Origin of the sequence: Streptomyces sp. NPDC007991 (assembly GCF_042958445.1) — a bacterium.
Taxonomy (GTDB): Bacteria; Actinomycetota; Actinomycetes; order Streptomycetales; family Streptomycetaceae; genus Streptomyces.
This window is the reverse complement of record NZ_JBIBJD010000012.1, coordinates 170922-226800: the sequence shown is the minus strand read 5'-3', so window position 1 is coordinate 226800 and position 55879 is coordinate 170922. Positions and strand designations below refer to the sequence as shown.

The window sequence follows — 55879 nt, the reverse complement described above, 5'->3', positions numbered from 1 at the left end:
AAAATTCCTGAGTCCGTGTCGAGAATCCCGGCCCGGCTCCGACGTCCCGTGTGAGAGCCGCCCACCAGGGCGGTGAGAGCCGAAGGAGCGGACTGATGAAGTACCTGGTCATGGTGCAGGGCACCCAGGCGGACTACGACGCCATGCGCGGCAGGGCGTCGGCACACTCCCCCGCGTGGAGCGCGCAGGAGCTCCAGGCCATGTTCGCCTACATGGGAGCCATCAACGACGACCTCTCCGAGACGGGTGAATTCGTCGACGGGCAGGGCCTGGCAGAGCCGGCCCAGACCCGGCACGTCACCCTCGATGACGACGGCAAGGCAGTGATCACCGACGGCCCGTACAGCGAGACCAAGGAGCTGCTGGCCGGCTACTGGGTCCTGGAGTGCGAGAGCCTGGAGCGGGTCACCGAGATCGCCGAGCGCGTCGCCAGGTGCCCCCAGCCGGCCGGTGCCCCCGACTACCCGGTCGTGATCCGTCCGATCATGGACGGCTCCGGGGACATCTGAGGGCCTGGACACGCAGACGGGCGCGCCGGTGAGGAGCACACCCGGGATCGAGGACCTGCTGCGCCGAGACGCGCCGCAGGTCCTCGGCGCGCTGGTCAGGCGGTACGGACACTTCGACGCCGCCGAGGACGCCGTACAGGAGGCGCTGCTCGCGGCGGCCGCGCAGTGGCCCTCGGCGGGCGTGCCCGGCAATCCGCGCGGCTGGCTGATCAAGGTCGCCTCGCGGCGGCTGACCGACGCCCTGCGCGGCGAGGAGGCCCGGCGGCAGCGCGAGGAGCGGGCGGCGGCGCTCACACCCCGCGATGCCTTCACCGCCCCGCCGCCCGGCGAGCGGGCTCCCCGCGAGGACGACACGCTCTCGCTGCTCTTCCTCTGCTGCCATCCGGACCTGACGCCGTCCGCCCGGATCGCGCTCACGCTGCGCGCCGTCGGCGGTCTGACCACAGCGGAGATCGCCCGCGCGTATCTGGTGCCGGAGGCGACGATGGCGCAGCGCATCAGCCGGGCCAAGCAGAAGGTGAGGGGTGTGCGCTTCGGTCGCCCCGAGCGCTGGGAAGAGCGGCTGCCGTCCGTCCTCCAGACCCTCTACCTGATCTTCAACGAGGGGTACACGGCCACCTCCGGAGCCGCTCTCCAGCGCCGTGACCTCGCGGGCGAGGCCATACGCCTGACCCGTACGGTCCACCGGCTGCTCCCCGACGACCGCGAGGTGGCCGGACTGCTCGCGCTGATGCTGCTCACCGACGCCCGCCGCGACGCGCGCAGCGGACCCCACGGCGAGTTGATCCCTCTCGACGAGCAGGACCGGGGCCGCTGGGACAAGGGCGCGATCGAGGAGGGCGTCGCGCTGGTCACCGGGGCGCTGTCCGGGGGGCGCCCCGGGCCGTACCAGCTGCGGGCCGCGATCGCCGCCGTCCACGACGAGGCACCCTCGCCCGCGGCGACGGACTGGGCCGAGATCCTTGGCCTGTACGACGTCCTGGTCCGCTTCGTCCCCGGCCCCGTCGAACGCCTCAACCGCGCGGTCGCCGTCGCCATGGTCCGCGGCCCGCACGCCGGTCTGGCCGAACTGGACGCTTTGGCAGGCGAGTTGAAGGGGCACCGTGTGGACGCCGTACGGGGTCACCTCCTGGAACGCGCGGGCGATCCCCAAGCCGCCCGGGCCGCCTACGAGTCGGCGGCCGCACAGACCCTCAGCCTGCCCGAACGGCGCTATCTCATGGGACGGGCCGCGCGGTTGAGGGACTAGCGTGGAGCCATGAGCATGACGGGGGAACGGCGCCGCAGGATATGGCGCCGGGTTGTGATCGTGTGGGCGCTCGCCGTGACCGTCGCGGGCGGACTGACGCTGTGGCTCCAGGACTCGACGGAGCCCAGGGGGCCGTACGTCTGGGAGGAGACCAAGCCCGGCGAGACTCCTGACCTGCCGCCCTGCCCGACGCCGGACAGGCCCGGACAGCACGCCGCGTGCGCCTACGCCGAAGTGCGCTAGCCGCGGGCCCCGCCCGTCACCGGATCCCGGGTCGTCAGGCAGTACGTGCCGCCCGCCGGGTCGCGCATCACGGTCCAGCCGGAGAAGCCGGCCACGAAGGCGGCTCCGAGTTCCTCGTGCCGCGCCCGGGTCGCCGCGACGTTCGCGCAGGCGAGGTCGAGGTGGGCGGAGGCCGGGCGTTCCTCGTCGAGGCGTTGCAGAAGCAGACGGACCGGCAGACCGGGCGGCGGCTTGACCACATGGAACTCGGGGAGGCTGCCCGGCAGCGACTCCCAGTCGGTGAGCAGCGCGCTCCAGAAGGCGACTTCGGTGTCGAAGGCCGAGGGCGCGGCGTCCACGCACACCTGGTCGAGCCGGCTGCCCCGCACCACGCCCGGGCGTGACGACTGCCCGCGCCAGGGATCCGCGCAGAACAACTGCCCACCGGGCGAACGCAACACGACGAGCGAACCGACGTCGGTCACGACGCCCGCGCCGAGCCGCACCGCCGCGGCGGCGAACTCCGCTACATCGTCCACACAGAAGTCGAGGTGCGCGCCACCGGAAGGCGGCCCGACCGCCTGCACCTTCACGCAGGCGTCGGCGCCGTCGGGAAGCAGGGTGACGAACTCGTCGTGTTCTCCGCGCAGTTCGGACAGTCGGGTGTCCGTGACCGCCGTCCAGAAGTCGCAGGCGGCGCCGAAGGCCTGCCGCGGTCGGTCGATGAAGGCGTACGTCCAACTGATCCTCATGGGCGCGATCGTAGAAGGCGCGCGTCGCCGCCACCCGCGTGAACCTTGACCCGCCCTTGCCTCGCCGTTCCCCGCCTATTGGCCTGCCCCTGTTCGCATTCAGGAATGGACCACATCACGTTCCTCGTGGCGGTCGTCATCGTGACGGCGCTCGCCTTCGACTTCACCAACGGATTCCATGACACGGCGAACGCGATGGCCACGTCCATCGCCACCGGCGCACTCGCTCCGCGTACGGCGGTCCTGATCAGCGGTGTCCTCAATGTGATCGGTGCCTTTCTGTCCACCGAGGTCGCCAGAACCATCTCGGGCGGCATCGTGGACGACACCCTCGTCACCCCGGGGATGATCTTCGCGGGGCTGGTCGGGGCGATCCTGTGGAACCTGCTGACCTGGCTGGTCGGACTGCCGTCGAGTTCCTCGCACGCCCTGTTCGGCGGGCTGATCGGGGCCGTGTGGGTCGGGGCGGGCAGCGACGGCGTCAACTTCGACAAGGTCGTCGAGAAGGTGCTGGTGCCGGCGGTGGCCTCGCCGGTCGTGGCCGGAGTCGCCGCGCTGCTGGCCACCTACCTCGCCTACCGGCTCACCGACCGCGCCCGCGAGGACTCCGTGACCAAGGGCTTCCGGATCGGTCAGATCGCCTCGGCGTCGCTGGTCTCCCTCGCGCACGGCACGAACGACGCGCAGAAGACCATGGGCGTCATCACCCTCACCCTGATCTCGGCCGGCGCGCTCGGCCACCACGCCGGACCGCCCCTGTGGGTGATCGCGTCCGCGGGCCTCGCCATCGGCCTCGGCACCTATCTCGGCGGCTGGCGCATCATCCGCACCATGGGCAAGGGCCTCACCGAGATCCAGTCACCGCAGGGCTTCGCCGCCGAAACCGCCTCCACCACCGTCATCCTGACGTCCGCGCACCTCGGTTTCGCCCTGTCCACCACCCAGGTCGCCTCGGGCAGCATCCTCGGCGCGGGACTCGGCCGCAGGCTCGCGGAGGTCCGCTGGGGCGTCGCGGGCCGCATGGCGGTCGCGTGGCTGATCACGCTGCCCGCCGCCGCGCTGGTCGGCGGCCTGGCGGCGAGCGTGGTGCGCAGCGGCGGTGACCTCGGTACGGCGGTCGTCGCCCTGGTCGGCGCGGCCTTCGCCGCGGGCATCGTGGCCGTCTCGCGGCGCAACCCGGTGCACGCGCACAACGTCAACGACGCACACGAGGTCACCCTGCGCACCGAGCCGCCCGCCAAGGTCGGCGCGGCCGCCTGAACGAAGGGAAGTCGCCATGCATCCGGACTGGACCGCGCTCGGCCAGGTGACCGCGGTGAGCATCGGCATCACCGTCGCCGTGGTCGTCGTCTTCGCCCTCGGCGTCCTCGCCCTGGCCCGGCTGGAGGGCGCCCGCGAACAGCACGGCCGTACCTCTGTCCTCGGCCTGACCCAGGCGGCGCTGTGCTTCCTCGCCTACGCGGCCGTGGTGGCGTACGGGATCGTGCTGCTCGTCCCGCAGTTCCACTGACCGGCACCGGCCGCCGCCCACGACGAAGGGGCCCAGCCGGGGAAACCGGCCGGGCCCCTTCGGCTGCCCGTGGACTTCAGGCCTTCTTGGTCTCCCAGAAGATCTTGTCGATCTGGGCGATGTAGTCCAGCGCCTTCTGGCCGGTCGCCGGGTCGGTCGAACCCTTGGCGGCGGAGAGGGCCTTGAGGGTGTCGTTGACCAGCTGGTGCAGCTCGGGGTACTTCTCGAAGTGCGGCGGCTTGAAGTAGTCGCTCCACAGCACGGACACGTGGTGCTTCGCGAGCTCCGCGCGCTGCTCCTTGATGGTGGTGGCACGCGCCTGGAAGTGCGGGTCGTCGTTGCCGGCCATCTTCTCCTGGATGGCCTTCACCGACTCCGCCTCGATGCGGGCCTGGGCAGGGTCGTACACACCGCAGGGAAGGTCGCAGTGTGCGCTGACCTTGACCTTGGGGGCAAACAGGCGGGAAAGCATGGAGCATTCCTTCCTCGTGATCGTCTTCTCACAGGGGACATTACTCCGTAGGGGAGCGGTTTTCGCGAGTGCCCCCATGGGCTTAGGACAAAAGTCCAGGGTGAGACTGAGACTGGTGGACGAAGAACCGGGGAGGTGCCGGGTGATGCCGGAGCTGTCGCAGGAGTCCGAGCGGGGGAGGTCGGCCGCGCCCTTCGGGGTGGCCGAGGTGACCGGTCCGTCCATGGTGCCCACGCTGTACCACGGGGACCGGCTCCTGGTGCGCTACGGAGTCCGGGTCAAGCCCGGTGACGTGGTCGTGCTGCGGCATCCCTTCCAGCAGGACCTGCTGGTCGTCAAGCGGATCTCCCAGCGGCGCGAGAACGGCTGGTGGGTGCTCGGGGACAACGCGTACGCCGGCGGCGACAGCACCGACTACGGCGTCGTGCCCGACGACCTGGTGCTGGGGCGGGTCCGGTTCCGCTACCGGCCGCGCAAGCCCGGGCCGCGTTCGCCCTGGGCGCTGCTGGGCTGGGCGCTGTCGGCGGCCAGGCCCGTGTGGTCGGGCAGGCCGGGGCGGGCCGCTTCGAGGCGTTTGCGGGCGCGGTAGGCCGCCACGTTGGCGCGGGTCGCGCAGCGGTCCGAGCAGTAGCGCCGGGAGCGGTTGGTGGAGGTGTCCAGGTAGGCGTTGCGGCAGGGCGCGGCCTCGCACAGGCCGAGCCGGTCCACGCCGTACTCGGTCAGGTGGAACGCCAGGCCCATCGCCGCGATCGCCGCGTAGCCCGCTGTCGCGTTGGAGGGGTGGTCCGCCAGGTGCATGTGCCACAGGGGACGGCCGTCGTCGTCGCGGACGTCGTGCCCGGAGATCTGCGGGCTCACCGGGAACTCCAGCAGCAGCGAGTTCAGCAGGTCCACGGCGAGCGTCTCGTCCCCCGTGTCGGCCGCCTCGAAGACCGCGCGCAGCCTTGCCCGGACCGAGCGGAACCGGGTGACGTCCGCGTCGGTGGTGCGGCGGGCCGCCGACTGGTTGTCGACGAACAGGTCGCGGACCGCCTCGACCGACGTCAGGGTGTCCTTGCCCCGGACCGGTTCCTCCGTGTTGACGAGGCGCACGGCGTAGTCCGAGTAATAGGCCAGTTCCACGTATAGTCCTTACGGTGGGCTTGGTCGTCGTGGGTGCGCGCTTGTAACCGCTGGTGGTGCTTCCAGGGTATTACGACGCAGGGGCTGGAGGACGGACCCCGGGACACCCCGCTGTTCGCCCGAAGGAGCACGCCGAGGGGGCGGTACGGAACCCCGTACCGCCCCCTCGGTGTGTGTGACGTCAGAGCACCTTGGACAGGAACGACTGCGTCCGCTCGTGCTGCGGGTTCGTCAGTACCTCGCGCGGGTGACCGGACTCGACCACCACGCCGCCGTCCATGAAGACCAGGCTGTCGCCCACCTCGCGGGCGAAGCCCATCTCGTGGGTGACGACGATCATCGTCATGCCGGACTCGGCGAGGTCGCGCATGACGTCCAGGACGTCACCGACCAGCTCCGGGTCGAGCGCCGAGGTCGGCTCGTCGAACAGCATCAGCTTCGGGTCCATGGCGAGGGCCCGGGCGATGGCGACGCGCTGCTGCTGGCCACCGGAGAGCTGCGAGGGGTAGCTGCCCGCCTTGTCGGCCAGGCCCACCCGGTCCAGGAGCTCCAGGGCGCGCTGCCGGGCCTGGCTCCTGCTCACGCCCTTGACCTGGACCGGTGCCTCCATGACGTTCTCCACGGCCGTCATGTGCGGGAACAGGTTGAAGCGCTGGAACACCATGCCGATGTCCCGCCGCTTGCGGGCGACCTCGCTGTCCTTCAGCTCGTAGAGCCTGTCGCCCTTCTGGCGGTAGCCCACCAGCTCCCCGTCCACGTACAGGCGGCCGGCGTTGATCTTCTCCAGGTGGTTGATGCACCTGAGGAACGTCGACTTGCCGGAGCCGGAGGGGCCGATGAGGCAGAACACCTCGCCGGACTTCACCTCCAGGTCGATGCCCTTGAGGACCTCGAGCGGGCCGAAACTCTTGTGGACGCCTTCGGCTTTGACCATGGCGGTCATGCGGTGCCTCCCGTCGACGCCGAGCGGTTGGACAGGGACAGCACGTTCGCCTTGATCTTCTGGAACGGCGTGGCCGGCAGCGAACGGCTGGAGCCACGCGCGTAGTACCGCTCCAGGTAGTACTGGCCGATGCTGAAGAGCGAGGTCATCAGCAGATACCAGGCCGCCGCCAGGAACAGCATCTCGGCGGGCGCGCCGGAGGTCTGGCCGATGTCCTGGGCCGCGCGGAGCAGCTCGGGATACTGGACGACCGAGACCAGGGAGGTCGTCTTCAGCATGTTGATGACCTCGTTGCCCGTCGGCGGCACGATCACGCGCATCGCCTGCGGGATGACGATCCGGCGCAGGGTCTTGGCGTGGCTCATGCCCAGGGCGTGCGACGCCTCGGTCTGGCCCTCGTCGACCGAGAGCAGACCGGCACGGCAGATCTCCGCCATGTACGCGGCCTCGTTGAGGCCGAGGCCCAGCAGCGCCGTCAGGAACGGGGTCATGAAGTCCGACCACTCGTCCTTGTAGAGCGGCCCGAGGTTGATGTACTCGAAGACCAGGCCCAGGTTGAACCAGACGATCAGCTGCACCAGGACCGGGGTGCCGCGGAAGAACCAGATGTAGAACCACGCGATCGACGAGGTCACCGGGTTCTTCGACAGGCGCATCACGGCGAGCAGGACGCCGCCGACGATGCCGATCACCATGGACAGCACGGTCAGCAGGAGCGTTTTGCCCACGCCGTTCAGGATCCGGTCGTCGAAGAAGTAGTCCGGGATCGCGCCCCAGTTGATCTTGCCCTGGGAGAACGCGTAGACGACCCCGGCCAGCAGGGCGATGGCGACGACGGCGGAGACGTACCGCCCGTAGTGCCGGACCGGGATGGCCTTGATGGCCTGCGGTCCGGCCGGGGGCGTGTCGGACGGCCCCGGCGTCTTGTCGATGTCAACAGTCACGGATGTTGCCTTTCAGTGCCGCTGCGTCGCGTCACTTGCCGCCGTTGATGGTGGCTTCCTTGATGGCGCCGTCCGTGACGCCCCACTTCTTCATGATCTTCTCGTACTCACCGTTCTTGATGAGCGCGTCCAGCGCGGCCTTGAGGGCGTCCCGCAGCTGCGTCTGGTTCTTGGCGACCGCGATGCCGTACGGAGCGGCCTCGACCTGCTCGCCGACCAGCTGGAAGTCGTTGCCGCCACCGGAGGTCTTCACGGCGTACGCGGCGACCGGGAAGTCGGACGAGCCGGCGGCCGCGCCGCCCGCGCGCAGACGCGTCTGGGCCTGCTGGTCGTTGTCGAAGGGCTCGATGGCGATCTTCTTGCCGGACGGGCACTTCTTCGACTCGGCCTTGGCGAGGTCCTCGGAGACCGTGCCGCGCTGCAGCACGATCTTCTTGCCGCACAGGTCGGACCAGGTCTTGATGCCCTGGTCGTCGCCCTTCTTGGTGTAGATCGAGACACCGGCGGTGAAGTAGTCGACGAAGTCGACGCCCTCACCGACCTTCTTGCCGGTGTCGGAGTCGATGCCCTCCTGGCGGTCCTTGGTGTCGGTCATCGCGGACATGGCGATGTCGTACCGCTTGGAGCGCAGACCGGTGATCAGCGTGTCGAAGGTGCCGTTCTCGAACTGGAAGTCGACACCGAGCTGCTTGCCCATGGCGGCGGCGAGGTCCGGGTCTATGCCGACGACCTTGCCGGAGCTGTCCTTGAACTCGACCGGTGCGTACGCGATGTCCGAGCCGACCTTGATGACGCCCTTGTCACGGATCGACTGCGGCAGCTTGTCGGCCAGCGGGGCCGCGGTCGTCGCGGTCTCGCTGGCCGATCCGGTGTCCTTGGTCTGGTCACCGCACCCGGTGAGCATCAGCGCGCCTGCGACCGCGATCGCACCGACCGCTGCTAGCCGGGAGTGCGCGGCGGTCGTACGACGGGTGGAGCTTGCGGTCATGGTGGGTTCCTCCGGCGGATGGGTGGAGTTGCCGATGGGGCTGAGCACTGCCGATGGGTTCGGCAATGCCGTGGACTGCCGGCGGTGCCGGCAGTGCCTGGACTGCCGACGGTGCCGGCAGTGCCGCGGGTCGACGGGAACACACGTCTTCGAGTGTCGCGACCTCGTGTGATTACGGCATCTTGCCATTCGGACTGCGCCATTCTGGGGGCCAGCCATGTCAAAATCGGATAACGGGCGATCCCCGAACCGCACCACTCCGGTACATCACGGCCGGACCTTCTGCGGGAATCTTTCCTTCCGGCGGGAAAATCTTCGGTATGCCCCGGGAATCCGATACGGGGCCCGAAGGATTCGCCGACGCGTGAGCGGTTGCCGAGGGTTTGTCCAGACCTTGTCCTGATTTTGGACGAAGAGTCAGGACGCCCGTGTGTGACCTTCGCGTTATGGACTCGTCGTCGGCGCCGTCCGTCCGGTAAGAAGGGTCTTTACACCCCTCATCCGGGGCTCGGGGCGCGTGTGCGGCGCGCCCATCGCGTATGCGCCCGTACGTATCACGTACACAGCACGACCACGGCCGTACGCGGTCCCGCCCACGCCTCACCAGGAGTGGCCACCCTCAAACCAATGAAGATTTAAGAGGTAAAACGAAGTGGCAGCGGAGATCGTCAATCCTCGCAGCGAGAGCACGACGGACGATACGGACGATGCGGACCGTACGGGCCGGGAGGGCGGTGCGGAGCCCCTCGACTCCTTCGATCCGGCGTTCGCGCTCCACCGCGGCGGCAAGATGGCCGTGCAGGCCACGGTGCCGGTCCGTGACAAGGACGACCTGTCCCTGGCGTACACGCCCGGCGTCGCGAAGGTGTGCAGCGCGATCGCGGAGCAGCCGGAGCTCGTGCACGACTACACGTGGAAGTCGTCGGTCGTGGCCGTCGTGACGGACGGTACGGCCGTGCTGGGGCTCGGTGACATCGGGCCCGAGGCCTCCCTCCCGGTGATGGAGGGCAAGGCGATCCTGTTCAAGCAGTTCGGCGGCGTGGACGCGGTCCCGATCGCGCTGAACTGCACGGACGTCGACGAGATCGTCGAGACTGTGGTGCGGCTCGCGCCCTCGTTCGGCGGGGTCAATCTGGAGGACATCTCGGCGCCGCGGTGCTTCGAGATCGAGCGGAAGCTCCAGGACGCGCTGGACATCCCCGTCTTCCACGACGACCAGCACGGTACGGCCGTGGTGACGCTGGCCGCCCTGCGGAACGCCGCGCGGCTGAGCAAGCGGGCGTTGGGGGATCTGCGGGCCGTCATTTCCGGCGCCGGTGCGGCGGGTGTCGCGATCGCGAAGATGCTGGTCGAGGCCGGGGTCGGGGATGTCGCGGTGGCCGACCGCAAGGGTGTCGTGTCGGCGGACCGGGACGATCTGACGCCGGTGAAGCGGGAGCTGGCCGGGTTCACGAACAAGGCGGGCATCAGCGGGTCGCTGGAGGTGGCGCTGGCCGGGGCCGATGTGTTCATCGGGGTGTCCGGCGGGACGGTGCCGGAGGACGCGGTGGCGTCCATGGCCGACGGGGCGTTCGTTTTCGCCATGGCGAATCCGACTCCTGAGGTGCACCCCGAGGTCGCGCACAGGTACGCGGCCGTGGTGGCCACCGGGCGGTCGGACTTCCCGAACCAGATCAACAACGTGCTGGCGTTTCCGGGGATCTTCGCGGGTGCCTTGCAGGTGCGGGCGTCGCGGATCACGGAGGGGATGAAGCTGGCTGCCGCGGAGGCGCTGGCGGGTGTCGTCGGGGACGACCTCGCGGCCGACTACGTCATCCCGTCGCCGTTCGACGAGCGGGTCGCGCCGGCGGTGACGGCTGCGGTGGCGGCGGCTGCCAGGGCCGAGGGTGTGGCTCGGCGGTGACGTCGTAGCGCGGTGATGTGTGGCCCCGTCCGGGTTTGGGCGGGGTCGTTTCTTTTGGGTGCGGCTGTTTGGTGGGTGGTGTGGGGTGCCTGCGGCGGCCTGCGCGGGTGTGGTGGGGGTGCGCGTAGCGCCTGCGCGGGTGCGGGCCGCCTCAGTCGGCACGGGTGGGCGCAGCGGCACCCACTCCGTGAGCCTGGCAAGAGGGTGTGTCTCACAGGGGCAGGTGGTTCCCCGGGTCCGTTCGGGAACCTATCGTCAAGGTCATGTTCGCTGTCTACGCCGCCCGAATCGACCGCGACCAGCCACTGGCCGGCCTGGAGTTGGGAGAGCGTCCGGCTCCCGAGGTCCGCCCCGGCTGGAGCACCGTCACGGTCAAGGCCGCCTCCCTCAACCATCACGACCTGTGGTCCCTGCGCGGCGTCGGCCTCGCCGAGGACAAGCTGCCGATGATCCTCGGCTGTGACGCCGCCGGCGTCGACGAGGACGGCAACGAGGTCGTCCTGCACTCCGTGATCGGACAGAGCGGGCACGGGGTCGGTCCGAAGGAGCCCCGGTCCATCCTCACCGAGCGCTACCAGGGCACCTTCGCCGAGCAGGTCGCCGTGCCGACCTGGAACATCCTGCCCAAGCCCAAGGAGCTCTCCTTCGAGGAGGCCGCCTGTCTGCCCACGGCGTGGCTGACCGCGTACCGGATGCTGTTCACCAACGCGGGTGTACGGCCCGGCGACTCCGTACTCGTGCAGGGTGCCGGTGGTGGTGTCGCCACGGCCGCCATCGTGCTGGGGAAGGCGGCCGGGCTGCGGGTCTTCGCCACGAGCCGGGACGAGGCCAAGCGGAAGCGGGCCGTGGAGCTGGGGGCCGTGGAGGCCCTGGAGTCGGGGGCGCGGCTGCCGCAGCGGGTCGACGCCGTGATCGAGACCGTCGGAGCCGCCACCTGGTCGCACTCCGTGAAGTCGCTGAAGCCCGGCGGCACGCTGGTGATTTCCGGTGCCACCAGCGGTGACCGGCCCTCGCACGCCGAACTGACGCGGATCTTCTTCCTGGAGCTCAAGGTCGTCGGGTCGACGATGGGGACCAAGGACGAGCTGGAGGATCTGCTCGCGTTCTGCGCCGCCACCGGTGTGCGGCCCGTCATTGATGAGGTGCTGCCCATGGATCGTGCGCGGGAGGGCTTCGAACGGCTGACCTCGGGTGAGCAGTTCGGGAAGGTCGTGCTCATCAATTCGTAGTCCCTGGTGAGTGGTAGGTGCCGACGGCCGGTCCGGGTTCGGGCCGGCCGTTTGGTGTGTCAACTGGGGTTGACGGGTGTGAGGTGTCAACGTAGGTTGACGTCATGACCGAAGCAACGGATCTGGCCGAGCGGGCGGGCAACCGCGATCCACGGGTCGGCCTGCGGGCCGTCGCCGCTCTGCGCAGGCTGCTGGAGCAGTTGGAAGCCGTCCAGGTGCGCAACGCGCGCAATCAGGGCTGGTCGTGGCAGGAGATCGCCGCCGAACTCGGTGTGAGCAGGCAGGCCGTGCACAAGAAGTACGGGAGGCATTGATGTTCGAGCGGTTCACGAAGGACGCCCGGAGCGTGGTCAAGGGGGCGTTCGCGTATGTGGAGGGCGGTGCAGGCGGGCAGGTTGTGGAGCCGGAGCATCTGTTGCTCGCGCTGCTCGATCGGGAGGGCAGTCGTGGTTCCTTCGCGCTCGCCGCTGTGGGGCTCGGTGAGGGGAGGGAGTCCGTGCGGCAGGCGCTGGGGGCGGCACGGCGGCGGGCCGGGCTGTCGCAGGCCGAGGCCGACGCGCTCGCCGGGCTCGGGATCGATGTGGAGGAGATCGTCGCCCGGGTGGAGGAGGTGCACGGGGCGGGCGCCATGGCCGGTGACCGGAAGGACAAGGGGTGGTGGTCGGGGCGGGCCTCCTTCGGGCGCGGCGCCAAGGACGTTCTGGAGCGCTCCTTGCGGGTCGCGCTCGCACAGCGGGACCGGCACATCGGGGACGAGCACATCCTGCTCGCCCTGACCCTGCGCCCCGGCGTGCCGGCCGAGGTCCTCGCCGACCACGGGGTGACGTACGCGTCCCTGGTGCGGGTGCTGTACGGGGGCGGCGAGGCCAAGGCCGGGTGAGGGGCGGGGTCCGGCCGCTTACTTCTTCGGTGTGCGCAACAGGGCTCCTATGTGGGCGGCCGCCGTCGACAAGTGGCGTCGGGCGTCGCGCAGTTGGCCGGGGGTGACGCCGTGGTCGCGGGCCGCGTCGCGGATGTCGTCCCGGAAGCGGTCGAGCAGGCGGTCCAGGTCGCGGGCCGGGTCGCCGGTGGAGTCCGCGGCGTCCTCGTGGGCCCAGGCGGGTTCGTAGGCGGCCGGGAAGTCCTCGGCGGGGTGTGAGGGCATCGGCTGTGCGGCCGGCGTGCCGGTGCCGGTCCAGTCGAAGCCGAAGTCCTTGCCGTAGTCCTTGCCGAACTCGCCGACCTCCTTGGCCAGTTCGCTCAGGCCCTCGCGCAGTCCCGTGGGCCAGTCGCCGCGGGCGAAGTGGTCCTGGACCTGCTCCTGGACCCGGCGGGCGATGCGCTGCACCTGCTCCTGGGCCTGGGCGCGGGCCTGATCCTGAGCCTCCTTCGCCTGGCGGCGGGCGCGCTGGGCGTCCTCGCGGGCGCGGCGGCTCTCGTCCTTGGCGCGGCGGGCCTGTTCCTTCCACTCCTGCCTGGCGCGCCGCATCTCCTCCTTGGCGATGCGCCAGGCGTCCTTGTCGCCGTACTGTCCGAGATCTTCGAAGGGGGTGTCCTCCGTGCCACGGGCCTTGGTGCCCGGCTCCCGGCGGGCCTCGGTCGCGGCGGCGCGCATCTCGCGGCGCAGGTCGCCGGCGGCTCCGCGCACGTCGGCGCGGATCTCCGCCGCCAGTTCCGCGACCGACTCCCGGATCTCCAGTTCCAGATCGGCCAGTTCGCCGCTGCGGTCGGCCAGTTCGGCGCGGCCCGCGTCCGTGATCGAGTACACCTTGCGGCCGCCCTCGGTGGTGTGGGTGACCAGGCCCTCGGCCTCCAGCTTGGCGAGGCGGGGGTAGACCGTGCCCGCCGATGGTGCGTACAGCCCCTGGAAGCGCTCTTCGAGGAGGCGGATCACCTCGTAGCCGTGACGGGGAGCCTCGTCCAGCAGCTTCAGCAGGTAGAGGCGGAGGCGGCCGTGGGCGAAGACGGGGGGCATGTCAGAGCACCTTCTTGTCGATCGTGCTGTCGGCCGGGGCTCCGGTGTCGGCGGCGCCCCGGCCGGAGAGGGAATTGTCTCCCGAGCCGGCCTGCGGGGTGTCCTGTGGGTCGGCCGGTGAGCCGCCGGTGCCGGGCCGGGTGTCCCATGGTTCGTCGGGCTCGTCCTCCCTGGAGGGGCGGCGCAGCAGGGCGATCGAGCCGGAGACCGTCGTCGCTCGCAGCTTGCCCGTGCCCGCGCCCAGACGGCCCGTGATCTTGTGGGCGCCCCACTGGCCGTGCACCCGCAGATCGTCGAACGCGTTGGAGACCGCGCCGCTCGCCGTGTTCGCCTCGACCTCCGCGTCCGCCGGGTCCGGCAGCCGGATCGCGATCTCGCCGGAGACGCTGGTCAGCCGCACGTCCGTGGGGCCGCCGGGGTCGAGGTCGACGATCATGGAGCCGCTGACGGAGTCGGCCCGCACGGAGGAGCCGGAGCCCTCGACCACCGTGAGGTCGCCCGAGACGGAGTTGAACCGGAGGTCGCCGGTCACGTCCTGGGCCTCCACATTCCCGGAGACCGTGTCGGCGCGGACCGGGCCGGAGAGGCCCACGAGGGTGGTGTCGCCCGTGACGCCCTTCACCGCTGCCGGGCCGTCGATCCCGGAGAGCACCGCTGCCGCGCCGACCACGCCCAGCTCCACGCGGGTGGAGGGCGGGACGGCCAGGGAGACGACCGCGCTGCGGCGCCGGCCCTTGCGGTCGAGCCACTTGAGGAAGCCCTTCCAGGGCAGGTCCTCGTAGGCCACCGTGAGGGTGCCGCCCCGCTGGGTCACCACCAGCGGTGGTCCCTGGATCTCGGAGACCTCCAGGCGGGCGGAACCTTCGTCCGTGCCCACCACGTTCACCGTTCCGTCGACGAGACGCACGTGGAGCTCGCTCACAGGCTCGTCGAAGGTGAGTTTCCTGGGCTCCGCGACAGACCACTCGGACATGGACAGACCTCCCGACACGACGCGCCATATCGCGTCTTCTGTCATTCACGATATATCGTGGTCGGGGAAAGTCAAGGCGCTCGTTCCGGGGATGTGGAGGCGTGCGTCGAGGTGTACAAAAGTCCTCATAGAGGGGTGATTCGTCCTAGCGTGTGGCCATGCCGATGGAAGCCGACCGCACCCCTCCCGCCCCTGGGGCGCTGCTGTTGTGCCGGGCGGTGCCCGGGGCCGTCGCCCCCGTCGCCCATCTGCTGCGGGAGCGTATGCAGCTCACCCGGGCGGGTGACGAGTGGTGCGTGCTCGTACCCGAGGGCGGGCCGTGGCGGGAGGACACCGGCGAGCCCGTCGACCGCGTGGTCACCGGCTGGGCCACGGCCCTCGCCGTCGGCGCGCCCTGGCCGGTTCTCGGCCTGTGGTGGGACGCCGACCACGCGGGCTTCACGCTCGCGTCCGGCTTCCGCCGCCCGGTCGGATTCGTCTGGCTCGCGAACGGGGTCCCGGTGGGGGAGGAGGAGGCGATGCGCACCTTCGCCGCGCGCGTGGGCCTCGACCCCGTCCTGGACCCCCAGGCCCTGGACCAGCTGACGAAGCCCGACTCCGCCGCCGACGCCCGCACCCGCATGCGCGGCCTGCTGGCGGTCCTCGCGCGCGTGGGCGTCACCCTGCCCCCGGCACTCGCCCCCGGCGAGCCCGCCGACCGCCTCCGGGAAGCCGCCGCGCTCCAGCCGGACAGCCTCCCGGTCGAATGGCCGGGCCGATGCGAGGCGCTCGCGGAGCGCGACACCGCCGGCCACGGCAGCCGCCTCGGCCCCTGGCTGCCCTGGACCGGCGGCCCCGGGGCCCGCGCCCTGGCCCTCGCCCAGGTGGCGGCGGGCGTACCGCTCACGGCCCGGGGCCTGCGGCGGCGCGACGGCGGCTTGATCGCGGCGGGGGTCCTGTTCCTCGCCCACGGCTTGCTGAGCCTGGCCTACGGCCTCACCCACCCCCTCGACTGACCGTCCGGGGACGTCCTATTCCTCGTCCTCGTCGTCCAGTCGCGCCAGCCACGTGGCCAGCCGCTCCACCGGCACCTCGAAGTCGGGGTTGAGATCGACGAACGTCCGCAGCTGCTCGGCGAGCCACTCGAAGGTGACCTCCTCCTCGCCGCGCCGCTTTTCCAGCTCCTCGATGCCGCGGTCGGTGAAATACAACTCGTGCTCCTGATCCGGACGGGGCAAGCCCTTCTGCCAACCCCTCCAGGGTAGGCCGTGCGGCCTTGCGGGACCCTGGCCGGGAACGGATGGGGTCACGGGCAGCCGACCTGGGTATGACTCTCGTCTGGTGCACGTGGGCGCCGGCCGTGCTCGATCGGTCGGCGGGGGACTCGACGGGGGACGAGATGAGCCACATCCAGGATGTCCAGCTGCCGGACGGCACGGTGATCACCGCGCGGATCGGCGAGGGCGAGGCGTACGACGACCAGGAAGACGTCGGTTTCACCGAGGCCGCCCTCGCGAAGGTGGAACAGCTCCAGGATTTGATCAAAGGTGTGGGCACCTCCGTCCTCGACGCCGCCAAGGCGGCCCGCCCCAGTGAGGCCGCCATCACCTTCGGTGTGGAGCTGACGGCCAAGGAGGGCGTGGCGTTCGCCGTGCTCGCCAGGGGTGAGACCAAGGCATCCCTGCAGGTGACGCTCACCTGGCAACTCGGCGGCGGACCCGCGCAGGAGCCCGGCCCGGCATGACCGAACGCAGCGACCGCCTGTACGAGCTCGCCCGGGCGGCCACCGTTCACCTGCTGGCCGTCGGGGACGACGACAGACCTCTGTGGGGGAGCGGCTTCTTCGTCGCGCCGGGATGGGTGCTGACCGCCGCCCATGTACTGCGTCCGCACCTCGCGGCGGACACCTCGGTCACCTTCCGCGTACGCGGCCAGGGCATCGACGCACAGGCCCACCTGGAGCAGTGGTTGCTCACCGAGCCGCGCCGGCCCACCGTCCCGGCGGAGGAGGACCTGGCACTGGTGCGGCTGGCGGGGGATCCCGCACAGCACCCGCACGAGTGCGTGTGGATCCCCGACCGGGCCGTGCGCCACTGTGGCGCGCTCAAGGCGTGCGGGTACTACCCGGGGCCGCCGGACACCCACTTCCGGATCGTGGACGCCGAGATCAACGGCCATGAGGACGCCTACGGGCTGATCATCAAGCCCGACATCGACTTCCCCAGCGGAATGTCCGGCGGTCCGCTGGTCGATCCCGTCAGCGGAGCCGTCGTCGGCCTGATCAAATCGCGCCGGAGGCAGCAGGACGGCGGCAAGGCGGTGGCGATCTCGGCGCTGCGCCGTTTCGGGGCGACGTACCGAGCGGTCATGGCCGCCCACGACCGTTGGCACGGCGACGAACCGCTGTCCCCGACCGGGGACAATTGGATCGACCTGCAGGACGCCCCGGCGGCGGACAGCGGCGAGTACTGGACGCCGGCCGATCGCCGCGAGGCCCTCCGGCTGCTCGCCGAACTGCCCACGCCGCCCGACGCGCCCACCGTCGAACTGCTGGCGAAGAAGGCACGGAGCAACAACCTGTGGCCGGACACCACACTCGAGCTACTGACCTGGCGCGACGGTGCCGGACTGCTCTACGAAGGGGGCCGGCCGCTCGAGGCGCTCACCTTCCTGCGCTTCCTGATGTGCGTCGAGAAGTACACCCGCACCAGGGGCGGCGACTGTGACGCGCTCAGCCGGTGGATCGAAAAGCGGCTGCGCAAGGAGCCCCGCAGGGCCATGCACGATTTCGTCCGGGAGGTCAGCCTGCCGGACGCGCTGCTTCCGGCCCCCGACGACAAGGCGGAGCGGATGGTGATCCCTTACCCCGGCCCGGGCGAGGGCCCCACCGTGGCGGTCCTGCTCGACCCGGTGATCGGCGCTCAGTCCCCCCGGTTCTTCTGGCAGGTCTGGTGCGACGACGGCGAGGGCGAGCCCCTGCTGTACGAGGCCGATGGCTCCGTCCACGGATTCCGGCCCGAGGACCTGGTCCAGGCCCTGCGGGAGCCCCTGGGCAGGCTGCTGAGGGCCAAGGACCACGCCGACCGGCCCGTGCCGCTCGAAGTGGCCCTGCCCTCCGAGTACTTCGACATGGCCGTGCACCGCTGGCGGTTCGACGACATAGCGGAACTGGACGACACGGGGCACCTCGGGGCGCGCCGCCGTGTGGTCCTGCGCGCCCTCGAGCGCCGGGGAGATCCGGACAAGCTCTGGGCCGACCGCTGGCAGAGCATGACCGGCCTGCGGCGTTTCAGCAGCTGGCGCACGCTCGTGGAGGAAGCCGTGCCCGGCTCTCGCGGCTACCGCAACGCCGAGGCGCACCGCATCCCCGTCATGTGCCGCCCCGCCGGACGCGACCCCGGGCGCACCGCCATGCGGCTCGCCCTGGACAACGGCCACGGTGTCGCGCTCTGGCACATCGACGGACACGCCTCGCGGACCTGTCCCGAGACGTGCGACACGCTCTACGCCAAGGCGGAGGAACTGCTCGGCACCGTCGGATCCCTCGCCGAACTTCCCGACCGTCTGCGACACGTGCGCCAGGAGATCAGCGAGCACCGGGTCGAGCGCCCCTGGGCCGAACCTCTCGCACTGCTGTACGACGATCCGCGCCGCCCGCTGCCTCCCGAGGACGCGGAACCCCTGGACGCGCCGCTGTGAGCGACGTGTGGCACGTACGCGACGCGTGGGCCGAGCGTCCGGAAACGCCAGTGGGGCAGGCCCGTTGTGGGTACATTTTCAGGGGCCCGTTGTGGGTGCACACAACGCCCCCGTCGGCCAGGGCGTGGACGACCACCGACCGTCGACGAGGAGCACATCATGAGCGAGTGGTTCGTCTACCGCGGCACCGGGCAACCGGATCCGGGCGGCATCGACCGGCTGCCCGACCCGCCGGCGTGGCGGAGGTTCGACGCCCCGGTCGTGCCGTACGACGTACCGGGGCCAGACTCCTCCACCCGCCGCAGGCTGGGCGAGGACGCCGCCCCGCTGCCCATCCAGGACTCCGGCACCCTCGAACTCGTCAACGCCGCTCTTTACCTGCGGCGACCGCTCCTGGTCACCGGCGAACCGGGCGTGGGCAAGTCGACCCTCGCACACGCCATCGCCTACGAACTCGAGCTGGGCCGGGTCCTGGAATGGCCGATCGTCAGCCGTAGCGAACTGCGCGACGGGCTCTACACCTACGACGCCATCGGCCGTCTCCAGGACTCCCAGCTGCCCGGCGACGACTCGTCCCGGGACATCGGCCGGTACATCAAGCTCGGCCCGCTCGGTACCGCGCTGCTCGCCGCCGACCGGCCTCGCGTGCTGCTCATCGACGAGCTGGACAAGAGCGACATCGATCTGCCCAACGACCTGCTGAACGTTCTGGAGGAGGGCAGGTTCGCCCTCCCCGAGCTGGAGCGGATCGCCGACCACACCCCCGTCGTCCACGTCCTCACCGACGACGGCCGCCGAGTCCCGGTGACGGGCGGACAGGTCCGCTGCCGGGCCTTCCCCTTCGTCCTCATGACCAGCAACGGGGAGCGCGAGTTCCCCGCACCGCTGCTGCGCCGCTGCATCACGCTCGACCTCAAGGCTCCGCGCGACGAACGCCTGGCCGCCCTGGTCCAGGCGCACTTCGGACAGGGTTCCTACGACGACAACCGCGACCTGGTCGACCGCTTCACGCAGGCCGAGGCGGACGGTGCCCTGCGCCCCACCGACCAGCTGCTCAACGCGATCTTCCTCGCTCAGCACGCGGCCCGGGGCGAGGTCCACCGGCGCGGGGAGATCTCGGACCTGCTGATGCAGCCCCTGGACCGGGGGCCGCGCTAGCCGATGACCGACCAGGCCCCCCGCACCCCGCCCGGCGACGTGACCTCCACGCTCACGGCGCTGGTCGCGCGCATGCGGGACGCGGGTATCGGGCCGGGCGTGGAGGAACTCGCGGACGCCCTGTGGCTGGCCCGCTGGCTCCCGGACCCGGCGGAGACGGCCCTCCCGTCCGCCGCGGACGCGGCCCGCACGGACCTCCCGCCGGCTGACGGCGACGCCGGCCCGCCCGTGCCGCCCCCTCGCCCACCGGTCACGGACGGCGAACCGCAGTCGCCCGACGGGGCCCGGCTGTTCGCCCCCGGGGCAGGCGCCGCCGACGGCGCGGCTCCCATGGAGCCCATCCGCGTCCCGACCGCACCCGCCCTGCCCGAACCCCTGGCCCTGCAAAGGGGGTTACGGCCTCTCCAGAGGTACCGGGCGCCCGTCCGCCCCGTACCGCGCGTTCTGGACGAACATGCCACCGCCCACCGGGCCGCCGAGTCCCGGTTCATCCTGCCGGTCCTGCGCACCGACCGGCGACGCGAGGCGCGGCTCATGCTCCTGATGGACGTCTCCACCTCGACCGTGGTGTGGCAGCAGGCGCTCGACGAACTGCGCCAGGTCTGCGTACGCGCCGGTGCCTTCCGCGAGGTGCGAGTGCGGTACCTGCACGAGACTGCGGGCGGACTGCCCGGTTGGGCCACCATCCCGGAACCTGCCGGTCCGCTGCACGCCCCGGAACAGCTGAGCGATCCGACGGGGCGCTGCGTGACTCTGGTTCTCAGCGACTGCGCCGGACCCATGTGGCGCTCCGGCCGTATGCAGCGGCTGCTGCACCGGTGGGCCGCTGCGGCGCCCGTGGCCGTCGTGCAGCCGCTCCCGCAGCGGATGTGGCTGCGTACCCACCTGCCCGCCCGGCGCGGTCTGCTCCACCGGTGCGAAGGACCCGCGGGCGCACTGGAGTTCCGGCCCGACCGGGGACGGGCCGAGCATGCCGCGCTGCCCGTGCCCGTGCTCGCTCCGCGCCGGGAGTCGGTGGAGGGCTGGGCACGTCTGGTGTCCGGCGCCACCGAGCAGTCGCTGGCGACGGCGGCGGGGTGGGTGCGCCGCGATCACCCGGCGTCCGGGGCGGCGGTCAGGGCCTCCGAGGAACTGACCGGCCTGGACCGTGTCCGTGCGTTCTGGCGCCCGGCCTCCTCGGAGGCCCGCCGACTCGCCGTGTACCTGTCCGCGGTGCCCCTCTACCTGCCGGTCATGCAGCTCGTCCAGCACGCCATGCTCTCGGGAAGCGGGCCTGACGTGCTCTCCGAGGTGCTGCTCAGTGGCCTGCTCAAACGCCGGGAGGACCCGGACGACCCGTGGGCGGTGTGCTACGAGTTCCTGCCCGGAGTCGCCTCGGAGCTGCGATCGCGGCTCGCGGTGGACGACGCCGACCTGCTGCTCAAGCACTGCTCCGATTACGTGGAGCGCAGGTTCGGGCGCGACGTGCGGAACTTCCCCGCCCTGGCCGGGGCGTTCCTGCGCGGCTCGGTGACCCCTGGTGAGGACCTCACGACGGCACTCGCCTCGGACCAGAGCGAACCCGTCGGGCTGCGGGCGTTCGCCGAGGTGTCGGCGGCGGTGCTGCGGGACCTCGGCAAGCGCATGCCGGCCGTGCCGGTACGGGCGGAGCTGAGTGTGCGAGAACTGCTGGCACGGGGCCGGGAGGCCCTCGAGCGCTTCGGGCAGGAGGGCTTGACCAGGGAACTCGATGCCGCAGTCGGATATCTGCGGCAGGCGCTGGAGGCCGCAGGGACCGAGCCGGAGCGGGCCGTGGCCGCTGTGAGGCTGGCCGACGCGCTGTGGTCCCGTTGGCAGGTGCGAGGCGTCGGGGAGGACCTCCGGGAGGCCTGGCAGACGATCGGCGACGTCGAGGACCTCAGCGCCTGGGGACGGGTGGTGCGGGGGCGGGTCTGCCTCGCCCAGGCCATGGAGCTGGTCAAGCGGGACATCGGGTTCGACGGCATCCCCGACGGCCTCAGGCAGTGGGCCGGCGCGGCCGCGCTCGACGAGCACCGGGCGGAGGACTTCGCCCGTGCCGTGCTGCTGTACCTGGCCGACCGGGACTTCACCTCCGCACTGCACGACCCGGACACGACGGCCGAGCACCGGCACGGCACCGCGCTCGCACTGGCCTACCTCCGTCGCGTCGTCGCCGACTCGGGAGCGGACGCGGCCGGACCGGACGGCCCTTACCCGGCATCCGGCCCCGAGGAGTGGTACGTCACCCATCTGCACCGGGCCGTCGAGGCCGCCGACGTGGCCCTGGAGTCCTCCCAGGACGAACAGGCATACGCGGCCAGGGGCCGGCTGTGGCTCGACCTGGCGCGCCAGTACGCGGGGCACGGCCGTACCTCCGCCGCCGCGCCGGACGAGCGACGCGCGGCCGAGGCCGCCCTACGCGCCACCGACGACTTCCTTGCCGCGGTCCGTGACGAGACCGCCCTCCCGGACACCGAGCGCTGCACGCTCTGGCTGGACATGGCGAGCGCCATCGAGATCCACCAGCCGCCGCGCGACGACGGCCGGGAACGCCGCTCGCTGATGTACGCGGTGGAAGCGGCCCTGGAAGCCGCCGGTGACGACAGGACCCTGAGGTTCGCCTGCCATGCGCGGGCCGCGCGCATCCACCGCGTCCGCTACGACCGCTCTGGCGACCAGCTGCAACTGGACCGGGCCATCGACGCCTGGTCGGAGGCCGAACCACTGCTGGACGAGGACGACCCGCGGCGGCCCGACGTGCTGTCCGACTTCGGGCGGGCCCTGCTCGAACGGGCGAGCACCGCGGGCATGCCCGGCGACATCACCCGGGCCATCGACCTCATGCGCCGGGCGGTCGACGCGTCCTTCCCGGACGATCCCCGCCTGCCGCTGCGCAGGCAGCATCTGGGCACCGCCCACTTCCTGCGCTTCGGGCTTCAGGAGGTGCTGTCCGACCTGTACGAGGCGGAGTGGCTGTTCGGTGAGGCGGCCCGGGGATCCGACGACCCCGGTTTCCTCGGGCAGTGCTGGCTCAACCGCGGGACCGCCCAGGAGTTCCTGCACAGCCGCACGGGCGTGCTCGCGCGGCTGCACCAAGCGGCCGACTGCTTCTCCCAGGCTGCCGACCACGCCCGGGAGGCGGGTGACGACGAGACCCGCTCCGTCGCCCTGCAGTCCCGGGGACAGGTCCACGAGCGGCTCGGACGGACGGGCCCGGCCCTGGCCGACTACCGTCGCGCTCTGCCCCTCACGCAGGACTCCGCCCGCCGTGAGCACCTCCGCTCCCGCATCGCCCGCTTGGAATCCGAAACGGCGGACGAGTGACCGCGCCCGTCGACGACGCCCACATACCCCTGCCCGACGTCCCCCGACCGGACCACACCGACCACCCGGTATTCGCGGCGATCCTCGCCGAGCTCCGTGCCCGGGAAGGGGAGCCAGTGGTCGTCGCCCAGTACGAGGACGCCCCATGACGGCGCACCACCCGCCGTGGCCGCATGTCCTGCTCGACACCTCCGCCCACCGGGCCACACCCTTCCGGCAGTTCGTGCTGAAGCTCCACAGCCGCTGCAACCTCGACTGCACCTACTGCTACCTCTACCGGGGCCAGGACGCCGGCTGGCGCGACCGCCCGCCGCGCGTGCCCGAGGACACCATGCGGCACGCCGCCGCCCGCATCGCCGAGCACGTCCGCGCGCACGCTCTCGACGGGATCCGTGTCGAGTTGCACGGTGGTGAGCCCCTCCTCACCGGCCCGGGCCCCGCCCTGGTCTACACCCGGGCCGTCCGCGAGGCAGTGCCGAACGGATGCCGGGTCACCGCCACCCTGCAGACCAATGGCACCCGGCTCACGGCCCCGGCGCTCGACGTGCTCGCCGAGGCCGGCATCCGGGTCGGTCTCAGCCTCGACGGCGGCCGCGCCGCCCACAACGCCCGCCGCGTCGACCGCGCCGGCCGCCCCGCCTGGCCCGCGGCCCGGGCGGCCGCCCGCGCGCTCGCCGCGCGCCCTGCCTGCTATGCGGGCATCCTGTGCACCATCGACCTGGACGCCGACCCGCTGGACGTCTACCGGTCGCTGCTGGAGCTGGACCCGCCGGCGGTGGACTTCCTCCTGCCACACGCCAACTGGGGCCACCCGCCCCCGGGGGTCTTCCCGCAGCGCCCCGGACGCCACCGCCCGCACCCCGCCCCCTACGGTGACTGGCTGGCCACCGTCTTCGACGCCTGGTGGGACGAGCGGCGACTGCGCACCCGCGTCCGGCTCTTCCAGGAGATCGCCGCCCTGCTGCTCGGCGCGCCCAGCAGGGCCGAGGCCGTGGGACTGTCGCCGATGGCCGCCGTCGTGGTCGAGACGGACGGCGCGATCGAGCAGGTCGACTCCCTGAAGTCGGCCTACGCGGGCGCGGCGGAGACCGGGCTGGACGTCTTCCGGAACTCCTTCGACGAAGCCCTGCGCCACCCCGGCGTCGCCGCCCGCCAGTTGGGCGAACGAGCCCTGGCCGCGGAGTGCCGGGGCTGCCCCGTCGGGAGGGTGTGCGGAGGCGGCAACTACGTGCACCGGTACGCGCCCGGCACAGGCTTTTGCCACCCCAGCGTCTACTGCGCTGACCTGGAACGGCTTGTCCGGCACATCGCCCGACGACTCGCACGGACCGCACGGGACACGGCTCCAGATAACTGATCACTCGTCAACTTTGCGCTGATCGAGCCCTTTTGACGCACAATTGAATACCCTGTGCACAGTCGTGACCAGGTTCAGTTGAGGGGACAGCGAGATGGCGGCGGAGCTCGGACACGTCACAGTGATCTTCGCCGGGCAGAGCGAATCCTGGGCCAAGTGGATCGAGCACCAGATCCGGGCCGCCGGGCGGGCCACGACGCTGGTGCGCTGGAATCCGCTGCGGCGCCCGGCCACCGCCGAGGCGCTGAACGACCTGCTGAGTGCCCCGGGCCGGATCCTGCTCGTCATCGACGACTGGCACGAACAACTGGACCGCGACCGCTTCGACGCCTGGGCCGGCGTGCTCAGGCGACTGCTGACGGAGCACGGGGACCGCGTCGCCGCCGTCAGCGTCACCGCCCGGCCGATGCCCTCCGCCGCCATCGCCCTCGCCCCCGTCGAACTGCGCGGCCTCACTCCCGAGGTGGCCCGCGGCCGCGTCCTGGACCTCGCGGGCATCGCGGGCCCCGTCGCCCCGGACCTCAGCCGCGGCCCGCGTTTCCCGGACGACCCGCCGGCGGTGTGGGGCGGCGTACCGCGGCGCAACCACCGCTTCGTCGGTCGCTCCGAACTGCTGGAGCAGGTGTACGGAGCGTTCTCGGCGACCGGTCGGGACGGTGCCGCCGTGGCGTTGCGCGGGCCCAGCGGGAACGGCAAGACGCAGCTCGCGATGGAGTACGTCCACCGGTACGCGGGCGAGTACGACATCGTCTGGTGGATCAGCGCCGCCCAGCGCGTCACCGCGCGTCAGCAGTTCGCCGAGCTCGCCCCGGCCATGGGTGTTCCGGGCACCGGCGACCTGTCGGCCACCATCAAGGCGGTACAGCGTGAGCTCGACGGCACCGCCCGCCCCTGGCTGCTCGTCCTGGACGGGGCCGACGAGCCCGAGCGGCTCAGCGGGCTCGTCCCCGACGGACGTGGACACGTCCTCGTCACCACCCACCGAGGTGAGTGGTCGGCCCACGCCGAGGTCATCGACGTGCCGGCCTTCGCCCGCCGGGAGAGTGTCGCGTTCGCCCGGCGGCGCGCCGCGCGGCTCACCGACCATGAGGCGGAGCGGCTCGCCCAGGCGGTGGAGGACATGCCCCTGCTGCTCGACCAGACGGCCGCTTGGCTCCAGCTCAACCCGGGCGTCCCCGTCAACGACTACATACGCGACATCCGGGACGGCAAGCCGGACCGCTTCGGCGTCATGGCCTCCGGCCATCACCCGAAGTACGAGATCGCCTGGTCCAAGCTGATCAACACACTGCGGGAGAGCCACGAACCCGCCTGGCAGCTGCTCAACCTGCTGGTCTGCTTCGCCCACGACGTGGTCCCGGTACGCCTGCTGCAGACGGCCCGGCTCGCCGACCTGCCGCCCGAGCTGGCCGAACTGATCGCAGAGCCCAGCAGCTGGAACACCGCGCTGCGCAGACTCTCCGAGGTCACCTCCATGCGCATCGAGTACGAGCAGGGCCCCCGCATGGACACGCAGACCGTGGGCACGGTTCGTATGCACCGCCTGTTCCACCGGTTCGTGCGGTCCGTGCAGTCGCCTGCCGACGCCACCCGCTACTCCGCCGCGGCGCGCAGGGTGCTGGTCTCCGCCGACCCGCGCGACTCGGCCTCTGCCGGCAACTGGGCCCGGTACTCCGTGATCATCCCGCACCTGGAACCATCCGGTGCCCTGAAGTCCTCCGACCGGGATGTCCGGGACCTCGTGCTGAACTGCGTCGAGTACCTGCGGATGCGCGGCGAGTACCACGACGGCTGGGCCCTGAGCCGCCTCGCGGTGGACAACTGGCGGCCCGCATTCGGCGACACCGACCGGTCGGTCCTCGTCGCCGTCCACCAGCTCGGCAACATGCTGCGCAGACTCGGCCGGTACACCGAGGCGGAGCAGGTCGGCCAAGAGAACCTGCGGCGGCTGAACGACGCCGCCGGGGTCCGCCCCATCGAAGTGATCCGCGCCAAAGACGGTCTCGGCGGCACACTGATGGCGCTCGGCCGCTACACGGAGGCCCGGACCCTGTTCGAGGAGGCCGCCGAGAGCGCCGCGCGGGAACTCGGCGGAGAGAACGTACCGCGCACCCTCAGCATCCGGAGCAACCTCGCCGTCGCCATCGGCTTACAGGGCCACTACTCCGAGGCGCTCGCCCTGCACCGCAGCGTCTTCGAGGCCCGGGTCCAGCTCCTCGGCGGCAAGGACGTCGCCACGCTCAACTCGGCGCTGCGCAGCGCCTGGATGCTGCGGCTGCTCGGCCGTTACCGCGAGGCGATGACGATCCAGGGCCACAACTCCCGCGTCCACAGCCAGGTCCTCGACCGCAACCACAGCCAGACCCTGCAGGCCGAGCACAACCTCGCGCTGTGCGCCCGCCGGGACGGTGACCTCCAGTTCGCGTACGCGATGATGCGGGAGGTACGGGAGAAGCTGCTGCGCCGACGCGGCGCTTCGCACCCCGAAACGCTCATGGTCTCCTGCGACTACGCGATGCTGCTGCGGCACATGGAGCGCGCGGCCGAGGCCAGGGCGCTCGCCGAGCTCACCGCCGGGCAGTACGCGGCCCTGCTGGGCGAACAGCACCCCTACTGCGTCGGAGCCCGGGACAACGTGGCCACCGTCATGCGGGACATGGGGGACCGGCGTGCCGCTCTGGAGCTGTCCCTGACCACTGTCCGGGAGATGGAGCAGGCCGTCGGACGGGATCATCCATGGGCCATCGGCTGCGCCAAGAACGGGGTGGCCGCCCTCGCCGCCCACGGGGAGACGGACGCCGCGGCTGCTCTTGGCCGGGACGCCGCCGAACGCTCCGCGCGCGTGCTGGGCGACGATCACATCCTGACGATCAGCCTGCGCGCCGGTCTCGCTCTCGACCTGGCCGGCCTGGGCCACCGCGCCGAGGCGGAGAAACTGCACCACGACGTCGCCGCCCGGCTCACGGTCCTGCTCGGCCCGGATCACCCGCACACGCAGTACATCCTGGAACGTCACCGCCCCTACTGGGATTTCGAACCGCAGCCGATCTGACACTCCGCACGGCGAAGGGCCCGGCCCCGGGGACATGTCCCCGGGGCCGGGCCCTGCTACGAGCCGGTGTTCAGTGGCTCAGGCGTCGAACACCTCACGCACCAGCTGCTCCTGCTCGGCCTGGTGCCGCTTCGCGGAACCGACCGCGGGGGACGAGCTGTGCGGACGCGAGATGCGGCGCAGGCGCTCGCCGTGCGGGACGTCCGCGCCGACCGCCAGGTCCAGGTGGTCGATCAGGTTGAGCGCGATGAACGGCCAGGCACCCTGGTTCGCCGGCTCCTCCTGGGCCCACAGGTACTTCTCGGCGTTCGGGTACTTCTTGATCTCCGCCTGGAGCTCGGCACCCGGCAGCGGGTACAGGCGCTCGATGCGGATGATCGCCGTGTCCGTGACACCGCGCTTCTGACGCTCGGCCTCCAGGTCGTAGTAGACCTTGCCGGCGCAGAAGACGACCTTCTTGACCACGGCCGGGTCGACCGAGGCGTCACCGATGACCGGCTGGAACTGGCCCGTCGTGAACTCCTCCGCCTTGGCCGCCGCCGCCTTCAGGCGCAGCATCGACTTCGGCGTGAAGACCACCAGCGGCTTGTGGTGCGGGTTGTGCACCTGCCACCGCAGGAGGTGGAAGTAGTTCGACGGCGACGTCGGCATGGCGACCGTCATGTTGTTCTGGGCGCACATCTGGAGGAAGCGCTCCGGGCGGGCCGAGGAGTGGTCCGGGCCCTGGCCCTCGTAGCCGTGCGGCAGGAGCAGGACGACGCCGGACGTCTGGGCCCACTTCTGCTCGGCCGAGGAGATGAACTCGTCCACGACCGTCTGCGCGCCGTTGACGAAGTCGCCGAACTGCGCCTCCCACATCACGAGCGCCTCGGGGCGGGCCAGCGAGTAGCCGTACTCGAAGCCCATCGCCGCGTACTCGGAGAGGAGCGAGTTGTAGACGTTGAGCCGCGCCTGGTCCTCGGAGAGGTACTGCAGCGGCGTGTACTCGTCGCCCGTGCTGCGGTCGATGATGACCGCGTGGCGCTGGCCGAACGTACCGCGCTGCGAGTCCTGGCCGGCCAGGCGGACCGGGACGCCCTCCAGGAGGAGGGAGCCGACCGCGAGGGTCTCGCCCATACCCCAGTCGATCGTGCCGTCCTCGACCATCGCCGCCCGGCGCTGGAGCTGGGGCAGCAGGCGCGGGTGGACGGTGATGTGGTCGGGGATGTTGACCTGGGACTCGGCGATCCGCTTGACGACCTCCGTGGTCACCGCGGTGTTCACGGCGACCGGGAACTCGGCCTGCGGGTCGGAGGTCTCCACGATCGTCGGCTGCGAGGTGGCCTCGCGGACCTCCGTGAAGACCTTCTCCAGCTGGCCCTGGTAGTCCTGCAGCGCCTGCTCGGCCTCTTCCAGGGTGATGTCGCCGCGACCGATGAGGGACTCGGTGTAGAGCTTGCGCACCGAGCGCTTCTTGTCGATCAGGTCGTACATCAGCGGCTGGGTGAAGGCCGGGTTGTCCGACTCGTTGTGACCGCGGCGGCGGTAGCAGATGAGGTCGATCACCACGTCCTTGTTGAACGCCTGACGGAACTCGAAGGCCAGACGGGCAACGCGGACGACCGCCTCGGGGTCGTCGCCGTTCACGTGGAAGATCGGGGCCTCGATCATCCTCGCCACGTCCGTCGCGTACATCGACGAGCGCGAGGACTCGGGGGCCGCGGTGAAGCCGACCTGGTTGTTGATGACGATGTGGACCGTGCCGCCGGTGCGGTAGCCGCGCAGCTGCGACATGTTCAGGGTCTCGGCCACCACGCCCTGGCCCGCGAAGGCCGCGTCGCCGTGGATCGCCACCGGCAGGACCGTGAAGTCCGTGCCGCCCTTGCCGATGATGTCCTGCTTGGCGCGCGAGACGCCCTCCAGGACGGGGTCGACGGCTTCGAGGTGCGACGGGTTCGCGACCAGGGAGACCTTGATCTGCTCGCCGTCGAGGCCCGTGAAGGTGCCCTCGGCGCCCAGGTGGTACTTCACGTCGCCGGAGCCGTGCATCGACTTCGGGTCGAGGTTGCCCTCGAACTCGCGGAAGATCTGCGCGTACGACTTGCCGACGATGTTGGCGAGGACGTTCAGGCGGCCGCGGTGGGCCATGCCGATGACGACCTCGTCCAGGCGGGACTCCGCCGCCGAGTCGAGCACCGCGTCCAGCAGCGGGATGACGGACTCGCCGCCCTCCAGGCTGAAGCGCTTCTGGCCGACGTACTTGGTCTGCAGGAAGGTCTCGAACGCTTCCGCGGCGTTCAGGCGGCGCAGGATGCGCAGCTGCTCCTCGCGCTCCGGCTTGGAGTGCGGGCGCTCGACGCGGTCCTGGATCCACTTGCGCTGCTTCGGGTCCTGGATGTGCATGAACTCGATGCCGGTGGTGCGGCAGTACGAGTCGCGCAGGACGCCGAGGATGTCGCGCAGCTTCATCATCGACTTGCCGGCGAAGCCGCCGACGGCGAACTCGCGCTCCAGGTCCCAGAGCGTGAGGCCGTGCTCGGTGATGTCCAGGTCGGGGTGCTTGCGCTGCTGGTACTCCAGCGGGTCGGTGTCGGCCATGACGTGGCCGCGGACCCGGTAGGAGTGGATCAGCTCGAAGACGCGGGCGGCCTTCGTGACGTCGTCGTCGTGGCTGGCGTCGATGTCCTTGAGCCAGCGGACCGGCTCGTAGGGGATGCGCAGCGCCTCGAAGATCTCGTCGTAGAAGTTGTTCTCGCCGAGCAGGAGGTTCGCGACCTGGCGGAGGAACTCGCCGGAGGCGGCGCCCTGGATCACCCGGTGGTCGTAGGTCGACGTGAGCGTCATGACCTTCGAGATGCCGAGCTTGTTCAGGGTGTCCTGGGAGGTGCCCTGGAACTCCGCGGGGTAGTCCATGGAGCCCACGCCCATGATCACGGACTGGCCGGGCATCAGACGCGGCACGGAGTGCACGGTGCCGAGGCCGCCGGGGTTGGTCAGGGAGACCGTGACCCCGGAGAAGTCGTCCATCGTCAGCTTGCCGTCGCGGGCGCGGCGGACGATGTCCTCGTAGGCCTGCCAGAACTCGAAGAAGTTCAGCGTCTCGGCCTTCTTGATCGCCGCGACGACCAGCTGGCGGTCGCCGTTCGGCTTGACCAGGTCGATGGCGAGACCGAGGTTGACGTGCTCCGGCTTGACCAGGGTCGGCTTGCCGTCCACCTTCGCGAACGAGTGGTTCATCGCCGGCATCGCCTTGATGGCCTGGACCATCGCGTAGCCGATGAGGTGCGTGAAGGAGATCTTCCCGCCACGCGCCCGCTTGAGGTGGTTGTTGATGACGATGCGGTTGTCGAACAGCAGCTTCACCGGGACCGCGCGCACGGACGTGGCCGTGGGCAGCTCCAGGGAGGCGTCCATGTTCTTCGCGACCGCGGCGGCGGGGCCGCGCAGCACGACCTGCTCGGGGCCCGAGGGGGCCTCACCGGCGGGCTCGGCCTTCGGCTTCGCGGCAGCCGGCTTGGCGGCCGGGGCGGCCTTCGCCGGAGCCGCAGCCTGAGCCGGGGCCTGGGCGGGAGCCTGAGCCGGCGCCTGCGCGGCGGGCTTCGCCTGGGCGGGAGCCGGCGCGGCGGCCGCGGGCTTCGGGGCCGCGGGGGCGGGGGCCGGGGCGGCCTGGGCCGTCGGCTGAGCGGTGGTGGTCCCCGCGGCCCCCGCGGCCGCGGTACCCGCCGGAGCCGAGGCGGCAGCCGCCCCCGGCTTGTAGTCGGCGAAGAAGTCCCACCAGGCTCGGTCTACCGAATTCGGGTCCTGGAGGTACTGCTGATAGATCTCGTCGACGAGCCACTCGTTGGCACCGAACGACGCGGCAGGGTTCTTCCCCGCTTGGTCGGTGTCGGTCGAGATGCTCGAGTTACTGGGGGACTGTGGCGACACGGCGGCAACCGCCCTCTTCCGCTTCACAAGATGATGGACAGCGGGAATCAAGGCTACGCCCCCAGGACCGGGTAGGTCAGGTCGGGCCCGTTCAACGTCGTGCAAGTCACATCTTGAAGTGTGTTTCGGGGCTTGAAATGGCGGGAAACAAACGTGGTTCCGCTTAAAGAGGGAAGGGCGGGGCAGGGCCTCATGCGCCGACGGCGCGGGCCTTTGCCTGATCACACGTGTCCGTCTGTGCGGACGCCCGTGGATCTTGTGGCTCCACTTCGAACTTTACGTCAACTTGGCACAGATGGAAGTCCCGGAAGAGTGACAAGAATCCGGCAACCCCGCTCGGATTCGGCCACTCCGATCCGCCCGCCGTGCAGATCAACCGCCCAGCGCGCGATGGCCAGCCCGAGACCCGTGCCGCCGTCGCTCCCCGGCCCCTGCGGCCGCTTGACGTTGCCGCGGTTGAACCGCTCGAAGACGCGGTGCCACTCGGACTTCGGAATGCCGGGGCCCTCGTCCAGGACCTCCAGCTCCAGCGACTCCGGCAGCGGGCCGCGCCGCGCCTTGACCGTCACCCGGCCGTGCGGCGGGCTGTGCTTGACCGCGTTGTCGATGAGATTCGCCACGACCTGGTGGATGCGCTCCGGGTCGGCGTGCGCGGTCAATTCCGGCGGGTGGACGTCGAGGTGCAGATGGACGTCCGTACGGGTGTGACTGCCCGAACCGGTGGCGATGCCCGCGCGCACGGAGGCGACCATGTTGGCCTCCTTCAGCACGCCGGACAGATACGGCCACACCTCGAACCGACGCTGTTTCAGCGGTACGACGCCGTTGTCCAGCCGGGACAGGTCCAGCAGCGTCTCCACCAGCCGGCCGAGCCGCTCGGTCTGCTTCAGCGCCGTGCGCATCGTCTCCGGGTCGGCCTGCGTGACGCCGTCGACGATGTTCTCCAGCACCGCGCGCAGTCCCGCGATGGGCGTGCGCAGCTCGTGCGAGACATTGGCCACGAGTTCCTTGCGCTGGCTGTCCTGCGCCTCCAGCTCGTCGGCCATGGCGTTGATCGTCACAGCCAGGTCGCCGAGCTCGTCGCGGCGGTTCTCCCGCGTCCGGCGGGTGTAGTCGCCCTGCGAGATGGAACGGGCCACGGCCGTCATCTCGTCCAGCGGCGCGGTGAGCGAATGGGCCACGAACTGCGTAATGAGCAGTGTGGCGATCATCGAGAAGACCGTGATGAAGCGCAGCTCCGTCTTCGTGTGCACCGCGATCACCGACAGGCCCGTGGTGATCAGTACCGAGATGACGACCAGCGCGCCCAGCTTGGTCTTGATCGAGAACGGGCTCACCCCGCCCCAGGGCTCCGGCTCCCGGGGGTTTCTCCGTGCGGCCGGCCCGCCGCTCATGGCGTGGGGGTCTCCAGGGCGTAGCCCACACCGTGCACGGTGCGGATCCGCTCGGCGCCGATCTTCCGGCGCAGCGCCTTGATGTGGCTGTCGACGGTCCGGGTGCCGGAGGCGTCCGCCCAGTCCCAGACCTCGGCGAGCAGCTGCTCGCGGGAGAGCACCGCGCGCGGGGTGTTCGCCAGGCATACCAGCAGGTCGAACTCGGTCGGCGTGAGGTGAACATCCTCACTCCGCACGCGGACCCGGCGCTGCGCGTGGTCGATCTCCAGCTCGCCGAGGCGCAGGATGCCGCTGCGCGGCGTCGCGGCGGCCAGCGCGGCCCGCTCCACCCGGCGCAGCAGCACGTGCACCCGCGCCGCCAACTCCCGCATCGAGAACGGCTTCGTCATGTAGTCGTCGGCACCGACGCCCAGCCCGACCAGCATGTCGGTCTCGTCGTCGCGCGCGGTGAGCATCAGCACCGGCACCGGCCGGGCGGCCTGCACGCGCCGGCAGACCTCCAGACCGTCGAAGCCGGGCAGCATGATGTCGAGGATCAGCAGGTCGGGCTGCCAGGCCTCGGCCGTGTCGACGGCGGCCGGACCGTCACCCGCTGTTTGCACGAGGAATCCCTCGGCTCGCAGGCGGGTCGCGATGGCGTCCACGATCGTGGCGTCGTCCTCGACGACGAGAACCCGGCGCTGTGCGCCCGGAGTAGCCGTCGCCGAACCGTTGTGGGAGGTGTGTGTCTGCTCCATCGCCCGCCCCTGGGGTGTGCTTTCCGGAATCAGTGGGGTGATTCCTCGGTCTGCGCATGGTTGCGATTGACGCTTGAATGATCGGCGTCAGAGGAGCAGCGTACGGGGAGTCAGCACACCTTTGCTATCCAGGGCTGATGCCGAGGTGCACGACGTCCGGAACGCCCCGGGCAACCGGGATCTCTTCGGTACGCACCTGCTGGAACCCGACATTCCGCAGGGTTTCTTCGAATTCCGGAGAGGGCTGGGCGGACCAGACGGCGAGCACCCCGCCGGGCCTCAACACCCGTACACAGCTTGCCAGTCCGGCCTCGCCGTAGAGAATTTCGTTGCCCTCCGTGACGGTCCAGCCGGGTCCGTTGTCGATGTCGAGGCACAGGGCGTCATACGTGGCGGATGTCTCATTGACGTAGGCCACGAGATCGGCTTCGACGATGTGCGTACGAGGGTCGGCGAGGGCCTCGGCGGAGAATACGGAGAGCGGGCCGTCGCGATGCCATTCGGCAATCGCCCGCTCGCGTTCCACGACCGTGATCCCTCCCCAGCGCGGGTCCGCCGCCGCGTGCGCGAGGGAGAAGCCGACGCCGAGTCCGCCGATCAGCACCTCCGGGCGGTCCCTGCCGGCCAGGGCGTCCAGGGCCGCGTCGACCAGCCGCCGCTCCGAGCGGCCGTCGGAGGTGTCCATCAGGAAACAGCCGTTCGCGATGATCTCCAGCCGGTCGCCGTGCCGTCGCAGCACGACCTCGCCGTGCGGACCCTCGCGACGGTCCAGCACGAGGGGGATGTCGTTCGAGGTGGGCATCCGGGCATCCTGGCAGGTGAGGGGTGTCCGGCGCCAAGCATTACGGAGTGGCCGCAAGGGGACGCCGTGCGCCGCTGTCGGGTTGCTGTGAATCGGGTCTCGCGTGACGCCCGTCACAGACAGAGGATGGAGGTGCGCGAAGGGTGGGACATGACGGAAGGAGCGCCCGCCGTGGAACGCACCGCGCCGGCCGACCAGACGGCCACGCCGACGCCTGCGGGCGCGCCCGTCTCCGACGTGCCGGCGCTCTTGGACGGGGTGCCGCGGCAGCGGGCCGGCGGCCGGGTGCCGTGCGGGACCGCGGGTCCGGATGTACGCGAGCCCGACGCGGTGGAGAAGCCCCGGCTTCGGACGCCGCGGGTCTGGCGGCTGCTCCCCACTCCCACGGGGACGCCGTTCACCTTCTCTTACGGCATCGTCCTCTGTCTGACCTCGCTGTTCTCCGCGTACGCGGACCCCGCTCCGGTGCACGCCCTGCTCCAGGGCTCCAGTACGGATGTGGCGCACCTGGTGCGGACACCGGAGCTGGTGCTGGTCGGCAGTGCGCTGTGGCTCGCGGGCGGGGTCGCCTCGCCGTTCGCGATCGGGTTCGTGCTCGTGCTGACCGCGCTGGAACGGCGGATCGGCGGCCTGCGCACGGCCGGTGTCTTCCTGCTCGGGCACGTCCTCGCGACCCTGGCGACCGAGGTCCCGGTGGGGCTCGCGGTGCTGGCCGGGCAGCTCCCCGCGAGTTCGCTGCACCGCCTCGACTACGGCGTCAGCTTCGGCGTCGCCGCCGGCACCGGCGCCCTGGCCGGACTGCTGCCGCTCTGGCTGCGCGTGCCGCTGCTGGCCGGCTTCGGCGGAATGCTGCTCCAGGACCTGCTCGCCCTCACCGACCCGTTGACGAACTGGGGGCATCTGATCGCCCTGGCCATCGGTATCGCGACCTGGCCGGTGCTGCGGCGGTGGCGCGGGGGGCGAGCCCACTCCGGGCTGAAGGCAGGGCCGTTCAGGTCCGTGGTTCGTGCTTCGCGCTGGTGAGCGGGGCCACCACCTCCCAGCCCAGCGCCTCGTGCAGCCCTCGCCCCGCCGGCGTACCGGCGAGGACACCGGTGTGTGCCCCGTGTCGTACGGCGGCGCTCCGCAGCGTCCGTATGACGAGGCTGCCGAGTCCCTTGCGACGATGCTCCGCGGGGCCGTCTCGATCTGGTCGGCGACGGCGGTGGCGCCCGTCGGGGCGATCTGTCCGCGCGCCGCCAGGAGCCGTCCGGCGCGGCCACCATCACACGTGTCACCCCGCCGCGCGACCAGCTGCGCAGCCGGTAGCCGTCGGGCACGTGCCGTGTGACGCGCCCCTTCGACCCCACGTCGATCGTGCGGCCCCACGGCTCCGTCACGGGCGGAGCAGCCCCGCGCGACACGACCCGCGACTCCACGACCTTGATCGCCCCTCGCGTCACGGTCGATCGCTCACAGCGAACGGCGGGTGGGGAACATCCGGCGGCTCCCGCGCATTGAGTCGGCATAGCTCAACTTGACTGCCGAAGGGGAGATCATGGCTTCGACGTCCACACCGCTCACCCTGCCCGTGCTGCCGCTCGACGACGAGGTCGTCCTGCCCGGGATGGTGGTCCCGCTGGACCTGAGCGACTCCGAGGTCCGTGCCGCGGTGGAGGCCGCCCAGGCCGCTGCTCGGACAACACCCGGGAAGCCCCGGGTACTCCTGGTGCCGCGCATCGACGGCACGTACGCCAGCACCGGTGTCCTCGGCACCGTCGAGCAGGTGGGCCGGCTGGCCGACGGCGACCCGGGCGCGCTGATCCGCGGCCGGGGCCGGGTGAGGATCGGTGCGGGGACCACGGGTCCCGGCGCGGCCCTCTGGGTCGAGGGCACCCGCGTCGACGAATCCGTCCCGGAGCCGCTGCCCGGCCAGGTCACCGACCTGGTCAAGGAGTACAAGGCCCTCGCCACCGCCTGGCTGCGCAAGCGCGGCGCCTGGCAGGTCGTCGACCGGGTGCAGGCCATCGACGACGTCTCGGCGCTCGCCGACAACTCCGGCTACTCGCCGTTCCTGACCACCGACCAGAAGGTCGAGCTGCTGGAGACCGCCGATCCGGTGGCCCGGCTGGGGCTCGCCACCCAGCAGCTGCGCGACCACCTCGCCGAGCAGGACGTGGCCGAGTCCATCGCCAAGGACGTCCAGGAAGGCGTCGACAAGCAGCAGCGCGAGTTCCTGCTGCGGCGCCAGCTCGAAGCGGTCCGCAAGGAGCTGCGCGAGCTGAACGGCGAGCAGGAGGGCGAGGAGTCCGACGACTACCGCTCCCGGGTGGAGGCCGCCGACCTGCCCGAGAAGGTCCGGGAGGCCGCGCTCAAGGAGGTCGACAAGCTGGAGCGGTCCTCCGACCAGTCGCCCGAGGGCTCCTGGATCCGCACCTGGCTCGACACGGTCCTGGAGATGCCGTGGAACGAGCGCACCGAGGACGCCTACGACATCCAGGGCGCGCAGGCCGTCCTCGACGCCGAGCACTCCGGCCTCCAGGACGTGAAGGAGCGGATCACCGAGTACCTGGCGGTGCGCAAGCGGCGTACCGAACGGGGGCTGGGCGTGGTCGGCGGGCGGCGCGGCGGTGCCGTGCTCGCGCTCGTGGGGCCGCCCGGCGTCGGCAAGACCAGCCTGGGCGAGTCCGTCGCCCACGCGATGGGGCGCAAGTTCGTGCGCGTCGCCCTCGGCGGTGTGCGCGACGAGGCCGAGATCCGCGGTCACCGCCGTACGTACGTCGGTGCCCTGCCCGGCCGGGTCGTCCGTGCCATCAAGGAGGCCGGGTCGATGAACCCGGTCGTGCTGCTCGACGAGATCGACAAGGTGGGCTCGGACTTCCGGGGCGACCCGGCCGCGGCCCTGCTCGAAGTGCTCGACCCGGCGCAGAACCACACCTTCCGGGACCACTACCTGGAGGTCGAGCTGGACCTGTCGGACGTGGTCTTCCTCGCGACCGCCAACGTCCTGGAGGCGATCCCGGAGGCGCTGGCCGACCGGATGGAGATCGTCCGGCTGGACGGCTACACGGAGGACGAGAAGGTCGTCATCGCCCGCGACCACCTGCTGCCCCGGCAGCTGGAGCGCGCCGGGCTCGACAAGGAAGAGGTGGCCATCGACGAGGGCGCGCTGCGCAAGCTCGCCGGTGAGTACACGCGCGAGGCGGGCGTGCGCAACCTGGAGCGGTCGATCGCACGGCTGCTGCGCAAGGTCGCGGCCCAGCACGAACTGGGCGAGCGGAAGCTGCCGTTCACCGTCCGGGACGAGGACCTGCGCTCGCTGATCGGACGGCCGCACCACATGCCCGAGTCCGCCCAGGACCCGGCCGAGCGCCGGACGTCCGTGCCGGGCGTGGCGACGGGCCTCGCGGTGACGGGCGCCGGCGGTGACGTGCTGTACGTGGAGGCGTCGCTGGCCGACCCGGAGACGGGCGCGGCCGGGCTGACCCTGACCGGTCAGCTGGGAGACGTGATGAAGGAGTCGGCGCAGATCGCGCTGAGCTTCCTGCGCTCCCGCGGTGCCGAGCTGGAACTGCCGGTGGGTGATCTCAAGGACCGGGGCGTGCACATCCACTTCCCGGCGGGCGCGGTCCCCAAGGACGGCCCCAGCGCCGGCGTCACGATGACCACGGCCCTCGCCTCGCTGCTGTCCGGCCGTCTGGTCCGCACGGACGTGGCGATGACCGGCGAGGTCTCGCTGACCGGCCGGGTCCTGCCGATCGGCGGCGTGAAGCAGAAGCTGCTGGCCGCCCACCGCGCCGGGGTCACCACCGTGATCATCCCCAAGCGCAACGAGCCCGATCTGGACGACGTCCCGGCTCAGGTGCTGGACAAGCTCGACGTCCACACCGTCACCGACGTCCGCCAGGTCCTCGAGCTGGCGCTCGCGCCCGCCACCGCGGACACGGCGCCGGAGGTTCCGGTGGCCGCGTGACGGAGGTCACCGGACAAGGGAAGGCCCGGGTCCCATGAGGGAGGCCCGGGCCTTCACCCTGTGGCGGCCCTGTGGACGCGCACCCCGTGACCTGCGGAATACTTGCCGAACTGCGGCGATGGCCGCAGGTGGCGGAAAATTGCAGGTACCGGGCGACAACCGAGGCAGGGCTCACGTGCACGAGGACGGCAACGACGACGGACACCGGGACGCCTCCCTGGCCGGAACCGGTGTGGATCAGACTGCTTTTCTGGCGCTGGAGCGGGAGCTGACGGTGCTGCTGCGGCGGGCCCGGGCCAACCAGGGGGAGATGGCCCGGGAGGTCCACCCCGACCTGGAGCCGTCCGCGTACGGCCTGCTCGTACGGCTGGACGAGTGCGGCAAGCAGCGGGCCACCGAGCTCGCGGCCTACATCGGCGTCGGCAAGGCCACGATGTCCCGCCAGCTGCGCGCCCTGGAGGACCTGGGCCTGATCGCCCGCGAGCCCGACCCCGCCGACGGCCGCGCCTGGCTGGTCGCCCTCACACAGGAGGGTGAGGACCGGGTCCGCCGGGTGCGCGAGGCCCGCCGCGCCCGCTACGCCGGCCGCCTGGCCGACTGGGACACCCGCGAGGTCACGGAGCTGGCCCGGCTGCTGCACCAGCTCAACCGGGGCATGGAGAGGTAGCACCCGGTGCCGGGGCACTAGAACTCGACGTACACGACCGTCGCGTCGTCGTGCGCCTTGCTCCTGCCCAGGAACGACCTGGCCGAATCCGTTCGCTCCAGCGTCCGTACCCGGTCCACCAGCGTCTGCGGTCCCTCCTTGCGCAGGAGGTGGAAGCAGTCCGTCCAGTCGCCCTCCGCGAACCGCTCCACCCAGCGGGCGGCGCCGTCCGTCAGGGCGGCCAGGGCGCGGACCTCCCGCCGGGGCAGGGTGCCGGTCACCGCCCGCCGGGCCACCGAGGGATCGGCGGCCGCCGTGAAGAAGCCGCCCTCCCTGTTGCGCAGCGTGGAGTCCACCAGCGCGTCCGTGGCCAGAGCCGAGCGGGGGAGAAGGGCCAGCCGGTCGTCCAGCAGGGGCGTCACCACGCCGTCCGGGGACTCCACGAGGAGAGCCGAATCCGACAGGACCAGGTACTCCACCGCCTGGGGGGACCAGCGGGCCGCCACCACCGTGGCCTGAGGAGTGCGGGGGTGAGAAAGGTCACAGGTTGAGGCGTGTGCCTCGGCGGTACGCGCGATGGCGCGCGACAAGACGTCGACCAGGGGGACATCCGGGAGTGAAACGGTCAGTTCGGTCAGGGTGCCGCCGAGGCGCGCGGTGAACCAGGGGACGGAATGCAGACAACCCGTCCCGCCCTTCGGTGGTGTGACCCCGTCCAGGACGACGACCGAACCGCCCTGTCCGCAGGCCGGTAGTCCGACACTGGCGAAGTCCTCGTTGGGGCGGTCCGCGTCTCCCGGTTCCGAGGCGAGTTCCGTACGCATCCAGCCAGTCTGCACGAGCCCTTCACAAGGTCCGCAAGACGCTGGCAATGGTTGCCGGACCGATGCAGCCTTGCAGGTCAGACGCCCCGTTTGGGATGGAATGATTTGTTCCGGGAAGGCGTGGTGGCGAATACTGCCACCGCCCGCGCGCGGCGTCCAACCGGCCTGCCGCACAAGGCGGCTGCAAGGGCCAGCGGAACTTGCCCGCCAACTCCCCTCCGGGGTTCACTCCTTCGGGTGGCGGGTCAGGTGATGCACGTGCGCTGCCCACCGGCGCTGGGAGGGTCGGGGAGTGTACCTGGGGTGCGCGCCAGTTGACGGAGCGTCATCCGGGCCCATGAGTTCACGAGTCAGGAATGCGAGCACCGGTGCAGAAGTCGCGGCCTCGTCGCACAGGCAAGCAGACGGCCCCCGTTCAGGGCGCTGAGCCGACGCCCCCCACCGGCAAGGGCCGCCCCACCCATGTACGCAACCGGCTCATCGTCGCCGTGGCCGTGGTCGCCGCGGCCATCGCCGGTGCGGGCACCCCGTCCGTCCTCGCCGCCTCCGGGCAACTCCACGACTCCCAGGAGCTGGTGACGCTCGCCGAGCAGACGCAGGGCGCCCTCGCCCTCGCGCACTCCCTCGCCGACGAGCGCGACGACGTCACCTCCTACATCGCGGCCGGCCGCCCCAAGTCCAAGGCGCCCTCCGAGCAGCGCAGCGCCCGCGTGGACCGGCAGGTCGAGGAGCTGCGGGGCGACAGCGACACGCCCGCCTCGCTGCGCTCCGACCTCGACGACATCGCGGCCGTGCGCCGGTCCGCGCTCACCGGCAAGAGCAGCGCCCTCGAAGCGCACCAGGCGTACTCCGCCGCCATCACCGAACTCCACCGGCTCGCCGAGCAACTGGCGCAGCAGACACCGCCCCGCGCGGGCTCCGGCGGACAGGCGCTGGCCGAACTGGACTCCGCCGTCCAGCAGGCCGCCGCGGCCCGGGGACTGCTGCTCGCCGCCCTCAGCGTGCCGCGCGGCACCGAGACCGTCATCGACCCGGTCACCGGCCTGCCCACCGAGACCTCCTCGGACGCCGACACCCGGCAGCGCGACGCCCTGAGCGCCGCCGCCCAGCAGGCCCGGCTGCGCTCCGACGCGGCCCTGGCCGACTTCCGCGACACCGCGCCCAAGGCGGCCCGCGCCTCCTTCGACAACACGGTCACCGGCACCGAGGTCAACTCCGCCGAGAAGTACCTCGCCATGCTCACCGACCAGCCGACCCTCGCCGGCGGCGAACTCTCCACCAGCACCCGGAAGCTGGACGCGGCCCTGTCCGCCCGGGTCGACCTGATGCGCGGCGTGGAGTCCGCCCTCTACGACCGCCGCACCAAGGACCTGGAGGTCCTGCGCGACGACGACGTCACCGCGCTGGAGATCCGCATCGCCGTCCTCGGCGCCCTGATGCTGCTGGCCGTCGGCGTCGCCACGGGTATGGCCCGCAGCCTCACCCGCCCCCTCGCGGTCCTGCGCCTGGGCTCGAAGCGGCTGGCCGAGGCGGAGGTTCCGGCGGCCGAGGAACCCGTCAAGTTCACCGGCCGCAACGACGAGTTCGCCCAGGTCGTCCGCTCCGTCAACGCCCTGCACGCGCACACCGTCGCCCTCACCGAGCGGATCTCCACGCTGGAGTCCGACCGCAAGCACCTCGTCGGCCAGCGCCAGAAGATGGCCGACGCCCGCGAGGAACTGCGCGGCGAACTCGCCCAGTCCGCCGCCCAGCTGGAGCGGCTGCGCACGGCCATCGGCGGTACGTTCGTCAACCTCGCGCTGCGCACCCTCGGCCTGGTCGAGCGGCAACTGGCCGTCATCGAGAACCTGGAGGAGCGCGAGCAGGACCCGGACCGCCTCGCCACGCTGTTCAAGCTCGACCACTTCGCCACGGTGATGCGCCGGCACAGCGAGAACCTCCTCGTCCTCGCCGGCACCGAGCACGTCCAGCACACCGCCGGGCCCGTGCCGCTCGTGGACGTCGTCCGCGCCGCGGTCAGCGAGATCGAGCGGTACGAGCGGGTCCGGATCGCCGCGCTGCCGCCGCACGCGCACATCGCCGGGTTCGCCGCGGACGACCTGTCCCACCTGCTGGCCGAACTCCTGGAGAACGCCACCTCGTTCTCGCCGCCCGACCTGCCCGTCGAGATCTCCGGCTGGCTGCTGGAGAACGGCGAGGTGATGCTGTCCGTCCAGGACGAGGGCATCGGCATGGCCGAGGACCGGCTGGAGCGCCTCAACGCCCGCCTCGCCGACTTCGACCCGGAGGCGCCCTACGACCAGGAGGGCGAGGACGGTCTCGGCCTCGGCCTGTACGTCGTGGCCCGCCTCGCCCACCGGCACGGTGTGCGCGTGCAGCTGCGCGAGCAGAAGCAGGGCGGTGTCGCGGCGGTGGTCGTCCTGCCCCGCGGCCTGCTGGCGGCGGCCCCCGCGGTGGCCGTCCCGGCCTCCGGCCCGCTTACCGGCTCCGGCCACACCGTCGCGTTCCCCGGCGCCGACGCCGAGGCCAACTCCAACGTCCTGCACGGCCGCGCGGGCAACGGGGACCCGCTGGTGACGCTGGCGGAGAAGGCGGTGGAGCGCGAGGAGGCGGCGGCGGAGCCGGCCGCACCGGCGGAGACCCCCGCCGAGACCACGATGGTGCTGGCCCCGATCCCGCAGGACGAGCCGGCCCCGGGCCACGCACCCCCGGCCGCCGACGGCGAATCCGCCCCACAGGGGCCACCCGCACCCGACGACGAAACCCGCACGGGGGGTGCGGGTGAGAACGACACCGCCGAAGGCGAAGCCGAGGCGGAACACGAACGCGCACCCGACGACGAAGAGGACCGCGTCACCGACAAGGGCCTCCCCAAGCGCACTCCCAAGATCACCGCCCCGTCCCAGGCCCCGCGCCAGCGGACCGGCTCCGTCGACGCCGAAGCCCTCCGCCGCCGCCTCGGCGGCTTCCGGCAGGGCGCCCAGGCCGGCTACCGCGAGGTGGAGGCCGAGATCGCCGAGAAGACGGCCTCGCACCAGCGGCCGGACACCGGCGCAGCACAACCAGCTGAATCCGAAGAAGCCACGGGGGGCACAGTCGAGGAGGCAAGCAGTTGACCGCTCCCAGTACCTTCGGACTGATCGGACTGAGCAGTGAGGCCCGCAACCTGCACTGGTTGCTGACCAACCTGGTCGAGGAGGTACCCGGCATCCTCTCGGTCGCGGTCGTCTCGTCCGACGGACTGCTCCTGCTGTCCTCCGACGACCACCGCAACCAGCAGGCCCGTCAGGCCCTCCAGGGCAGCGGGGTCAAGAAGACCGGCCCGCGCGGCTCCGCCGCCGACCTGGCCACCGTCGTCTCCGGCATCGGCAGCCTCACCGTCGGCGCCGCCAAGCTGATGGACTTCGGCGCGGTCCGGCACACCATGGTCGCGATGGACGAGGGCAGCCTGTTCGTGATGTCCATCAGCGACGGCTCGCTGCTGGGCGTCCACGGCTCCGCGGACTGCGACATGAGCGTGGTCGCGTACCACATGGCCCTGTTCGTGGGCCGCGCCGGTCACGTCCTGACGCCCGAGCTCCGCAGCGAACTGCGGAAATCCCTGGAGGATTCCCAGACGACGGGGAGTGCCCGATGAGCAGTACGCCGAAACAGCACCTCCCGGTCCGCGGCGGTGACCGCAAACCCGCCCGGGTCCGCCCCTACTCGCTCACCGGCGGCCGTACCCGCTTCGGCCACGTCCTGCTGGTGGAGACGTTCGTGGCGAGCACGGCCGCGCTGGACGCCCCGGAGGAGCGCAGGGAACTGACGAACGGCCACCTGTCCACCCGGGTGATGCCGGAGCTGCGGGCCATCGTCGAACTGTGCCGCCGGATGCGTACGGTGGCCGAGATCGCCGCGCTGCTGAAGATGCCGCTCGGCGTGGTCCGCGTGCTCCTCAGCGACCTCGCGGACCAGGGAAAGATCCGTGTGTACGGGACGGGAACCGGCCATGGCACGGGCCGCCCGGACCGAGCTCTGCTGGAAAGGGTGCTGAGTGGACTCCGTCGTCTCTGACGCCGCTCACGGCGTCGCTGGTACATCCCCGTTCGTCCAGCCCGGCGAGAGCATGCACGCCTGGGAGACGGACCGCACCCGCGCCCCCATCGCCACGAAGATCGTGGTGGCGGGCGGCTTCGGCGTGGGCAAGACCACGCTGGTCACCGCCGTCTCGGAGATCACGCCCCTGCAGACCGAGGCGCTGATGACCGAGGCGAGCGAGGAAACCGACGACCTCACCGCCACGCCGGGCAAGACCACCACCACCGTGGCCATGGACTTCGGGCGCATCACGCTCGACGACGACCTGGTGCTCTACCTGTTCGGCACGCCGGGCCAGCAGCGGTTCTGGTTCATGTGGGACGACATCGTGCGCGGCGCGATCGGCGCCGTCGTCATGGCCGACACCCGCCGTCTGAAGGACTGCTTCCCGGTCCTGGACTACTTCGAGAGCTCCGGACTGCCGTACGTGGTCGCGGTCAACCACTTCGACGGCAGCGAGCTGTTCGAGCCGGAGGATGTGCGGGAGGCCTTGACCATCCCGCGACACATACCTGTCATGATCATGGACGCGCGTCGCCGGATCTCCGTGATCGAGACCCTCCTGGCCCTGGTGGGCCACGCGCTCGACGAAACCCCCGAGTAGAGGAAACACCCGCATGCGGAAGATACTCGTCGTCGGAGCCGGTCAGTCCGGGCTCCAGATCGCTCTCGGCCTCCAGTCGCAGGGGTACGAGGTCACCCTGATGTCCAACCGGACGGCGGACGAGATCCGTACCGGCCGGGTCATGTCGACGCAGTGCATGTTCCACACGGCCCTGCAGCACGAGCGCGATCTCCAGCTGAACTTCTGGGAGTCCCAGGCCCCGAAGATCGAAGGACTCGGCGTCTCGGTCGCCGCCCCCGGCTCCTGGGCCGAGGGTCCCGCGGCCCGTGCCATCGACTGGCTCGGCAGGCTCGACGGGTACGCCCAGTCGATCGACCAGCGCGTGAAGATGGCCGGCTGGATGGAGACGTTCGCCCAGCGCGGCGGGCAGCTCGTCATCCACGGCGCGGCCGTCGGCGACCTCGACTACTTCGCCCGCACCTACGACCTGGTGCTCGTCGCGGCCGGCAAGGGCGAGCTGGTGCAGATGTTCGCCCGGGACCCGGAGCGTTCCCCCTACAGCGAGCCGCAACGCGCGCTGGCCGTGAGTTACGTCCACGGCCTGGGCCCGCGGCCCGAGCACCCCGACACCGAGGGCGTCCGCTGCAACCTCGTGCCGGGCGTCGGCGAACTGTTCGTCATGCCCTGCCTGACCACCTCCGGCCGCGCCGACATCCTGTTCTGGGAAGGCGTACCCGGCGGCCCGCTCGACGTCTTCAACGGCGTCAAGGACCCGGCGGAGCACCTCTCCCTGACCCTGGAACTCATGGAGCGGTACGTCCCCTGGGAGTACGCGCGGGCCACCAAGGTCGAGCTGACCGACGCCGGCGGCACGCTGGCCGGACGCTACGCCCCCACCGTCCGCAACCCCGTCGGCCGTCTCCCCGGCGGCGGGCTCGTGCTGGGTGTGGCGGACGTCGTCGTGGCCAATGACCCGATCACCGGCCAGGGCTCCAACTCCGCGTCCAAGTGCGCGGCCGCCTACCTCTCCTCGATCGTCGAGCGTGGCGACAAGCCGTTCGACGAGGAGTGGATGCGGGCCACCTTCGACCGTTACTGGGCCACCGCGCAGCACGTCACCAAGTGGACCAACGCGATGCTCGCGCCGCCGCCGGAGCACATCCTGAACCTGATCGGCGCCGCCGGTGAGCTCCAGCCGGTCGCCGACCGGTTCGCCAACGGCTTCAACGACCCGGCCGACTTCGAGAACTTCTTCTACGACCCGGCCAAGGCGCAGGCCTATCTGGTCGAGGTGTCCGGCGCGGGCGCCGCGTAGGTTCCTTCGCCGTCGTAGCCCTCGTATCCTTCGTAGCCCTCGTATCCTTCGTCCGGCCCGTCCGTGGCGCCCTCGGGGAGCTCAGGTGGCTCGTAGCGCCGCAGGGGCTTCCCGTCCGGGTCCGGGCGTACGGCGCCCAGGACCGGGTTGGCCGCGATCGGGGACACCTTCACCTTCGCGCCCGGCCGGGGCGCCTGGACGACCATGCCGTCGCCGAGGTACAGCGCCACGTGTGTGGCCTGAGGGAAGTACACGATCAGATCTCCCGGCCGCAGCTTCGAAAGCGGGATCCGCTTCAGCCGCTTCCACTGCTCCTGGCTGGTCCGGGGGATGGGTGTCCCGGTCTGAGCCCAGGCCTGCGAGGTCAGGCCCGAGCAGTCGTACGACTCCGGGCCCTGCGCTCCCCACGCGTAGGGCTTGCCGATCTGCCGCACGGCGTAGCGCAGGGCGCGGTCGCCGTCGGCCGACGGTTTGCGGATGCCGGTGCTCTTGCCGTTGTTCTTGCTGTCGTCGCCGTCGGTGACGCTGCTGAGCGCGCCCGACGCGATGAACTTCTGCTGTGCCTCGGCGACGCCCTGCCTCTCGAACTCGGCGAGGGCCGTGAGCTGGTCGCGGCTGAGGGAGGCGAGCAGTTCCTCGACGTCGTGGAGCCGCTCGCGGACCTCGTCCTGTTCCTTCTTCCGCCGCTCGGCGAGGGCGAGCTGGTCGTCGAGGGCCTTGCGGGCCTTGCGGGCCAGGTCCCGGGCCCTGCGTTCGTCGCCGGTCAGCCGGCCGACGGTGTCCGCGCGTTCCCGGGCCAGCCTGCCGATCACCCGGCCCTGGTCGATCGCGTGCTGCGGGTCGCGGGCCAGGAGCAGGCGTACGTACGGGGAGATGTCGGTGCTGCTCTGGTACTGCTGCCGGGCCAGACGGCCGGCCGCGCCCCGGCTGTCGTGCAGGGAGAGCCGGGTGCGGGCGAGGGCGCGGTCCAGGCGGTCGGTCTCGGCGCGCTGTTTCTTCAGTTTCTCCTCGGTGGCGTTGTAGGCCTCGGTGGCCTGTTCCGCCTTCCGGTATAGCTGCTGAAGGTCCGTCAGGAGGCCGGAGACGGCGGCGGGGTCCTGCCCGGGGCCGGATTCCGGTTCCGGGGCCGCCGTGGCAGGGGCGGGAGCGAGGACGGTCGTCGCTGCCACCGCCGCCGTGCAGACCAGGCGCAGAAGGCTTCCTGACATGCCATCACCTCCGTTGCGGGGCGGCCTGTTGCCGCCGGACACCGTGAGGATCAGGCGTGTGCGCGAGGTGCGCGCGGTGGGTGTGCGCGGTTCGGCGCAACGGGGTCACCCGTCGGCGTCGTCCCGCTTGCCGGGCGGCGTGGCGTCTGGCTTCGACCAGGGCCAGTTGAGCCGGCGGGCCGGTGCGCCCTCGGGGGCGTACTCGTACTTCCAGCGGTGGGTCAGTCCGACTCCGCCCCGGCCCCGGGGCACGCGGCGGTAGACCAGCACGGTGGGCGGGCCGCCGGCGGGGTCCGGGACGGGGATGCGGTACGTCTTGGGCGGGTGGCCGGTGATGCCGAGCAGGACGGGCAGGACCCTGCCGTCCATGGGGCCGCCCTCGAAGGGGGTGTCTTCGCTCTTCACGGGATCAGTGTCAGACATCCTCCGCGACGGCCAGGACCAGGGCCTCGGTCTGCGGGTCGCGGCGGGCGGTCACCGTCAGCATGGCCACGAACTGCTCGACGAGCCAGTCGCGCAGGTCCCCGGCGGGGGGCTGCTTGTCCTCGTCGAGCCAGATGAGCGACGACGCCTCGACGGCGGTGATCCACATCCGGACGGTCATCCGCAGGCGCGGGCCGGGGTCGGTGACCTCCAGGTGCCGGAAGATGTGCTCGGCGGCGGCGCGGCGTACGCCGTCGACGATGGCCGTCGTCCGTGAGGTCTCGACGACGCTGCCGCCCTGGAGGAGGGCGCTGAAGCCGGCGTCGTGCTCGTCGACGAAGCCCAGGTAGCGGTCGAGGGCGCGCGACAGGCGGGGGAGCAGGGGGCCCTCGCGGGGTTCGTCGAAGCAGTGCCGGAGCTCGTCGGCGGCGGAGCGCAGGGCGGCCTCGTACAGCTGCTGCTTGCCGCCGGGGAAGTACCGGTAGACCAGGGGCCGTGACACCCCGGCCGCCTCCGCCACGTCGTCCAGGGAGACGTCCTCCGGGGCGCGGTGCGCGAAGAGGTTCAGCGCGGCGGTGAGGAGCTGACTGCGGCGTTCCTCGACGCTGAGGCGCCGGTAGGCGGGGGTGGGGGCGGCTGGTGTCATGACCGGCAGCGTAAACCGCCGGTGGTTGAACCGGGTGCCTGCGGCGGCCTGCGCGGGTGTGGTGGGGGTGCGCTCAGCGCCGCTCGCCGGTTGTGGGTGGGGCCGTGTCGGGGGGGCGTCCTCGGAACGGCGCGATGGGGTCGGACGCCGGCTGACTGTTCGCTGACGCGCCAACCGCTGCGGGCGGACACCCCCCGACACGTCCTAGCGGGCGTCCACGTGCTGGAAGTCCACGGCCGTGATCCGGGCGGTCTTGGGCGTCAGTTCGGCCAGGCCCTGGCCCTCGAACGTGTCGGTGATCAGGGGGCCCCTCGTGGCGCCGAGAGCGGACTGCTCGTCGTTGGGAACGAGACTCGCGATGGAGCGGTAGGACTCCTTCAGCAGGGATTCCTGCTTGTGGGCGGCCGGGAAGAGGGCGAGGACGCCGCCGTCGGCGGTCCGCAGGGCGTACACGCTCGGGTCGGCCGGGGACTTGGTGAAGAACTTCTCGGTGGCCTTGCCGCCGGCCGCGCCCTCGGTGCTGCTCCGCCGGTAGGTCTGCTTGGCGTTCTCGACCGGCTTCGTGGAGGTCAGCGCCTTGCCCTCCTTCTTGCCGCCGGTCTCGAGGAAGTCCTCGTAGGCGGCGCCGATCTCGGAGGGGGCGAGCTTGCCGACCTTGGTGTCGGGGTCGACGGCCTCGGCGAGACCGTGACGGTCGACGGCGAGCTTGGGGGGCTCTTCGCCGTCGGCCCACAGGGACAGCACCATCTTGTACGTGCCGCCGACCTTGTCGAAGACCAGCAGCACGCTGTTCTCGCTGTTCTCGCTGGACTTGGCCCGGACGGCGAACCAGGTGGCCGTGCCCTTCTCCGGGATGACGTACTCGCGGTCCTGGTAGGAGAAGGGCTTGGTGTAGGCCTGCTGCTCCTTCTTCGGCCAGGTCTCGAAGAGGGTGTAGGTGGCCTGGTCCATCGCGTAGACCTGGCCCGCCTCGACCGTGCCGAGGAGTTTCTCGTCCCGCGCGGCGTTGGCCTTGTTGTTGACCTCCTGGTAGTGGTCGGCGATCTTCTTGGCGGCGGCCCGGGTGACCACGCCCTGCGGGGTGTCGTCGGCGCCGGAGTCCGAGGCCGCCTGGCCGCCGCACGCGGTCAGGGTGAGGGCGGTCGTAACCCCGAGGGCGGCGAGGCGGATGTGAGGGGACATGCGGAGTGATCTCCTTGAGGGCCACGGAGGGTGACGAGTTCAAGGAGGACAGTAGTCACCCCGCATGGACATGACGTGGCCGGGTCCTCAGGCGAGCAGCCCCGACGACTTCCACAGCCGTCGCCCGACTCCGCGCAGCACCCCGATGTCGTCGAGGAAGTCCGTCAGCCGCCTGGACCCGGTCTGCATGACCTCGCGGCGATGCCCGCTCGCCCGGACCTGCGCGAGGGCCTCCCGCTTGTCCAGGCCGACGTTCGTGTAGACCTCGGGGTTGACGAACGCCACCGAGAACACCCGGGCGAACTCCCCGGAGGTGATGCGGGTGAACTCCTGGGACCACTTGGGGGCCGTCACCATCTGGCGGCGGAGTTCCTCGCGGGCGTAGCGGACGTGGCGGGCCTCCTCCACCACATGGATGCGGGTGACGCCGCGGATGAGGGGCTGGACCCGCTCGTCGGGGAACGTCAGGCGCTGCATCCAGTCGAGGACCTCCTCGCCGAGGAGCGTCGCCGTGAAGGAACCCGGGGTGGTCGAGATGGTCTTGAACAGGCGGCCCAGGTGCTGGTGGACGCGGCTGACGGGGTACCAGGGCGTGCCGCCGTGGGATATCAGGCGGGCGAACATCTTGGAGTGCCGGCACTCGTCCTCGATCTCGGTGAGCGCGTAGCGCACGTGCGCGCTCGTCGCCGCCTTGTCGTAGATGTGGCGGACCAGGAGCTGCATGAGGATGATCTCGAACCAGATGCCGAGGGAGGCGAGGGCCGCGGCCTCGTGCTGGGAGAGGAGGATGCGCTGCTCCTCGCTCATCCGCTTCCACATCGGGGTGTCGTAGAGCGAGACCAGCTCCGGCGGCCAGAACCACTTGCCCTCCTCGAAGGGCGCGTCCCAGTCCAGTTCCTCGTCCGGGTCGAAGGAGTGCTTGGCGGAGGAGTCGAGCAGCCGCCGGGCCACCTGCTCCCTGTCCTTGAGCAGGCCCAGGGCATCGCGCAGTCCGTCGAGCGCGTCGGCTTCCGTCAGAGTCGTCATGGCTGCCCACCTCGTTGTGCACACGTCACCGTCCCTCTTATGAGACTGTGTGTCAGCAAGCCCGTCAATCCCCCGGGCGCCACTTGTTCACCGGCCGGCCTTCAGTACCGCCTCCATGACCACCCGGGCGATCGGCGCCGCGTCGCCGCCGCCGCTGATGTCACCGCGGTCCGCCTCCGCGTCCTCCACGACCACCGCGACCGCCACCCGCGGCGCCGGATCGCGCTCGCCCTGCGCCCAGGAGACGAACCAGGCGTACGGCGTACCGGAGTTGCCGAGGCCGTGCTGGGCGGTGCCGGTCTTGCCGCCCACCTTGGCGCCGCGGATCGCGGCCCGGTGCCCGGTGCCGTCCTCGACCACCTCCCGCATCAGCGCCCGCAACCGGACCGCGGTCGAGGGGTACATCGCCTGGCGGACCGCGCGCGGGCCGGCGGTCGCGAGCGTGCTGCCGCCCGGCCGTGTCGTGCGCTCCACCAGGTACGGCTCCCGTACCTGGCCGCCGTTGGCGACGGCCGCCGCGACCATCGCCATCTGGAGCGGCGTGGCGCGGGTGTTGTACTGGCCGATCGACGACAGGGCGAGCTGGGCCCTGTCGAGCGAGGTGCCGAAGGTGGACCGGGCCACCGGGAAGGGAACCCGCAGGGCCGGGTTGTCGAAACCGAAGGCGTGGGCCGTGGCCGTCATGTCCGCCACCCCCACCTCCACGCCGAGCTTGGCGAACACCGTGTTGCAGGAGAGGGTGAAGGCCTCCCGTACGGAGGCGTCCCGGCAGCCGCGGGAGGCGTTCGTCAGACGGGTCCGGGTCCCGGGCAGGGTGTACGGGTCGGGGGAGTCCGTCGGCGCGTCGAGGTTCCCGACCACGCCCGAGTCCAGCGCGGCGGCCGCGGTGACGACCTTGAACGTCGAGCCCGGCGGATACGTCTGCCGCACCGCCCGGTTGAGCATCGGATGGTCCCGGTCGGCGTTCAGCCGCCGCCACGCCCTGGTCGCCGCCGCTCCGTTGCCGGACAGCGGCCGGGGGTCGTAGGACGGGGCGGACACCAGCGCCAGGATCCGGCCGGTCGACGGCTCCAGCGCCGCCACCGCGCCCTTGCGCCCGGCGAGTCCCCGGTACGCCGCCCGCTGCGCGGCCGGGTCGAGGGTCGTCACGACGTCGCCGCCGCGGCTGTGCGCACGCGTGAAGTCGTTCCACAGCGGGAACGGCGCGAGCATCGGGTCCGTGCCGGACAGGATGCCGTCCTCGGCCTTCTCCAGGAGCGTCGTCCCGTACAGCTGGGAGGCGAAACCCGTGACCGGCGCGTACAACGGGCCGTCGGTGTAGGTCCGTTCGTAGCGCAGGTGCTCGCGGGTGTCCTTCGAGCCGGTGACGGGCCGGCCGCCGACCAGGATGTCGCCACGCGGCTGGCCGTAACGGAAGATCTCCGGGCGGCGGTTGGCGGGGTTCCCGTCGTAGGCCGGGGCCTGGACGACCTGGACGCGAGCGGCGTTCAGCAACAGTGCCACCAGCAGCAGGGCGCAGAAGACGCCGGCGTGCCGGATGTGCCGCGTCACGGTGTGCCCGGCCCGTCGTACTGGCGGCGTGCAGAGTCGCTGACGCGCACCAGCAACGCCACGATCGCCCAGTTGGTCACCACCGACGAGCCGCCCTGCGCCAGAAACGGCATCGCCATGCCGGTCAGCGGGATCAGGCCGGTCACCCCGCCCGCGATCACGAACACCTGGAGCGCCACGAGCGAGGCGAGGCCGACGGCGAGCAGCCGCCCGAAGGGCTCGCGCAGGGCGAGGCCGGCCCGGTAGCCGCGCTCCACCAGCAGGCCGTACAGGAGGAAGATCGCGGACAGGCCCGCCAGGCCGAGTTCCTCGCCCGCCGTGGCCAGGATGAAGTCCGACTTCACGGCGAAGCCGATGAGGATCGAGTGACCGAGGCCGAGGCCGGTGCCGAGCATGCCGCCCTCCGCGAAGGCGAACAGGGACTGGGCGATCTGGTTCGGTCCCTCACCCGCATCGAGGGAGGCGAACGGGTGCAGCCACGTCTCGATCCTGCTGTGCACATGCGGCTCCAGCCGGCCGACGGCGACCGCCCCCAGCGCGGCCAGCAGCAGACCGACGGCGATCCAGCCGGTGCGGCCGGTGGCGACGTAGAGCAGGACGACGAACAGGCCGAAGAAAAGCAGCGAGGTCCCCAGGTCCCGCTCCAGGACCAGGACGCCGACGCTCACCAGCCAGACGGCGACGATCGGACCGAGGACCCGGCCGGTGGGCAACTGGAGCTTCCAGAGGCGGCGGCCGGTGTAGGCGAGGGCGTTGCGGTTCGCGGCCAGGTACGCGGCGAAGAACACCGCCAGCAGCACCTTCGTGAACTCGCCCGGCTGGATGGAGAACCCGGCGAGCCGGATCCAGATGCGGGCGCCGTTCACCGCCGGGAACAGGATCGGCAGCGTGAGCAGCACGAGCGCGGCGACGACACAGACGTACGTGTACCGCTGGAGCACCCGGTGGTCCCGCAGCAACAGGACGACCAGGATGAACAGCGCCACGCCCAGCGTCGACCAGATCAGCTGGGCCGGTGCCGCCCGGTCGCCCGGGGTCTCCAGGTCGAGCCGGTAGATGAGCACCAGGCCGAGCCCGTTGAGCAGCACGCCGATGGGCAGCAGGAGCGGGTCGGCGTGCGAGGCCCGCAGGCGCACGGCCACATGCGCCAGCAGCGCGAGCACGCCGAGCCCGGCGCCGTAGCCGGCGGCACCGGGCGGGAGGGCGCCGTGCTGGGCGAGGCCCACGGCGCAGTAGCCGTACACGGACAGCAGTACGGCCAGGACGATGAGGGCGAGTTCGACGCCACGGCGCCGGGGAGGGCGGCGGACGGCGGGCGCGGGCGGGTCCGCCGTCGCCACGGTGATTCCGGCCTTGCTCATGTCCGGAACCTACCCAAACAGTGCGTCTTGTGCGCCTTTGGCTGATCGAGTGTCAGCACCAGCGTGGCGCGGGACCGATGTTGTCGATGTAGCGGGCCGCGCCCCAGGCCCACGTGCCGTCCGTGAGGAGGTACCAGAGGGGGTTGCCCTGCACGGTCTCGCCGCCGGTCTTGCAGAAGATCTCGACGATGTCGCCCCGGTGGGCGAACCGGATGATCTGCGAGCCGCGGTTCGGGGCGCTGCGCAGCGCCAGCGTGCTCGCCGTGACGACGCCCTCGAAGAGGCGCTCGTCGTGGCGGCCGTGCTCGTCCCCGTCGCCGCCGCTCGGATCCTGCCGGCCGTGGTGGCCCCCGTCGCCGCCGCTCGGGTCCAAGTCGTCGTACGCGGCGGCGGTGGCGGGGGTGACGGCGGCCGCGGCGGCGAGGAGCCCGGCGGCGGTTGCTATGGAGAGGCGGGAGCGCAGGGACATGGGGGTTACCTCCATGTGGGGGCGAAGGTGCCGAAGCTGACTAATCGCCACATTAGGATCGGCCTGTGGGCCCCGCCCTTCACGCTGGGCCATAGGTGGACGCCGTGCAGGGGCGCGTGCGCTCACTGCGCTGTCAGTCTCAAGGTCGCCACCGCCCCGCCGTCCGGGGCGTTGCCGAACTCCAGCCGCGCCCCCAGCACCTCGGCCTGCCCCAGCGCGATCGTCAGCCCCAGGCCGTGCCCCTTGGCACCGCCCTCCGTACGGAACCGCTGCGGCCCGTGCGCCACCAGGTACTCCGGAAAACCGTCCCCGTGGTCCCGGACGGTGACCAGCGGGCCGTCCACGGTGAGCACGACCGGCCCCCGAGCGTGCTTGTGCGCGTTCGCCACGAGATTGCCCAGCACCCGCTCCAGCCGCCGCCGGTCCGTCTCCACGGCCACGTCCCGTACGACCCTGACCTCCGTGTCGCTGCCCGCGCCCCGCACCACCCGCTCGGCCAGCGGCCCCAGCTGCTCGGTGTCCAGCTCCAGCCGCTCCCGGCCGGTGTCCAGCCGGGAGATCTCCAGCAGGTCCTCGGTGAGGGTCCGCAGGGCCGCCACCCGGTCCCGCACCAGTTCCGTCGGACGGCCGGGCGGCAGCAGTTCGGCCGCCGCGTGCAATCCGGTCAGCGGCGTGCGCAGCTCATGCGCGACATCCGCGGTGAACCGCTGCTCCGCGAGCAGCTTGCCCTGCAACGACGACGCCATGGAGTCCAGCGCGGCGGCGACCGCGGCCACCTCGTCCTGCGGGCGCGCCGGGGCCCTCGTCCGCGGGTCCGTAAGGGGGTCGTTCACGCGCGCGTCCAGGTCGCCCGCGCTGATCCGCCGGGCCACCAGCGCCGTGGTGTGCAGCCGCCGCGTCACCCGGGTCACCGCGAACGCGCCGACCAGCAGGGTCGCCCCGATCGCCAGCCCCGACGACCACAGGATCGCCCGGTCCAGGCCCTCGATGGTGCGGGCCTGCTGCGAGTAGTCGACCGCCACGGCCAGGGCCCGGTGACCGTCGGCGGGGCCGGCCGCCCACATCAGGGGGCGCCCCGCGAAGTCGGCGACCATCGTGCCGCGGTCCCCGCCGACCGCGAGGTTCCGCAGCGACGGGGGCAGGCCCGGGGGATCCACGCCGGCGCCACGTTTGAGCGAGTCCCCGGCCTCGTAGCGCTCCGTCGCCTGCGTCAGCCGCTGCAACGCCTGGTCGCGGGCCTGGCCGACGGTCTGGTCCGTCACCTGCACGTGCACCAGGACGCCGAGCAGGGCCGCCAGCGCGCAGCACATGACGGTGATGAAGGCGGCGGCCTTCGCGGCGAGCGTCCCGGACCACGGGGGGAGCGCGGGCAGGCGTGGTCTCATCCGGTGCTCGCCGAGGGGGAGACGCCGGGGGAGGCGGACGGGGCGTGCTTCTGGGCGTGCTTCCGCGGGCCGGTGCGCAGCATCTCGTCCTGGGTGAGGAGCATGGCCCGCTGGTCCCGGTCCCAGGTCCACTGGAGGCGGTACTCGTAGCCCGCGACCTCCGACGGCGAACGGATGACGACGGAACGCCCGGCCAGCTCGACACCGCTGAGCGCGTCCTCCCAGGCCATCACCTGCACGAGCCGGTGCTTGTCCACGGTGTAGACGCGCACCGCGGTGGTCTTGCCGGGCAGCAGCCGGAAGCCCAGCGTCAGGTCGTCGCGCCCGTCGCCCGTCAGGTCCCGGTAGTACGGCCTGAGAACCGGGCACCGTCCCTGCCCCGGGCCCCTGCCGCAGTCGGCCATCCGGCGGTTGGTGTCGCGGTAGGGCGCCTTGTCGCCGGCGTAGTCGCCCGGGCTCGCGGCGATCTCGGCCCGGACGACCCCGACCGGGTCGACCCGGTGGATGTCGTCGCCGGGCACCTTGACGTCCTTGACCACCTCGGTGTTCACCTCGCCGATCTCGAAGGCCGGACTGGACGCCGGCGTCAACTCGGGCCACAGCCGAGCCGGCCCGACAGCCGTAGGAGTCGCCCCGGCCGCCTCCAGCCCCCCGGCGTCCCCACAGCCCACGGCACCCCCGAGCAGGAGAACCACGCCGACTGCGCCCCGGGCGACTTTTCCGGGGTTTCGGGGGCGGCGTTGGTTTCCTGGTCGGGCCGGCCGGATTCCCGGTCGGTCGTCGCTTCTTCCGGTACGGCCGGGCAAGGCCCCGATGCGACGGAGGCTGCTTCCCAGTCGGCCCAGCAGGTTTCCCCGTCGGCCCGGTCGGCGTTCCGGGCGGCTCAGCAGGCTTCCCGCGCGCCCGAGGTGGCTTCCGAGGTCGCCGGAAAGCCTGTCAGGGCGGCCGGCAAAGCCGTCGGCGCGGCCGGAAGGGCCGTCCGGGCGGACAGACGGGCCGTCCGGGGAGACGGAGGGTTCGCCCGGGCGGACAGACGGGCCGTCCGGGGAGACGGAGGGTTCGCCCGGG

50 protein-coding genes and 2 pseudogenes (1 of these 52 running past the window's edge) are annotated in these 55879 nt (G+C 71.5%); 27 read left to right on the top strand and 25 right to left on the bottom strand.

Going from position 1 to position 55879, the window contains the following annotated elements:
* The 4 genes from ACFZDA_RS32030 to ACFZDA_RS32015 all read left to right on the top strand — a co-directional run.
* Positions 1 to 11 carry the 3' portion of a hypothetical protein gene (locus ACFZDA_RS32030; protein WP_391088462.1) on the top strand. It extends 292 nt beyond the left edge of the window, so the window shows 11 of its 303 coding nt (coding positions 293-303); its start codon lies beyond the left edge, outside the window; the stop codon is at positions 9 to 11.
* Between the two features lie 84 nt (positions 12 to 95).
* Positions 96 to 509 carry a YciI family protein gene (locus ACFZDA_RS32025; RefSeq protein ID WP_391088461.1) on the top strand — a complete coding sequence of 138 codons (414 nt, stop codon included), beginning with the start codon at positions 96 to 98 and terminating at the stop codon, positions 507 to 509.
* Between the two features lie 28 nt (positions 510 to 537).
* Complete coding sequence (locus tag ACFZDA_RS32020; protein ID WP_391088460.1) at positions 538 to 1758, top strand: sigma-70 family RNA polymerase sigma factor; 1221 nt, start codon at positions 538 to 540, stop codon at positions 1756 to 1758.
* A 9-nt stretch (positions 1759 to 1767) separates the two neighbouring features.
* A complete protein-coding gene (locus ACFZDA_RS32015; protein WP_391088458.1) occupies positions 1768 to 2001 on the top strand; it encodes a hypothetical protein in 234 nt (77 codons plus the stop codon).
* Here the strand turns inward: ACFZDA_RS32015 and ACFZDA_RS32010 are convergent.
* Complete coding sequence (locus tag ACFZDA_RS32010; RefSeq protein WP_391088457.1) at positions 1998 to 2732, bottom strand: VOC family protein; 735 nt, start codon at positions 2730 to 2732, stop codon at positions 1998 to 2000. The two genes, ACFZDA_RS32015 and ACFZDA_RS32010, sit on opposite strands and share 4 nt — an antisense overlap.
* A gap of 105 nt (positions 2733 to 2837) precedes the next feature.
* Here ACFZDA_RS32010 and ACFZDA_RS32005 point away from each other — a divergent pair, with 105 nt between their 5' ends.
* Together ACFZDA_RS32005 and ACFZDA_RS32000 are read left to right on the top strand one after the other, a co-directional pair.
* On the top strand, positions 2838 to 3992 hold the full coding sequence (locus ACFZDA_RS32005) for an inorganic phosphate transporter (RefSeq protein ID WP_391088455.1): 1155 nt from the start codon (positions 2838 to 2840) through the stop codon (positions 3990 to 3992).
* A 16-nt stretch (positions 3993 to 4008) separates the two neighbouring features.
* On the top strand, positions 4009 to 4242 hold the full coding sequence (locus tag ACFZDA_RS32000) for a hypothetical protein (protein ID WP_391088454.1): 234 nt from the start codon (positions 4009 to 4011) through the stop codon (positions 4240 to 4242).
* 76 nt (positions 4243 to 4318) lie between these two features.
* Here the strand turns inward: ACFZDA_RS32000 and sodN are convergent, their stop codons facing one another.
* Positions 4319 to 4714, bottom strand: coding sequence for a superoxide dismutase, Ni (gene sodN / locus ACFZDA_RS31995; RefSeq protein WP_010040396.1), 396 nt, complete (start codon positions 4712 to 4714; stop codon positions 4319 to 4321).
* Between sodN and sodX the strand changes: the two are divergent.
* Positions 4602 to 5111 (top strand): annotated as a pseudogene (sodX, locus tag ACFZDA_RS31990) (nickel-type superoxide dismutase maturation protease); the annotation flags it as partial. The gene sodN and the pseudogene sodX overlap by 113 nt on opposite strands.
* Before the next feature lie 65 nt (positions 5112 to 5176).
* On the opposite strand, the gene ACFZDA_RS31985 reads toward sodX, so the two are convergent.
* From ACFZDA_RS31985 to ACFZDA_RS31970, 4 genes are all read right to left on the bottom strand, one after another.
* Positions 5177 to 5836, bottom strand: a complete 660-nt coding sequence (locus ACFZDA_RS31985; protein ID WP_391088453.1) for an ABATE domain-containing protein — start codon at positions 5834 to 5836, stop codon at positions 5177 to 5179.
* Between the two features lie 181 nt (positions 5837 to 6017).
* Positions 6018 to 6779 (bottom strand): ATP-binding cassette domain-containing protein, encoded by a 762-nt coding sequence (locus tag ACFZDA_RS31980; protein ID WP_391088451.1) that lies wholly within the window; start codon positions 6777 to 6779, stop codon positions 6018 to 6020.
* Positions 6776 to 7723: an ABC transporter permease subunit gene (locus ACFZDA_RS31975; protein WP_391088449.1), complete on the bottom strand. Its 948-nt coding sequence runs from the start codon at positions 7721 to 7723 to the stop codon at positions 6776 to 6778. Before ACFZDA_RS31975 ends, ACFZDA_RS31980 begins: the two co-directional genes overlap by 4 nt.
* Before the next feature lie 31 nt (positions 7724 to 7754).
* Positions 7755 to 8711, bottom strand: coding sequence for a transporter substrate-binding domain-containing protein (locus tag ACFZDA_RS31970; RefSeq protein WP_391088448.1), 957 nt, complete (start codon positions 8709 to 8711; stop codon positions 7755 to 7757).
* A 652-nt stretch (positions 8712 to 9363) separates the two neighbouring features.
* Between ACFZDA_RS31970 and ACFZDA_RS31965 the strand changes: the two genes are divergently transcribed.
* The 4 genes from ACFZDA_RS31965 to ACFZDA_RS31950 all read left to right on the top strand — a co-directional run bounded on the left by ACFZDA_RS31965 (position 9364) and on the right by ACFZDA_RS31950 (position 12723).
* The gene (locus tag ACFZDA_RS31965) at positions 9364 to 10614 is read left to right on the top strand and encodes a malic enzyme-like NAD(P)-binding protein (RefSeq protein ID WP_391088447.1); all 1251 of its coding nucleotides are present in this window, start codon (positions 9364 to 9366) and stop codon (positions 10612 to 10614) included.
* Positions 10615 to 10877: 263 nt separating this feature from the next.
* On the top strand, positions 10878 to 11843 hold the full coding sequence (locus ACFZDA_RS31960) for a zinc-binding dehydrogenase (protein WP_391088445.1): 966 nt from the start codon (positions 10878 to 10880) through the stop codon (positions 11841 to 11843).
* A 104-nt stretch (positions 11844 to 11947) separates the two neighbouring features.
* Positions 11948 to 12157 carry an HTH domain-containing protein gene (locus ACFZDA_RS31955; protein ID WP_391088443.1) on the top strand — a complete coding sequence of 70 codons (210 nt, stop codon included), beginning with the start codon at positions 11948 to 11950 and terminating at the stop codon, positions 12155 to 12157.
* Positions 12157 to 12723, top strand: coding sequence for a Clp protease N-terminal domain-containing protein (locus ACFZDA_RS31950; RefSeq protein WP_391088441.1), 567 nt, complete (start codon positions 12157 to 12159; stop codon positions 12721 to 12723). The genes ACFZDA_RS31955 and ACFZDA_RS31950 overlap by 1 nt, the downstream gene beginning before the upstream one ends.
* A gap of 18 nt (positions 12724 to 12741) precedes the next feature.
* Here ACFZDA_RS31950 and ACFZDA_RS31945 read toward each other — a convergent pair whose 3' ends face one another.
* Positions 12742 to 13797 (bottom strand): helix-turn-helix transcriptional regulator, encoded by a 1056-nt coding sequence (locus ACFZDA_RS31945; protein WP_391088439.1) that lies wholly within the window; start codon positions 13795 to 13797, stop codon positions 12742 to 12744.
* Between the two features lies 1 nt (position 13798).
* Positions 13799 to 14770, bottom strand: coding sequence for a DUF4097 domain-containing protein (locus ACFZDA_RS31940; RefSeq protein ID WP_391088438.1), 972 nt, complete (start codon positions 14768 to 14770; stop codon positions 13799 to 13801).
* 158 nt (positions 14771 to 14928) lie between these two features.
* Here ACFZDA_RS31940 and ACFZDA_RS31935 point away from each other — a divergent pair, with 158 nt between their 5' ends.
* Positions 14929 to 15765, top strand: a complete 837-nt coding sequence (locus ACFZDA_RS31935) for a hypothetical protein (RefSeq protein ID WP_391088437.1) — start codon at positions 14929 to 14931, stop codon at positions 15763 to 15765.
* A gap of 15 nt (positions 15766 to 15780) precedes the next feature.
* Here the strand turns inward: ACFZDA_RS31935 and ACFZDA_RS31930 are convergent, their stop codons facing one another.
* Positions 15781 to 15960, bottom strand: coding sequence for a DUF6104 family protein (locus ACFZDA_RS31930; RefSeq protein ID WP_023586593.1), 180 nt, complete (start codon positions 15958 to 15960; stop codon positions 15781 to 15783).
* Between the two features lie 188 nt (positions 15961 to 16148).
* Here ACFZDA_RS31930 and ACFZDA_RS31925 point away from each other — a divergent pair, with 188 nt between their 5' ends.
* The 7 genes from ACFZDA_RS31925 (at position 16149) to fxsT (ending at position 27339) form a co-directional block, all read left to right on the top strand.
* Positions 16149 to 16493, top strand: a complete 345-nt coding sequence (locus ACFZDA_RS31925; RefSeq protein ID WP_391088435.1) for a CU044_2847 family protein — start codon at positions 16149 to 16151, stop codon at positions 16491 to 16493.
* On the top strand, positions 16490 to 18448 hold the full coding sequence (locus ACFZDA_RS31920) for a trypsin-like peptidase domain-containing protein (RefSeq protein ID WP_391088433.1): 1959 nt from the start codon (positions 16490 to 16492) through the stop codon (positions 18446 to 18448). The genes ACFZDA_RS31925 and ACFZDA_RS31920 overlap by 4 nt, the downstream gene beginning before the upstream one ends.
* 159 nt (positions 18449 to 18607) lie before the next feature.
* A complete protein-coding gene (locus ACFZDA_RS31915; protein WP_391088431.1) occupies positions 18608 to 19606 on the top strand; it encodes an AAA family ATPase in 999 nt (332 codons plus the stop codon).
* Between the two features lie 3 nt (positions 19607 to 19609).
* Positions 19610 to 22930, top strand: a complete 3321-nt coding sequence (locus tag ACFZDA_RS31910; protein WP_391088429.1) for an SAV_2336 N-terminal domain-related protein — start codon at positions 19610 to 19612, stop codon at positions 22928 to 22930.
* Positions 22927 to 23079 carry a hypothetical protein gene (locus tag ACFZDA_RS31905; protein WP_391088426.1) on the top strand — a complete coding sequence of 51 codons (153 nt, stop codon included), beginning with the start codon at positions 22927 to 22929 and terminating at the stop codon, positions 23077 to 23079. Before ACFZDA_RS31910 ends, ACFZDA_RS31905 begins: the two co-directional genes overlap by 4 nt.
* Positions 23076 to 24287, top strand: coding sequence for an FxsB family cyclophane-forming radical SAM/SPASM peptide maturase (locus tag ACFZDA_RS31900; protein ID WP_391088425.1), 1212 nt, complete (start codon positions 23076 to 23078; stop codon positions 24285 to 24287). The genes ACFZDA_RS31905 and ACFZDA_RS31900 overlap by 4 nt, the downstream gene beginning before the upstream one ends.
* A 94-nt stretch (positions 24288 to 24381) precedes the next feature.
* Positions 24382 to 27339: an FxSxx-COOH system tetratricopeptide repeat protein gene (fxsT, locus tag ACFZDA_RS31895; RefSeq protein WP_391088423.1), complete on the top strand. Its 2958-nt coding sequence runs from the start codon at positions 24382 to 24384 to the stop codon at positions 27337 to 27339.
* 78 nt (positions 27340 to 27417) lie between these two features.
* Here fxsT and ACFZDA_RS31890 read toward each other — a convergent pair whose 3' ends face one another.
* From ACFZDA_RS31890 to ACFZDA_RS31875, 4 genes are all read right to left on the bottom strand, one after another.
* Positions 27418 to 31245: a multifunctional oxoglutarate decarboxylase/oxoglutarate dehydrogenase thiamine pyrophosphate-binding subunit/dihydrolipoyllysine-residue succinyltransferase subunit gene (locus tag ACFZDA_RS31890; RefSeq protein WP_391088420.1), complete on the bottom strand. Its 3828-nt coding sequence runs from the start codon at positions 31243 to 31245 to the stop codon at positions 27418 to 27420.
* Positions 31246 to 31526: 281 nt separating this feature from the next.
* Positions 31527 to 32639 (bottom strand): ATP-binding protein, encoded by a 1113-nt coding sequence (locus ACFZDA_RS31885; protein WP_391088419.1) that lies wholly within the window; start codon positions 32637 to 32639, stop codon positions 31527 to 31529.
* Positions 32636 to 33376 (bottom strand): response regulator transcription factor, encoded by a 741-nt coding sequence (locus ACFZDA_RS31880; protein ID WP_010040369.1) that lies wholly within the window; start codon positions 33374 to 33376, stop codon positions 32636 to 32638. Before ACFZDA_RS31880 ends, ACFZDA_RS31885 begins: the two co-directional genes overlap by 4 nt.
* 124 nt (positions 33377 to 33500) lie before the next feature.
* Positions 33501 to 34178, bottom strand: a complete 678-nt coding sequence (locus tag ACFZDA_RS31875) for a spermidine synthase (protein WP_391088416.1) — start codon at positions 34176 to 34178, stop codon at positions 33501 to 33503.
* 171 nt (positions 34179 to 34349) lie between these two features.
* On the opposite strand from ACFZDA_RS31875, the gene ACFZDA_RS31870 reads away from it, so the two are divergent.
* The gene (locus ACFZDA_RS31870) at positions 34350 to 35201 is read left to right on the top strand and encodes a rhomboid-like protein (protein WP_391088415.1); all 852 of its coding nucleotides are present in this window, start codon (positions 34350 to 34352) and stop codon (positions 35199 to 35201) included.
* Here ACFZDA_RS31870 and ACFZDA_RS31865 read toward each other — a convergent pair.
* Positions 35170 to 35620 (bottom strand): annotated as a pseudogene (locus tag ACFZDA_RS31865) (GNAT family N-acetyltransferase). The gene ACFZDA_RS31870 and the pseudogene ACFZDA_RS31865 sit on opposite strands and share 32 nt — an antisense overlap.
* A gap of 95 nt (positions 35621 to 35715) precedes the next feature.
* Between ACFZDA_RS31865 and lon the strand changes: the two are divergent.
* Entirely contained in the window at positions 35716 to 38130 is a 2415-nt protein-coding gene (lon, locus tag ACFZDA_RS31860) for an endopeptidase La (RefSeq protein ID WP_391088413.1), read from the top strand.
* Positions 38131 to 38305: 175 nt separating this feature from the next.
* Positions 38306 to 38797 (top strand): MarR family transcriptional regulator, encoded by a 492-nt coding sequence (locus ACFZDA_RS31855; protein ID WP_391088411.1) that lies wholly within the window; start codon positions 38306 to 38308, stop codon positions 38795 to 38797.
* A 17-nt stretch (positions 38798 to 38814) separates the two neighbouring features.
* On the opposite strand, the gene ACFZDA_RS31850 is transcribed toward ACFZDA_RS31855, so the two are convergent.
* Positions 38815 to 39600, bottom strand: coding sequence for a protein phosphatase 2C domain-containing protein (locus ACFZDA_RS31850; protein ID WP_391088409.1), 786 nt, complete (start codon positions 39598 to 39600; stop codon positions 38815 to 38817).
* Positions 39601 to 39956: 356 nt separating this feature from the next.
* Here ACFZDA_RS31850 and ACFZDA_RS31845 point away from each other — a divergent pair, with 356 nt between their 5' ends.
* From ACFZDA_RS31845 to ACFZDA_RS31825, 5 genes are read left to right on the top strand one after another with little or no spacing between them, the layout of a single operon-like run.
* Positions 39957 to 42716 (top strand): nitrate- and nitrite sensing domain-containing protein, encoded by a 2760-nt coding sequence (locus ACFZDA_RS31845; RefSeq protein WP_391088407.1) that lies wholly within the window; start codon positions 39957 to 39959, stop codon positions 42714 to 42716.
* Entirely contained in the window at positions 42713 to 43237 is a 525-nt protein-coding gene (locus ACFZDA_RS31840) for a roadblock/LC7 domain-containing protein (RefSeq protein WP_391088405.1), read from the top strand. The genes ACFZDA_RS31845 and ACFZDA_RS31840 overlap by 4 nt, the downstream gene beginning before the upstream one ends.
* Positions 43234 to 43656 (top strand): DUF742 domain-containing protein, encoded by a 423-nt coding sequence (locus tag ACFZDA_RS31835; protein ID WP_104784842.1) that lies wholly within the window; start codon positions 43234 to 43236, stop codon positions 43654 to 43656. The genes ACFZDA_RS31840 and ACFZDA_RS31835 overlap by 4 nt, the downstream gene beginning before the upstream one ends.
* Positions 43637 to 44284 (top strand): ATP/GTP-binding protein, encoded by a 648-nt coding sequence (locus ACFZDA_RS31830; RefSeq protein ID WP_391088402.1) that lies wholly within the window; start codon positions 43637 to 43639, stop codon positions 44282 to 44284. The genes ACFZDA_RS31835 and ACFZDA_RS31830 overlap by 20 nt, the downstream gene beginning before the upstream one ends.
* Before the next feature lie 13 nt (positions 44285 to 44297).
* Positions 44298 to 45560 (top strand): styrene monooxygenase/indole monooxygenase family protein, encoded by a 1263-nt coding sequence (locus tag ACFZDA_RS31825; RefSeq protein ID WP_391088400.1) that lies wholly within the window; start codon positions 44298 to 44300, stop codon positions 45558 to 45560.
* On the opposite strand, the gene ACFZDA_RS31820 is transcribed toward ACFZDA_RS31825, so the two are convergent.
* The 10 genes from ACFZDA_RS31820 to ACFZDA_RS31775 all read right to left on the bottom strand — a co-directional run bounded on the left by ACFZDA_RS31820 (position 45524) and on the right by ACFZDA_RS31775 (position 55506).
* Positions 45524 to 46768: an NlpC/P60 family protein gene (locus ACFZDA_RS31820; protein WP_391088398.1), complete on the bottom strand. Its 1245-nt coding sequence runs from the start codon at positions 46766 to 46768 to the stop codon at positions 45524 to 45526. The two genes, ACFZDA_RS31825 and ACFZDA_RS31820, sit on opposite strands and share 37 nt — an antisense overlap.
* Positions 46769 to 46873: 105 nt before the next feature.
* Positions 46874 to 47173, bottom strand: coding sequence for a hypothetical protein (locus tag ACFZDA_RS31815; RefSeq protein WP_391088396.1), 300 nt, complete (start codon positions 47171 to 47173; stop codon positions 46874 to 46876).
* Positions 47174 to 47183: 10 nt separating this feature from the next.
* Positions 47184 to 47837: a TetR family transcriptional regulator gene (locus ACFZDA_RS31810; protein ID WP_391088394.1), complete on the bottom strand. Its 654-nt coding sequence runs from the start codon at positions 47835 to 47837 to the stop codon at positions 47184 to 47186.
* A gap of 204 nt (positions 47838 to 48041) precedes the next feature.
* Positions 48042 to 49019, bottom strand: a complete 978-nt coding sequence (locus ACFZDA_RS31805) for a hypothetical protein (RefSeq protein WP_391088392.1) — start codon at positions 49017 to 49019, stop codon at positions 48042 to 48044.
* 87 nt (positions 49020 to 49106) lie between these two features.
* Positions 49107 to 50045 carry a diiron oxygenase gene (locus ACFZDA_RS31800; RefSeq protein WP_391088391.1) on the bottom strand — a complete coding sequence of 313 codons (939 nt, stop codon included), beginning with the start codon at positions 50043 to 50045 and terminating at the stop codon, positions 49107 to 49109.
* Positions 50046 to 50132: 87 nt separating this feature from the next.
* The gene (locus ACFZDA_RS31795) at positions 50133 to 51596 is read right to left on the bottom strand and encodes a penicillin-binding transpeptidase domain-containing protein (RefSeq protein ID WP_391088390.1); all 1464 of its coding nucleotides are present in this window, start codon (positions 51594 to 51596) and stop codon (positions 50133 to 50135) included.
* Positions 51593 to 52957: an FtsW/RodA/SpoVE family cell cycle protein gene (locus tag ACFZDA_RS31790; protein ID WP_391088388.1), complete on the bottom strand. Its 1365-nt coding sequence runs from the start codon at positions 52955 to 52957 to the stop codon at positions 51593 to 51595. Before ACFZDA_RS31790 ends, ACFZDA_RS31795 begins: the two co-directional genes overlap by 4 nt.
* 52 nt (positions 52958 to 53009) lie before the next feature.
* Positions 53010 to 53426: an SH3 domain-containing protein gene (locus ACFZDA_RS31785; protein ID WP_391088387.1), complete on the bottom strand. Its 417-nt coding sequence runs from the start codon at positions 53424 to 53426 to the stop codon at positions 53010 to 53012.
* A 122-nt stretch (positions 53427 to 53548) separates the two neighbouring features.
* Complete coding sequence (locus ACFZDA_RS31780) at positions 53549 to 54811, bottom strand: ATP-binding protein (RefSeq protein ID WP_391088385.1); 1263 nt, start codon at positions 54809 to 54811, stop codon at positions 53549 to 53551.
* On the bottom strand, positions 54808 to 55506 hold the full coding sequence (locus tag ACFZDA_RS31775; protein WP_391088383.1) for a hypothetical protein: 699 nt from the start codon (positions 55504 to 55506) through the stop codon (positions 54808 to 54810). Before ACFZDA_RS31775 ends, ACFZDA_RS31780 begins: the two co-directional genes overlap by 4 nt.
* Between the last annotated feature and the right edge of the window lie 373 nt (positions 55507 to 55879).

What these genes read in the sequence shown, in the direction of transcription:
- ACFZDA_RS32000 (WP_391088454.1), top strand. Translation starts at nt 4,009, where the DNA reads ATGCATCCGGACTGGACCGCGCTCGGCCAGGTGACCGCGGTGAGCATC.
- ACFZDA_RS31800 (WP_391088391.1), bottom strand. Translation starts at nt 50,045, where the DNA reads ATGACGACTCTGACGGAAGCCGACGCGCTCGACGGACTGCGCGATGCC.
- ACFZDA_RS31915 (WP_391088431.1), top strand. Translation starts at nt 18,608, where the DNA reads ATGAGCGAGTGGTTCGTCTACCGCGGCACCGGGCAACCGGATCCGGGC.
- ACFZDA_RS31845 (WP_391088407.1), top strand. Translation starts at nt 39,957, where the DNA reads ATGCGAGCACCGGTGCAGAAGTCGCGGCCTCGTCGCACAGGCAAGCAG.
- sodN (WP_010040396.1), bottom strand. Translation starts at nt 4,714, where the DNA reads ATGCTTTCCCGCCTGTTTGCCCCCAAGGTCAAGGTCAGCGCACACTGC.
- ACFZDA_RS31950 (WP_391088441.1), top strand. Translation starts at nt 12,157, where the DNA reads ATGTTCGAGCGGTTCACGAAGGACGCCCGGAGCGTGGTCAAGGGGGCG.
- ACFZDA_RS31880 (WP_010040369.1), bottom strand. Translation starts at nt 33,376, where the DNA reads ATGGAGCAGACACACACCTCCCACAACGGTTCGGCGACGGCTACTCCG.
- ACFZDA_RS31875 (WP_391088416.1), bottom strand. Translation starts at nt 34,178, where the DNA reads ATGCCCACCTCGAACGACATCCCCCTCGTGCTGGACCGTCGCGAGGGT.
- ACFZDA_RS31910 (WP_391088429.1), top strand. Translation starts at nt 19,610, where the DNA reads ATGACCGACCAGGCCCCCCGCACCCCGCCCGGCGACGTGACCTCCACG.
- ACFZDA_RS31960 (WP_391088445.1), top strand. Translation starts at nt 10,878, where the DNA reads ATGTTCGCTGTCTACGCCGCCCGAATCGACCGCGACCAGCCACTGGCC.
- ACFZDA_RS32005 (WP_391088455.1), top strand. Translation starts at nt 2,838, where the DNA reads ATGGACCACATCACGTTCCTCGTGGCGGTCGTCATCGTGACGGCGCTC.
- ACFZDA_RS32025 (WP_391088461.1), top strand. Translation starts at nt 96, where the DNA reads ATGAAGTACCTGGTCATGGTGCAGGGCACCCAGGCGGACTACGACGCC.
- ACFZDA_RS31850 (WP_391088409.1), bottom strand. Translation starts at nt 39,600, where the DNA reads ATGCGTACGGAACTCGCCTCGGAACCGGGAGACGCGGACCGCCCCAAC.
- lon (WP_391088413.1), top strand. Translation starts at nt 35,716, where the DNA reads ATGGCTTCGACGTCCACACCGCTCACCCTGCCCGTGCTGCCGCTCGAC.
- ACFZDA_RS31970 (WP_391088448.1), bottom strand. Translation starts at nt 8,711, where the DNA reads ATGACCGCAAGCTCCACCCGTCGTACGACCGCCGCGCACTCCCGGCTA.
- ACFZDA_RS31780 (WP_391088385.1), bottom strand. Translation starts at nt 54,811, where the DNA reads ATGAGACCACGCCTGCCCGCGCTCCCCCCGTGGTCCGGGACGCTCGCC.
- ACFZDA_RS31925 (WP_391088435.1), top strand. Translation starts at nt 16,149, where the DNA reads ATGAGCCACATCCAGGATGTCCAGCTGCCGGACGGCACGGTGATCACC.
- ACFZDA_RS32010 (WP_391088457.1), bottom strand. Translation starts at nt 2,732, where the DNA reads ATGAGGATCAGTTGGACGTACGCCTTCATCGACCGACCGCGGCAGGCC.
- ACFZDA_RS31825 (WP_391088400.1), top strand. Translation starts at nt 44,298, where the DNA reads ATGCGGAAGATACTCGTCGTCGGAGCCGGTCAGTCCGGGCTCCAGATC.
- ACFZDA_RS31945 (WP_391088439.1), bottom strand. Translation starts at nt 13,797, where the DNA reads ATGCCCCCCGTCTTCGCCCACGGCCGCCTCCGCCTCTACCTGCTGAAG.
- ACFZDA_RS31810 (WP_391088394.1), bottom strand. Translation starts at nt 47,837, where the DNA reads ATGACACCAGCCGCCCCCACCCCCGCCTACCGGCGCCTCAGCGTCGAG.
- ACFZDA_RS31835 (WP_104784842.1), top strand. Translation starts at nt 43,234, where the DNA reads ATGAGCAGTACGCCGAAACAGCACCTCCCGGTCCGCGGCGGTGACCGC.
- ACFZDA_RS31940 (WP_391088438.1), bottom strand. Translation starts at nt 14,770, where the DNA reads ATGTCCGAGTGGTCTGTCGCGGAGCCCAGGAAACTCACCTTCGACGAG.
- ACFZDA_RS32015 (WP_391088458.1), top strand. Translation starts at nt 1,768, where the DNA reads ATGAGCATGACGGGGGAACGGCGCCGCAGGATATGGCGCCGGGTTGTG.
- ACFZDA_RS31920 (WP_391088433.1), top strand. Translation starts at nt 16,490, where the DNA reads ATGACCGAACGCAGCGACCGCCTGTACGAGCTCGCCCGGGCGGCCACC.
- ACFZDA_RS31900 (WP_391088425.1), top strand. Translation starts at nt 23,076, where the DNA reads ATGACGGCGCACCACCCGCCGTGGCCGCATGTCCTGCTCGACACCTCC.
- fxsT (WP_391088423.1), top strand. Translation starts at nt 24,382, where the DNA reads ATGGCGGCGGAGCTCGGACACGTCACAGTGATCTTCGCCGGGCAGAGC.
- ACFZDA_RS31820 (WP_391088398.1), bottom strand. Translation starts at nt 46,768, where the DNA reads ATGTCAGGAAGCCTTCTGCGCCTGGTCTGCACGGCGGCGGTGGCAGCG.
- ACFZDA_RS31805 (WP_391088392.1), bottom strand. Translation starts at nt 49,019, where the DNA reads ATGTCCCCTCACATCCGCCTCGCCGCCCTCGGGGTTACGACCGCCCTC.
- ACFZDA_RS31790 (WP_391088388.1), bottom strand. Translation starts at nt 52,957, where the DNA reads ATGAGCAAGGCCGGAATCACCGTGGCGACGGCGGACCCGCCCGCGCCC.
- ACFZDA_RS31980 (WP_391088451.1), bottom strand. Translation starts at nt 6,779, where the DNA reads ATGACCGCCATGGTCAAAGCCGAAGGCGTCCACAAGAGTTTCGGCCCG.
- ACFZDA_RS31955 (WP_391088443.1), top strand. Translation starts at nt 11,948, where the DNA reads ATGACCGAAGCAACGGATCTGGCCGAGCGGGCGGGCAACCGCGATCCA.
- ACFZDA_RS31935 (WP_391088437.1), top strand. Translation starts at nt 14,929, where the DNA reads ATGCCGATGGAAGCCGACCGCACCCCTCCCGCCCCTGGGGCGCTGCTG.
- ACFZDA_RS31885 (WP_391088419.1), bottom strand. Translation starts at nt 32,639, where the DNA reads ATGAGCGGCGGGCCGGCCGCACGGAGAAACCCCCGGGAGCCGGAGCCC.
- ACFZDA_RS31785 (WP_391088387.1), bottom strand. Translation starts at nt 53,426, where the DNA reads ATGTCCCTGCGCTCCCGCCTCTCCATAGCAACCGCCGCCGGGCTCCTC.